This is a genomic window from Streptomyces sp. NPDC047028 (genome assembly GCF_040644095.1).
In the GTDB taxonomy this organism is placed as follows: Bacteria; Actinomycetota; Actinomycetes; order Streptomycetales; family Streptomycetaceae; genus Streptomyces.
In genome coordinates this window covers 1-51124 of the sequence record NZ_JBEYVS010000048.1, presented here as the reverse complement: position 1 = coordinate 51124, position 51124 = coordinate 1, and the positions used below count along the sequence as shown (strand labels likewise).

Below are 51124 nucleotides of genomic sequence, written 5' to 3'. Positions count from 1 at the left end.
GGCTGTGGGTCAAGCGCGTCCACGGCGGTGCGGCCGCGGGCGCCCTCGCCGTCGGCGGGTGCGGTGGCGCATACGCCGCCGGCGGGCGCGGACTGTGGGTCAAGCGGGCCCGGGCGGTGCGGCCGCGGGCGCCCTCGCCGTCGGCGGGTGCGGGTCGGCGGGTGTGGTGGCGCATTCGGCGTCGGCGGGTGCGGGCTTTGGTGGGGCGGAGGGAGGGCGGCACCAGGGGGCCCGGGCGGATTCATGTCGGCGGGTGTGGGTCGGGGGTGTGGTGGCGTCTTCGGCGGGGGTAGGGGGCTGGGGGTGTGTGGGGTGCGTTACAGGTCGGCTGCAGTCGGGGGGTGGGGGTGGTGGGACGGGGTGTGGTGTCGGTGGGGGCTCGTAGACTCGCGGGGTGGATACGACCCTTCAGGACCCCCTCGTCGGGCAGGTGCTCGACGGCCGGTATCGCGTCGACGCGCGGATCGCCGTCGGCGGGATGGCCACGGTGTACCGGGCCCTGGACACCCGCCTCGACCGGGTCCTCGCGCTCAAGGTGATGCATCCGACGCTCGCGGCCGACGGCTCGTTCGTGGAGCGGTTCATCCGGGAGGCCAAGTCGGTCGCCCGGCTGGCCCATCCCAACGTGGTGCAGGTCTTCGACCAGGGGACCGACGGGTCGTACGTGTACCTGGCGATGGAGTACATCGCCGGCTGCACCCTGCGGGACGTGCTGCGCGAGCGCGGCGCGCTGCAGCCCCGGGCCGCGCTGGACATCCTGGAGCCCGTGCTGGCCGCGCTCGGCGCCGCGCACCGGGCCGGGTTCGTGCACCGGGACATGAAGCCCGAGAACGTGCTGATAGGGGACGACGGGCGGGTCAAGGTCGCCGACTTCGGCCTGGTCCGCTCGGTGGACACCGTCACCAGCACCACGGGCGCCGTCCTCGGCACCGTCTCCTACCTCGCGCCCGAGCAGATCGAGCAGGGCACCGCCGACCCCCGTGTGGACGTGTACGCGTGCGGGGTCGTGCTCTACGAGATGCTGACCGGCGACAAGCCGCACTCCGGGGACTCCCCCGCGCAGATCCTCTACAAGCACATCCACGAGGACGTGCCGCCGCCCTCCGCCCTGGTGCCGGGGCTGGCCGACGGGCTGGACGGGCTGGTCTCGTCGGCCACCGCGCGCACTCCCGAGGGCCGGCCGCAGGACGCGGCGGCGCTGCTCGGCCAAGTGCTGCGGACCCGGGCGGCGCTGAGCGCCGAGCAGCTGGACGCGCTGCCGCCGCAGGCGCTCTCCGACGGCCACGACAACGCCGAGGACCGCACGAGCGTGATCCCGCGTTCGCTGACCGTGCCCCGGCCCCTGCCCGTCAACGACGACGACGGTGACGCGAGCGCCGGCCACACCACCCGGCTCGCGACGCCGCCCGTCCCCGAGCGCCGGCGGGGCCGGTCCCGGCGGCTGGTGGTGACCGTCCTCGCCGCCGTACTGGTCGTGTTCGGCGTGGGCGCCGGGGTCTGGTACATCAACTCGGGGCAGTTCACGAAGGTCCCGCCGCTGCTGACCAGGACCGAGGCGCAGGCCAGGCAGCGGCTGCACGCGGCGGGGCTGGACGTCAAGCAGGTCAAGCGGGAGTACAGCGACACGGTCGACCGCGGCAAGGTCATCCGGACCGACCCGGGTCCGGGCGCCCGCATCCGGGACAACGACTCGGTGACCCTGGTCGTCTCACGCGGCCCGGAGACGGTGAACGTGCCGGACGTGGCGGGTCAGCCGCTGGAGAAGGCGCGGGCCCGGCTGAAGGCGGACGGGCTGGAGCCGGGCATGGTCAGCCGCGAGTTCAGCGAGGACGTCGACAAGGGGTCCGTGATCGGTACGACCCCGGGAGCCGGCACCAAGCGGCACTCCGGGTCGGCCATCGCGATCACCGTGAGCAAGGGCAGCCCGGTCGACGTGCCGGACGTCACCGGCGAGGACCTGGACAGCGCCCGGCAGGACCTCACGGACGCCGGCCTGAAGGTGAAGGTCGCCCCCGACCGGGTCAACTCCGAGTACGACAAGGGCCAGGTAGCCCGGCAGAGCCCAGGGGACGGCAGCCAGGCCGCCGAGGGCGACACGGTGACGCTGACCCTGTCCAAGGGCCCGGAGATGGTCGAGGTGCCCGACGTGACCGGGGACAGCGTGGACGACGCGCACAAGGCGCTGGAGGGCGCCGGCTTCAAGGTGGACGAGGACCGGGGGCTGCTCGGGCTGTTCGGCGACACCGTGAAGAAGCAGTCGGTGGAGGGCGGCGACACCGCGCCCAAGGGGTCGACGATCACGATCACCATCCGGTGACCGGCGTCACCGGGAGCGGAGGTCCGGCGGCCGGTGCGGGCATGACACCCTGAACGGGTGAGCCCGCTTCAGTCGCCCCTCCCCCGTAACCCCGTCGGTGGTCACGTCCCGGTCGCCGGCGGCCTGCACTCCGTGGGGTTGTCGTACGCCCGTGAGCTGAAGGCCGAGACGGTGCAGGTCTTCGTCGCCAATCCGCGCGGCTGGGCGACGCCCGAGGGCAACCCCCGGCAGGACGAGGCGTTCCGCGCGGCCTGCGCCGAGGAGAAGGTCCCGGCGTACGTGCACGCGCCCTATCTGATCAACTTCGGCTCGCACACCGAGGCGACGGTCGAGCGGTCGGTGGAGTCCCTGCGGCACTCCTTGCGGCGCGGGCGTGAGATCGGCGCGCTGGGCGTGGTCGTGCACACCGGGAGCGCGACCGGCGGCCGGGACCGGGACGTGGCGCTGAAGCAGGTACGGGAGCACATGCTGCCGCTGCTGGACGAGCTGACCCACGACGACGACCCGTTCCTGCTGCTGGAGTCGACGGCCGGCCAGGGCGCCTCGCTGTGTTCGCGCACCTGGGACTTCGGGCCGTACTTCGACGCCCTGGACGCCCACCCGAAACTGGGGGTCTGCCTCGACACCTGCCACATCTTCGCCGCCGGCCACGACCTGACCGGCCCGCACGGCATGCACCAGACCCTCGACCTGCTGGTCGGGACCGTCGGCGAGGGCCGGCTGAAGCTGATCCACGCCAACGACTCCAAGGACGTCGCCGGCGCGCACAAGGACCGCCACGAGAACATCGGCGCGGGCCACATCGGGGAAGACCCCTTCCGGGCCCTGATGACGCACCCGGCCACCGACGGGGTGCCGCTGGTCATCGAGACGCCCGGCGGCAAGGAGGGGCACGCGGCGGACGTGGAACGGCTGAAGAGGCTCAGGGACGGCTGAGCCGGCGCACGGTCCGGTGGGTGGTCACAGCTCCGGGCCCTCGCCCGGTTCCTCCTGGTAGGAGTAGCGCTGTTCCTTCCACGGGTCGCCGACGTTGTGGTAGCCGCGTTCCTCCCAGAAGCCGCGGCGGTCTGCGGTCATGTACTCCACGCCCCGGATCCACTTGGGGCCCTTCCAGGCGTACAGGTGCGGCACGATCAGGCGGACCGGGAAGCCGTGCTCCGCGGTGAGGAGTTCGCCGTCCTTGTGGGTGGCGAAGATCGTGCGGTCGGAGGCGAAGTCCGACAGGCGCAGGTTGGAGCTGAAGCCGTACTCGGCCCACACCATCACATGGGTGGCGTCGGGGGCCGGCGGGGCCAGCTCCAGGACGGTCCGGGCGGGGATGCCACCCCACTCCGCGCCGACCATGCTGAACTTCGTCACACAGTGCAGATCGGCCGTGACGGTGGTGTACGGCAGCGCCGTGAACTCGTCGTGGTTCCAGGTGTGCTTGTCACCGTCGGCGGTGGCGCCGAAGACCCGGAACTCCCAGCGCTCGGGGCGGAACTTCGGTACGGGCCCGTAGTGCGTGACCGGCCAGCCGCGCTGGAGTCGCTGTCCCGGCGGAAGCTCGGACCCTGCCGTTGCTCCAGACGCACGCTCCACCGGTCGACCCATGTATCCATCCTGACAGACCTCGGGCAGTGCCCTTGACCACCACTCCTCGAACCGGACAACTCCCACCAAGGGCGCATGTACTTACTAAGTACGCACTTACTGGACGATCTTCGCGGCCAGTGCAATCATGCGGCGGCACACCTCCCCCGTCCCCCGTGTGGAAGGAGCCGCTGCGATGCAGGGCGACCCCGAGGTCATCGAGTTCCTCAACGAGCAGCTCACCGGCGAGCTGACCGCGATCAACCAGTACTTCCTGCACGCGAAGATGCAGGAGAACTTCGGCTGGACGAAGCTCGCCAAGTACACGCGGCACGAGTCGTTCGACGAGATGAAGCATGCGGAGGTGCTGACCGACCGGATCCTGTTCCTTGAGGGGCTGCCCAACTACCAGCGGCTGTTCCACGTGCGGGTCGGGCAGACCGTGAAGGAGATGTTCGAAGCGGACCGGCAGGTCGAGGTGGAGGCGATCGACCGGCTGCGCCGGGGCATCAAGGTGATGCGCGAGAAGGGCGACATCACGTCGGCGAACATCTTCGAGGACATCCTCGCCGACGAGGAGCACCACATCGACTACCTCGACACCCAGCTGGAGCTGGTGGAGAAGCTCGGCGAGGCGCTCTACATCGCCCAGCTGATCGAACAGCCGGAAAGTTAGGCGCTTCGCCGGAGAGCCGTTCGTCGACTGCAGGCGCGTCGTGACTGGTCGCGTAATTCCCCGCGCCCCTTCGGGGCGCTCAGGCAGCCTCGTCCAGTGCCGTCAACGCCGGTCTGCCCTGGTCCGCGAGTTCTCGGCGGGGGCAGGCGCCCCGGCCGAGTAGGGACTGGATGCGGCGTACGCATGAGCCGCAGTCGGTGCCGGCCTTGCAGGCGGACGCTATCTGGCGGGGGGTGCAAGCACCGTCCTCCGCGTGCTGCTTGACCTGCTGCTCGGTGATGCCGAAGCAACTGCAGACGTACACGCGGGTCCACCTCCCGACGGGATCACTCTCTTACTGCCATCCCGTTTCCCGGTGAGGCAAACCTAACCTTACCCATCCCCCCGCGGGCCGCAACAGTGCCCGGGGCGCGGATCCGGTGTGATCCGCGCCCCAGATCATCACTGGTCCCGGTACATCTCCGCGACCAGGAACGCCAGGTCCAGGGACTGGCTGCGGTTCAGGCGCGGGTCACAGGCCGTCTCATAGCGCTGGTGCAGGTCGTCGACGAAGATCTCGTCGCCGCCGCCCACGCACTCGGTGACGTCGTCGCCGGTCAGCTCCACGTGGATGCCGCCCGGGTGGGTGCCCAGCTCCTTGTGGACCTCGAAGAAGCCCTTGACCTCGTCGAGGACGTCGTCGAAGCGGCGGGTCTTGTGCCCGGAGGCCGCCTCGAAGGTGTTGCCGTGCATCGGGTCGGTCACCCAGGCCACGGTCGCGCCGGAGGCGGTGACCTTCTCGACCAGCTCGGGCAGCTTGTCGCGGACCTTGTCGGCGCCCATGCGCACGATGAAGGTCAGCCGGCCCGGCTCACGGTCGGGGTCCAGGCGCTCGATGTACTGCAGCGCCTCCTCGGCCGTCGTCGTCGGGCCGAGCTTGATGCCGATCGGGTTGCGGATCTTCGAGGCGAACTCGATGTGCGCGTGGTCCAGCTGCCGGGTGCGCTCACCGATCCACACCATGTGCCCGGAGACGTCGTACAGCTTGCCGGTGCGGGAGTCGACCCGGGTGAGGGCCGACTCGTAGTCGAGCAGCAGCGCCTCGTGCGAGGAGTAGAACTCGACGGTCTTGAACTCCTCCGGGTCGGTGCCGCAGGCCCGCATGAAGTTCAGCGCGCTGTCGATCTCGCGCGCGAGCTGCTCGTAGCGCTGACCCGACGGGGACGACTTCACGAAGTCCTGGTTCCAGGCGTGCACCTGGCGCAGGTCGGCGTAGCCGCCGGTGGTGAAGGCGCGCACCAGGTTCAGCGTGGAGGCGGACGCGTGGTACATCCGCTTCAGCCGCTCGGGGTCCGGGATCCGGGAGGCCTCGGTGAAGTCGAAGCCGTTGACCGAGTCGCCGCGGTACGTCGGCAGGGTCACGCCGTCGCGGGTCTCGGTCGGCTTGGAGCGCGGCTTGGAGTACTGGCCGGCGATCCGGCCCACCTTCACCACGGGCACGGAGGCCGCGTAGGTCAGGACGGCACCCATCTGCAGCAGCGTCTTGAGCTTGTTGCGGATGTGGTCGGCGGACACCGCGTCGAAGGCCTCGGCGCAGTCGCCGCCCTGGAGCAGGAACGCCTCTCCCTTGGCGACGGCCGCCATCCGGGCGCGCAGCTGGTCGCACTCGCCCGCGAAGACGAGCGGCGGATACGACTCGAGGTCCGCGATCACTGCGCGCAGAGCCTCGGTGTCGGGGTACTCGGGCTGCTGCGCCGCGGGCAGGTCTCGCCAGGTGTTGCCAGCGCTCTGGCTGGTCTTAGCGTTCACGGTCACCTCAACAACACTACGGGGTCGTGTCGCCGCATTTTTCCCCTGCTCGAAACGTGAGACGCGGTGATTGCCCCGTGGACGGCCGGGTCGTGGGGTAGGGTTCCCGGCATGTTCGCGCACTCGACCCGCAACTGGTGGTGGACCGCTCCTTCGGCGGCCCACTGACTGCGCGTACGTACGACTTCGCGAAGGCCGCCCCGAGGGGCGGCCTTCGGCGTTTCCGGGGCCGTTCCTCTCACTCGACTCGACGTCAAGAGGAACCATGGACCTGACACGCCTGCTGGACGATCCCCGCCCCTTCGCCCTGCTCCGCCGCCGTACTCCCGGCCGGGACGAGCGGACGGTGGAGGTGCTGCTCGGCCCCGTCACGCCCCGCGACCGGCTGGCCGACCTGCCCGACGAGGGGCTGGCGCTCGTCCCGTTCCGGCAGATCCACGAGCGCGGCTTCGACGTCCGCGACGACGGCACGCCGCTGCTGGTGCTCACTCCCGAGGAGTCGTACGAGATTCCGCTCGCCGACGCGCTGGGGCAGTTGCCGGGGCACGCGGTACGGGTCGACGGTGGCGGTTTCGACGTCGGCGACGAGGAGTACGGCGAGATCGTGGGGCGGGTGCTGCGGGAGGAGATCGGCCGGGGCGAGGGCGCCAACTTCGTGATCCGGCGGACGTACGAGGGTGAGATCCCCGGGTTCGGGCGGGCGGACGCGCTGGCACTGTTCCGGCGGCTGCTGGAGGGGGAGCGGGGCGCGTACTGGACGTTCGTCGTGCACACGCCCGAGCGGACGCTGGTGGGGGCCAGCCCCGAGGTCCACGTCCGCGTGTCCGGCGGCACGGTGGTGATGAACCCGATCAGCGGGACGTACCGCTATCCCGACGGGGGGCCGACGCCCGAGCACCTCCTGGACTTCCTCGCCGACGGCAAGGAGATCGAGGAGCTGTCGATGGTGGTCGACGAGGAACTGAAGATGATGTGCACCGTCGGCGACATGGGCGGGGTGGTCGTCGGCCCGCGACTCAAGGAGATGGCGCACCTCGCGCACACCGAGTACGAGCTGCGCGGCAGGTCCTCCCTGGACGTGCGGGAGGTGCTGCGGGAGACCATGTTCGCGGCGACGGTCACCGGGTCGCCCGTGCAGAACGCGTGCCGGGTGATCGAGCGGCACGAGGTGGGTGGGCGTGGTTACTACGCGGGCGCGCTGGCACTGCTCGGCCGGGACGCCGGGGGCGCGCAGACGCTGGACTCCCCCATCCTGATCCGCACCGCCGACATCTCGGCCGACGGGCGGCTGCGGGTGCCGGTCGGCGCGACGCTGGTGCGCGGGTCGGATCCGGCGGGCGAGGTGGCCGAGACCCACGCGAAGGCGGCGGGCGTCCTGGCCGCCCTGGGGGTACGTCCGTCCCGGCCGTGCGAGGAGCTACGGCGCAGCCGGCTGGCCGACGATCCCCGGGTGCGGGCCGCGCTGGACGGGCGCAGGGCGGCGCTGGCGCCGTTCTGGCTGCGGATGCGGGAGCGGGCCGCTGAGCCCGCCGCCGGGCACGCGTTCGTGGTGGACGCCGAGGACACGTTCACGGCGATGCTCGCGCATGTGCTGCGCTCGGGCGGGCTGGAGGTGAGCGTCCGGCGCTACGACGAGCCGGGGCTGCGGGAGGCGGTGCTCGCGCACGGCGGGCCGGTGGTGCTGGGTCCCGGGCCGGGTGACCCGTCGGACCTGGGCGACCCGAAGATGCGGTTCCTGCGGGAGCTGACCTCGGCTGTGCTGCGGGAGCACGGGGGTGGGGTGCTCGGGGTGTGCCTGGGGCATGAGCTGATCGCGGCGGAACTGGGGTTGGACGTCGTCCGCAAGTCCGTGCCGTATCAGGGGGCGCAGACGGTGATCGACCTGTTCGGGCGGGCGGAGACGGTCGGCTTCTACAACAGCTTCACGGCACGGTGTGGCGAGGACGCCTCGCGGGCGTTGGCCGCCCGGGGGGTGGAGGTGAGCGTCGGCTCGGACGGTGAGGTGCATGCTCTGCGGGGGCCGGGGTTCGCCGGGGTGCAGTTCCACCCCGAGTCGATCCTCACCCTGAACGGTCCCGGGATCCTCCGCGACCTGATCTCCGCCGCGCGACCGGTACGCCCCTAGGGTCCCTCGCCCCCGCCGCCCCTTCCCATCCCTCCAAGGGGGCACCGCCCCTTCAACCCCGAACGCGCGCCCCACCCAGCACCCTCCGCGCCGTTCCCCGCGCCCCTGGGGGTGGGGGCGGGTGGGGACCTGCCGGTGAGTGGGGGGTCGCGCCGTTCGCCGTGGGCCTTCAGGGGCGCGGGGAACTGCGCGATGGGGGGGCAGGGGGCGGAGCCCCCGGGGCGGGAAGGGTAGGGGCGGCGGGGGCGAGACCGCTGGGGGTCAGCCGAAGAAGACTCCTACCTCGGCGTACAGGGCGGGGTCGACCGTTTTCAGTTTGGCTGTGGCCTCGGAGATGGGGACGCGGACGATCTCCGTCCCCCGCAGAGCGACCATCCTGCCGAAGTCGCCGTCACGGACGCAGTCGATGGCGTGCAGCCCGAACCGCGTGGCGAGCCACCGGTCGAAGGCGCTCGGGGTGCCACCCCGCTGGATGTGCCCGAGGACGGTCGTCCGCGCCTCCTTGCCGGTCCGCTTCTCGATCTCCTTGGCCAGCCACTCCCCGATCCCGGACAACCGCACATGCCCGAAGGAGTCCAGCGACCCGTCCTTCAGCACCACCTCCCCGTCCCTCGGCATCGCCCCCTCGGCGACGACGACGATCGGGGCGTACGACGCCCTGAACCGGGAGGTGATCCACGCACACACCTGGTCGAGGTCGAACCGCTGCTCGGGGATGAGGATGACGTTGGCGCCCCCGGCCAGCCCGGAGTGGAGGGCGATCCAGCCGGCGTGCCGGCCCATCACCTCGCAGACCAGCACCCGCATATGGGATTCCGCGGTGGTGTGCAGCCGGTCGATGGCCTCGGTCGCGATACCGACGGCGGTGTCGAAACCGAAGGTGTAGTCCGTGGCCGACAGATCGTTGTCGATGGTCTTCGGCACGCCGACGCACGGCACCCCGTACTCGTCGGACAGCCGCGCGGCCACCCCCAGCGTGTCCTCGCCGCCGATCGCGACGAGCGCCTCGACCTCCAGCTTGGCGAGGTTCTCCTTGATCCGGCGGATGCCGTTCTCCGTCTTCAGCGGATTGGTGCGCGAGGAGCCGAGGATGGTGCCGCCGCGGGGCAGGATGCCGCGCACCGCGGGGATGTCGAGGCGGACGCTGTCCCCTTCGAGGGGGCCGCGCCAGCCGTCCCGGAAGCCGACGAAGTCGTAGCCGTACTCCTGCACGCCCTTGCGGACGATGCCCCGGATGACGGCGTTGAGCCCGGGGCAGTCGCCGCCTCCGGTCAGTACTCCGACCCGCATGGAAATGTCCCTTCGCCTCGGTTGCCTGAGGACAGGCTGACGGACAGTCACGCTAATGGTGATTCGCGTCACACCGTGAGAGGCGGGTAGGGCAATTCCGGTGAACGGCGGGAAGTTCGCTTTACTCCTCGTCAAGCCCGCGTTCTATCGCGTACCTCACCAGTTCGACCCTGTTGTGCAACTGGAGCTTGCCCAGGGTGTTCTGCACGTGGTTCTGGACCGTGCGGTGGGAGATGACGAGGCGCTCGGCGATCTGCTTGTAGCTCAGGCCCTTGGCGACCAGCCGCAACACCTCCGTCTCCCGGTCCGTGAGCCGGGGCGCGCCCGGCTCGCCCGCGTCCGGTGCGGGCGCGGGTTCGGAGGCCAGGCGCCGGTACTCGCCGAGGACCAGCCCGGCGAGGCCGGGCGTGAACACCGGGTCGCCGACGGCGGTACGGCGCACCGCGTCCAGCAGGTCCTCGGTGGAGGCGGACTTCAGCAGGTAGCCGGTCGCGCCGGACTTCACCGCCTCCAGCACGTCGGCGTGCTCACCGCTCGCGGACAGCACGAGGACGCGCAGGGCGGGGTTGTGGGCGACGAGTTCCTTGCACACCTGGACGCCCGGCTTCGCGGGCAGGTTGAGGTCCAGCACGAGGACGTCGGGCGCGGCGGCCTTCGCGCGGCGCACCGCCTGCTCGCCGTCGCCGGCGGTGGCGACCACCTCGAAGCCGGACTCGCCCAGGTCCCGGGCGACCGCGTCGCGCCACATGGGGTGGTCGTCCACCACCATGACCTTGATCGGGTCCCGCTGCTCGCTCATCGCTTCTCCGCCTTCCCCCGCGCCCGGTCGGCGCCCTTGGGTACCTTCAGTTCGACTTCCGTGCCCTGCCCGGGGACCGAGATCAGCTCGGCGGTGCCGCCCAGGTCGCGCAGCCGGCCCCGGATGGACTGGGCCACGCCGAGCCGGCCCTCCCCCTCGGCCTGGGCGAGCCGGCCCTCGGGGATGCCGGGCCCGTCGTCCCGTACGGTCACGACGATCTCGTCGGGCTCGTCCTCGACGAGGATCCAGGCGCGGGCGTCCTCTCCCGCGTGCCGGCGCACGTTGTCCAGGGCCGCGCCGACCGCCGCGGCCAGCTCCCGTGCCGCCGCCGGGGGCAGCGGGACCGGGGCGCCGGGTTCGGCGAGGCTGACCCGGGAGCCGGCGTGCCGGGCGAGGAGGGTGCGCAGGTCGACCTCGCCGTCCTCGGGTTCGTCGACCATCCGGACGACGGCTCCGGCGGCGGCGTCCTCCGACACCCGGGAGACCGGTACGAGGCCGCCGGAGACCAGGGTGCGCAGCGCGACCTCCTGCTCCCCCGCCATGCGTCCGAGTTCCGCCGCCTCGCCGCCGAGGACCGCGCCGCGCCGCTGCACCATGGCCAGCACCTGGAGCACGCCGTCATGGATGTCCCGGGCCAGCCGCTCCCGCTCCCTGGTTGCGGCCTCGATCTCCAGGGCGCGTGCGAGGGTGCGCTCGGAGGCCCGGGCCACCTCGACGACGTAGCCGATGGCGATGGAGGCGACCCAGACGAGGATCACGTTGTGCACGGTGTCCCGGGCCGGGGTGCCGCGTTCGACGAGGTTCGCGACGGCGACGGCCGTGGAGGCGACGGCGGCCCACCGCCAGCCGCCCTTGAGGGCGAAGGCGAGCACCGCGCCGGCGGTCCATATCGACGGCAGGGTCGGGCCGCCGCCCGCGATCCGCTCGTGGTTGTCGGCGAGCGGGGTGAGCAGGATGCCCACGACGGCGACGGTCAGGTCGGCCGCGAGGAACCGCTTGGTGCAGGCGGCCGCGTTCGCCACCCTGGGCAGGGTGGCAAGCGTCCACACGAACAGGACGGCGTAGTAGGCGACGGCGACCCAGGGGCGCGTGAAGTGGTTGTAGGCGGTGGCGCACAGGCCGATGGCGTACAGCATCGTCAGCACGCGGTAGCCGGTGAGCGCGCGCCACAGCGGCAGCTCGACCGACATCCGCATGACACGCTCGCGCTTGGGCACGGCTGATCCCCCCTCGGCTCCCCGCCCGGCCCCGGCCTTCAGGTGGCCGGTTCCTCGTCCGTCCTCCCGGGCTCGTCGCCCTCCTTGGTCTCCTTGGCCTTCTCGGCGGCCTTCGCCGCCTTCGCCGCCTCCGCGATCTGCCGCTTCGCGGCGGTCGCGTACATGTCGACGTACTCCTGGCCGGACAGCTTCATGATCTCGTACATGACCTCGTCGGTCACCGCCCGCAGTACGAACCGGTCGTGCTCCATGCCCTGGTAGCGGCTGAAGTCCAGCGGCTTGCCGATCCGGATGCCCGGGCGCATCAGCTTCGGCATCACCTGGCCGGGCGGCTGGATCTTCTCGGTGTCGATCATGGCGACGGGGATCACGGGCGCGCCGGTGGCGAGCGCGACGCGCGCGAGGCCGCCGGGCTTGCCCCGGTACAGCCGGCCGTCGGGCGAACGGGTGCCCTCCGGGTAGATCCCGAACAGCTCCCCGCGCTCCAGGACCTCTATGCCGCTGCGCACTGCCGCCTCGCCGGCGCCGCGCGCCCCGGAGCGGTCCACCGGGAGCTGGCCGACGCCCTTGAAGAACGCGGCGGTGAGCCGGCCCTTCACCCCCGGGGTGGTGAAGTACTCGGCCTTCGCGATGAAGGTGACCTTGCGGTCGAGCACGGCCGGCAGGAAGAAGGAGTCCGAGAAGGACAGGTGATTGCTCGCCAGGATGGCGGCACCCTCGGCCGGAATGTTCTCCAGGCCCTCCACCCAGGGCCTGAAGGCGACCTTCAGCGGCCCTCCGATGGCGACCTTCATCGCGCCGTACATCACCCGCGTGCCTCCCGTTTCCGTCGTTCAGACCTTAACCCGCGGCACCACCGATGGGCCCGACGACCCTGGTCGGTGTCAGTGCGGTCGCGTACCGTGAAGCACATCCGCCCGTTCTGCACGCCTCTTCCGGCCACGGAAGCGGCCCTGACCAGGAACAGGAGCCCCTAAGGTGCCGGTTCTCCCCGGAGCCGAGCCGTACCGCCACGAGGGCGGGGAGGTGGGTGTCCTCCTCTGTCACGGCTTCACCGGCTCGCCCCAGTCGCTGCGCCCCTGGGCGGAGCACCACGCGGCGCACGGCCTGACCGTGTCGCTGCCGCTGCTGCCCGGCCACGGCACCCGCTGGGAGGACATGCAGGTCACCGGCTGGCAGGACTGGTACGCGGAGGTGGACCGCGAGCTGCGCCTGCTCGCCGAGCGCTGCTCGCGGGTGTTCGTGGCGGGCCTGTCGATGGGCGGGGCGCTGGCGCTGCGGCTGGCGTCCCGGCACGGGGACGCGGTCACCGGGATCGTCGTCGTCAACCCGGCGAACCGGGTGCACGGCCTGTCGGCGTACGCCCTTCCGGTGGCCCGGCATCTCGTCCGGACGACTAAGGGCATCGCGAGCGACATCGCCCGGCCCGGCGCGGCCGAGCTGGGCTACGCCAGGGTGCCGCTGCACTGCGCGCACTCCCTGCGGGTGTTCCTGCGCGGCCTGGACCGCGAGCTGCCCCAGGTGACGCAGCCGTTGCTGCTGGTGCGCAGCGCGCGGGACCATGTGGTGCCGACGGCGGACTCGGCCCGGATCCTCAGCCGGGTGTCGTCGACGGACGTCACGGAGCGGGTGCTGGAACAGAGCTACCACGTGGCGACGTTGGACCATGACGCGGACCGGATCTTCGAGGAGAGCCTCGCCTTCATCGGCCGGCTCGCACCCGGTGTCGGCAAGGAAGGGACGGCGGCAGTTGGCTGAGCACGGGTCCGACCGCGAGGATCGCGAGCCGGACGAGCAGGGGGTGCCCTTCGACGAGGACGCCGTGTGGCGGGCCATCGTCGCGGGGTACGGAGACGAGCCGCCGGACCCGCCGGGCTCGAAGCCGTTCAAGTCGGTGGAGGATCTCGCGCTGCCCGAGATGAACTCCGAGGTCCCGGAGGGCTCGGGTGGCTCCGAGGGGGACGCGGGCAGTCCCGACGAACGGGCCGCCCGGCCGCTGGGCAGCTCGGTGTCGTTCGCGCCGGGCGTCGGCGGTCCGCGCGACTACAGCGTCGCAGAGCCTTCCGACGACGACTTCGACGAGGACGACGAGGGGCACTTCGAGCCGCCCGAGCCGCCGCCGCTGCCGTCCGCCGACACGACGGCCCGGTTCGCGTGGCTGGGTGTCATCGGCGGCCCCGTCCTGCTGCTCCTGGCCGTGCTGCTCGGCTGGGACATGACGTGGTGGCTGGCGACGCTGAGCATCGGCGGGTTCCTGGGCGGGTTCGCCACGCTGGTGGCGCGGATGCGGACGGACGAGGACGGGGACGACGACCCCGGGCGCGGAGCGGTGGTCTGAGCGGGGCGCTGCCGCCGCGTTTTCAGGCGCCGGGTTTCAGGCAGTGGGGATTCTGAGGGCGGCCAGGACCGGGAGGTGGTCCGTGGCCGCCCTCAAGTCCGCTTCGGTGATACCGGGCAGGCCGTGGGGGACGCCGCAGCCGAGGACCTCGATGCCCTTGGTGGCGAAGAGCGCGTCGATACGGCGTCGGGGGTCGGCCGGGGTGAAGGTGTGCTCGCCGCCCCAGGGGGCGGTGGCACGGCAGTCCTGGAGGTCCGCGGCGAGCCGGCGGAAGCAAGGGCCGTCCGGGCGCTCGTTGAGGTCGCCGCCCGCGACGGCGTGCTCCACGCCCATTCCGGCCAGCCGGTCGAGGAGCAGGCCCGCCTGGTCGTGGCGCTCGGCCTGCTGGAGGCTGAGGTGGCAGCTGAGGACGCCGAGGCGGGCGGCGCCGAAGCGGACGACCGCTGTGGCGAAGCCGCGGCGGGGCAGGCCGGAGGTGCGCGGGAGGAGGACGTCCTCCGTGCGTTCGACGGTGGCGCGCAGGCTGCACAGGATGGCGGGGCCGGCCGCTGTGGCACCGCCGGTGAGGATGACCTGGCCGGAGGCCGCGGCGAGGGCGGCCAGCTTCTTGCGCCAGCGGAAGAAGCGGGGGGCCTCCTGGAGGAGGACCAGGTCGGGGGCGCAGGCGGTGATGATCCTGGCCAGGGCGTCGGTGTCGTCCCGCAGTGAGCGGATGTTGTACGTGAGGACGCGGAGGGTGGGTGAACCGTCTGTACCCGTGCGGGAGTTGGGGAGCTCCATGTGGATCAATGTACGCCCACGGGGGCGGGGGCGCGGGGTGCGTGCGCGGCTGACGGTGCGTCGTGGCCATTCGCGCAGTTCCCCGCGCCCCTGAGGTTGATGCCCTTGACCGGGGTCGGAACACGAGGTCCGCCTGTCGCGGCCCTGAGCCCTGGTGGAGATGGTGGGGGCTACATGATCGGGTCGGGTTCTCGGGCCAGGTCTGCTGCTCCTACCAGGCCGGCCTTGTTGCCGAGGCGGGCGGCGATGACGTCGGCGACGGGGCGCCAGTTGCCGCCGACCAGCCAGCGCTTGTAGGACTTGCGGATCGGGTCGAGGACGAGGTCGCCCTCGTCGGAGAGGCCGCCGCCGACGATGAAGGCGGACGGATCGAAGAGGGAGGCGAGGTCGGCGAGACCGGCGCCCGCCCAGCGGGCCAGCTCGCGGTAGGAGTCGACGGCGACCGGGTCGCCCTGGCGGGCGGCCATGGAGATGTGCTTGCCCTCGATGCCCTCGGGGCTGCCGTCGCCCAGCGAGAGCAGCACCTCGGCCCGCTCGGGGGTGGCGTTGGCGCGCTGCTTGGCGTAGCGGACGAGGGCGCGGCCGGAGGCGTACTGCTCCCAGCAGCCCTGGGAGCCGCAGCCGCACAGCAGGCCGTCCGGGACCATGCGGATGTGGCCGAACTCGGCGGCCACGCCGAAGTGTCCGCGGCGCAGCTTGTTGCCGATGATGATGCCGCCGCCGAGGCCGGTGCCGAGGGTGATGCAGATGACGTTGCGGTGGCCCTTGCCCGCGCCGAACTTGTACTCGCCCCAGGCGGCCGCGTTCGCGTCGTTCTCGACGACGACCGGGAGACCCACGCGGGCCTCGACCTTCTCCTTGAGCGGCTCCTGGCGCCAGTCGATGTTGGGCGCGAAGTAGACGGTGGAACGCTGCCGGTTCACGTAGCCGGCCGCACCGATGCCCACGCCGACGATCTCGTGCCCCGCACGCGCGCCCGCCACCGCCGAGGCGATGGCGTCCACGATGGCCTCGGGCGTGGTGGGGGTCGGCACCTTGAAGGTCGAGAGGATGTTGCCTTCCTCGTCGACCACGCCGGCCGCGATCTTCGTGCCGCCGATGTCGACGCCGATGGTGAGTCCCATGAATCCCTCAGTTTCGGTCGAGCCCCGCTACCGCCACCGTACCCGAGGCCCTGCCGTGGAAGGGTTTCAGTCCAGATCGATGCGCTCGCCGGGGCCGTCGCCCTCGCCGTCGTCGCGGCCGTCGCGGCGCTCGGTCCACTCGTCCTCGGGGCCGGCCGCGCGGGAGGTCCAGCGGTGCTCCTGGGCCTGGACGGCGGAGCGGTAGGCGGCGAGCAGTTCGGTGCCGGCCGCGGCGAGGTGGTCGAAGACGTCCGGGTTGCGTTCGATGACGGGTTCGACGGCGGCCTTGGCCTGCTGGACGACCTGGCGCACCACCTGCTGGGCGGCGGGTCCGGCGACCGCTCCGAGCAGCGGGGACTGCAGGGCGGACAGCTTGTCGGCCACGGTGTCCACGAGGCGGCGCAGTTCGTCGGCGGCGGCGCCGGGCTTCGGGCCGTGCTCGGCGCGGCGGCGGGTCTTCTCGGCGGCGAGGTCCTCGGCGCAGGCGGTGGCCCAGGCGTCGGCGTCCGTCGCCCGCGGCGGCTCGGCCTCGGGCGCGGGGTCGGACGGGGTGCGCTCTTCGCTCATGGCGGACTCCTGACTACGGTTCGCCTCTACGACGTTACCCGAATGGGCGTACGCCGTTCACCGTCCCGCGGCCGGCCACAGACCGGGATCCGGCGCGAACCGGATGCGCAGCTCGCCGTCCCGCAGCGCGGCCCCGGCGACGGTGCAGCGGCGCAGCGCGGAGGGCAGCGGAACGATACGGCGGAAGGGCCCGGCGGAGAGCACCAGTTCGTCGCCGCGCCGGATGAGGTCCAGCTCGTCCCGTATCGCGCCGGGCAGCGGCAGGTGCCAGACGAGCACCCCGTCCTCGGCGATCCGATCGGTGACGGGCCACTCGACCGGGGCGGGCGCGGGGTTGACGCCGGGGACGGCGAGGGCGGCGAGGTCGTCGCGGCCGCGGGGGTCGCGGCCCAGGTGGGGGACGGTGTGGACGTCGTACGGCCGCCGGGTGTCGGGGGTGTCCTGCCATTCGGCGAGCGTCTTGCGCTGCTGGGCGAGGAGTCCGGAGAGCCAGGGGCCGTCGGCGGTCTCGGGGAGGGCGCGGTTGGCGATCAGGGACTCGGTGGGCAGGGCGCGCAGGGCGAGGCCGAGGGCGGCGGTGCGGACGGCGTCGGCCCCGGCCGGGCCGGGTTCGGCGACGAGGCGTACGGCGGTGTACCGGTCGGTGAGGACGGCCTGGACGGCGGCCAGTTCGACGTCCCAGCGGGCCGCCGTCTCGTACAGCCACTCGGCGGGCATGGGCACGCCGGCCAGCCGGCCGAGGACCGGGCGCAGGGCGCGGGCCGCCTGGCGCTCGGGCGGGAGGAGGCGGCGCAGGTAACGGCGCAGTTCCTCGGGGAGGGCGAGGAGGGCGAGGGCCTGCGGGAGGGGTGGGAGGTCGACGACGAGGAGGTCGTAGCGCTCGGAGAGGGCGGCGTCACGCAGGGCCCGCAGGAAGGAGAGTTCCTCGGCGCCGGGCAGCGGGGTGACTTCCTCGGCGTCCAGGCGGGACGCGCCGAGGAGGTCGAGGACGTTCGCGGCGCGGGTCTGGAAGGCGGTGAGGTCCTGCCGGAACCGGTCGGTGGCGTCGGGTCGCCAGGCGGTGAGGTTCTCGGTGACGCCGCTCGGGGTCGGCCCCGTGGCCGCGCCGAGTGCCGCGCCCGGGGTGTCGGTGCGGTCGGCGCTGAGCAGGAGGGTACGGGTGCCCTCGCGGGCGGCGCTCAGCGCGGTGGCGGCGGCGACCGTGGTACGGCCACTGCCGCCGGGGCCCGTGATGAGGATGGTGCGCATGAGGGTGAACGGTAACCGAGGGCGGTTGTCCAGCGCCGCCCGCTACAGCCGAGCGGGGTGGGACCGCCTGCCCGGCGTTGCAAGGTGCCGCTGCGCCCACCCGTGCCGCCCCTAGCGGCACGCATGCCCGCAGCCGGCTAGGGCGCCTTGGCGGCGAACGGCACTGCAGCGCCCCGAAGGGGCGCGGGGAACTGCGCGAGCGGCCACGACGGGCCCGCGGTCGCGTGGCGGTCGGGGTACGGCGCGGCCGGGCTTCTCGGCTCGGCGAAGGGGCGGGTGGGTGGGCAGAAAACTACTGCCCCGACTCGACCCTCTTCTTCAGGCCCGCCAGAGCCCGGTCGATAATGACCTTCTCCGCCTTGCGCTTGATCATGCCGAGCATCGGAATCTTGACGTCGACGGTCAGCCGGTAGGTGACCTCGGTCGAACCGGCACCCGCGGCGGCCAGCGAGTACGACCCGTCGAGGGACCGCAGCATCTGGGACTTCACCAGCGTCCAGGACACCTCGTCCTCACCGGTCCAGGTGTACGCCAGCGTCTGGTCGTCCTTGATCGCCCCCGCGTCCATGACGAGCCGGACCTGCTCGGCCCGCCCCCGCTCGTCGGACGCCAGCACCTCCGCCTCCTTCACCTCACCGGTCCAGTCCGGGTATCGCGCGAAGTCGGCGATCACCGCCATGACATCGGCCGGGGCCGCCTCGATCGTGATGCTCGAACTGGTGTGTTCCGCCATCGCCGTGGCTCCTCCAGATGCGGGCCGGTAAAGAAGTCGCCGTGCGCCGAGTGCGCACGTCTGTGCAGCGTGAAGGCTATCGCGTGCCCGAACCGCCGCCTTCACCCCGTCTGCCGGACCCCCCTCACCATTCCAGCGCCCAGGGCGTTCCGGTCCCGGCGAAGTGCCCCACGTTCACGCACTCGGTGGCCCCGATCCGCATGCGCCGCGCCAGCGGCTGGTGCACGTGCCCGAACAGCGAGTAGCGCGGCCTGGTGCGGCGGATCGCGTCGAGCAGCGCCCGGCTGCCCCGCTCGAAACGGCGCGCGACGGTGTCGTAGACCAGCTCGGGCACCTCCGGCGGGATGTGCGTGCACAGCACGTCCACCTCGCCGACCGCCTCGATCTTCGCCGCGTACTCCTCGTCGCCGATCTCGTACGGCGTCCGCATCGGCGTGCGCAGTCCCCCGCCGACGAAGCCGAAGGTCCAGCCGCCGATCTCCACCCGCTGGCCGTCCAGGACGGTGGTGCCGGGGCCGGCGTACTCCTGCCAGAGGGGAGGCATGTCGACGTTGCCGTAGGTGGCGTACGTCGGGGTGGGGAACGCGGCGAACAGCTCGGCGTACTGCCGGCGCACCGCCTTCTCGATCAGGCTCTCCCGGTCGGTGCCGACGCCGGCCCACAGCCGGGCGCCGAAGGCGCGCGCCTCCTCGAAGCGGCGGGCGGTGCGCAGCGCGACGATGCGGTCGGCGTTCTCCGTGCCGAACAGGTCGGGGAAGATCCCGCGCGAGTGGTCGGCGTAGTCCAGGAAGAGCACCAGGTCACCCAGGCAGATCAGGGCGTCCGCGCCCTCGCCGGCGCGAGCCAGGTCGCGGGCGTTGCCGTGCACGTCGCTGACCACGTGGACGCGGGTTCCGCGGTGGCCGGTGGGTGTGAGTGCCATGGTCATGAAGGATATGCCGTGAACACCGGCGGGCGGCCCGCCCGGTTACTCGCCGGTCCGTTTCGCCGTGGACTACTGTCGGCGATGGAACGCCATCCCGTGTGACGCATGGAACATCTCGCCGGGACCCCCTGTCGCAGCGGCCATACCGGCGGGTAACGTCCGGGCAGTCCAGTCGTGCTCGCGATTTCAACATGTGAAGGGACATGTGAATCCGGGAGCACCTCCCCGAGCCATGGACCGCACCGTCGCATCGCACAATGTCGTGGCGCCGGCGCCCGATGAGGAGCAGCAGTCTTGCGCGAGTTCAGCCTTCCGGCTTTGTACGAGGTCCCTGCGGACGGCAATCTGACCGACATCGTCCGCAGAAACGCCGCGCAGCATCCCGACGTGGCCGTCATCGCCCGCAAGGTGGGCGGGACCTGGCAGGACGTCACGGCCCGGCAGTTCCTCGCCGAGGTGCACACCGCCGCCAGGGGCCTGATCGCGGCCGGCGTGCAGCCGGGCGACCGGGTCGGCCTGATGTCGCGCACGCGCTACGAGTGGACGCTGCTGGACTTCGCGATCTGGAGCGCGGGCGCGATCACCGTGCCGGTGTACGAGACCAGCTCGCCGGAGCAGGTGCAGTGGATCCTGGCCGACTCGGGCGCGACCGCCTGCGTCGTGGAGACGGACGCGCACGCGGCCGCCGTGGACTCGGTCCGCGAGACGCTGCCCGCGCTCAAGCACGTCTGGCAGATCGACGGCGGCGGCGTCGAGGAGCTGGGCCGGCTGGGGCAGGGCGTCGCGGACGCGACCGTGTAGGAGCGCAGCTCGCTCGCCCGTGCCGACGATCCGGCGACGATCGTCTACACGAGCGGGACGACGGGCCGCCCCAAGGGATGCGTGCTCACCCACCGCAGCTTCTTCGCCGAGTGTGGAAACGTCGTGGAGCGGCTGCGCCCGCTGTTCCGCACCGGCGAGTGCTCGGTCCTGCTGTTCCTGCCGCTCGCGCACGTCTTCGGGCGGCTGGTGCAGGTCGCGCCGATGATGGCGCCGATCAAGCTGGGCTGTGTCCCGGACATCAAGAACCTCACCGACGAGCTGGCCGCGTTCCGGCCGACGCTGATCCTGGGCGTCCCGCGCGTCTTCGAGAAGGTGTACAACTCGGCGCGCGCCAAGGCGCAGGCCGACGGCAAGGGCGCGGTCTTCGACAAGGCGTCGGACACCGCGATCGCCTACAGCAAGGCGCTGGACACCCCCTCGGGCCCGCCGCTGGGCCTGAAGATCAAGCACAAGGTGTTCGACAAGCTGGTCTACAGCAAGCTGCGGGCGGTGCTGGGCGGCCGGGGCGAGTACGCCATCTCCGGCGGCGCCCCGCTGGGCGAGCGGCTCGGTCACTTCTTCCGCGGCATCGGCTTCACGGTGCTGGAGGGATACGGCCTGACCGAGTCCTGCGCGGCGACCGCGTTCAACCCGTGGGACCGGCAGAAGATCGGCACGGTCGGCCAGCCGCTGCCCGGCTCCGTGGTGCGGATAGCGGACGACGGCGAGGTGCTGCTGCACGGCGAGCACCTGTTCAAGGAGTACTGGAACAACCCGGGCGCGACGGCGGAGGCGCTGGCCGACGGCTGGTTCCACACCGGTGACATCGGCACGCTGGACGAGGACGGCTACCTCAGGATCACCGGCCGCAAGAAGGAGATCATCGTCACCGCGGGCGGCAAGAACGTGGCGCCGGCGGTGATAGAGGACCGCATCCGCGCGCACGCGCTGGTCGCGGAGTGCATGGTGGTGGGCGACGGGCGGCCGTTCGTGGGCGCACTGGTCACCATCGACGACGAGTTCCTCGGCCGGTGGGCCGCCGAACACGGCAAGCCGGCGGGTTCCACCGCGGCGTCGCTGCGCGAGGACCCGGATCTGCACGCGGCGATCCAGGCGGCGGTCGACGACGGCAACGCCGCGGTGTCGAAGGCGGAATCGGTGCGGAAGTTCCGCATTCTGTCCTCCCAGTTCACGGAGGAGTCGGGCCACCTCACCCCGTCGCTGAAGCTGAAGCGGAACGTGGTGGCGAAGGACTACGCGGACGAGATCGAGGCGATCTACCAGAAGTAGTACGCCCGCCCCGCCCCCGCGGCCGTACGACGGCTCATGGCGCGGTGTCCTCGGCGAGGACCCGCGCCATCGTGCGTTCGGCGAGCGCGGTGATGGTGACGAACGGGTTGACGCCGATCGAGCCGGGCACGAGCGAGCCGTCGGTGACGTAAAGCCTCGGGTATCCCTTCACCCGGCCGTAGTCGTCGGTGGCCCGGCCCAGTACGCAGCCGCCGAGCGGGTGGTAGGTGAAGTCGTCGGCGAACACCTTGCCGCCGGAGCCGAAGAGGTCGTAGCGGTAGATGGTGAGGTTGGCCAGGTTGATCCGGTCGAACAGCTTCTTGGCCATGGCCACCGACACCGCGCTCTGGGCGGCCGTCCAGCCGAGCTTCACCGAGCCGGAGGCGGAGTCGTACGAGAACGTCGCCCGCTCCGGGTTCTTGGTGATCGCCAGATACATGCTGATCCAGGTCTCGAAACCGATGGGCAGCGGGGCGATCTCGGCGAAGACGGGGTTGTCGGCGTTCGCCCAGTCGTCGATGCCCAGCACCGGCATGGTCGCCTGGTTCGCGCCGACGGTGTCCCAGACGTGGTTGGCACGGCCGAGCATGACGTTACCGTTGGTCCCCCAGCCGGCGCCCACCTCGGGGGCGAGGTCGGGCAGGGTGCCGGTGTCCCGGGCGCGGACGAGGAGTTCGGTGGTGCCGAGGCTGCCGGCGCCGAGGAAGAGGTAGGTGCAGCCGTACTGGGTGGTCGCGACGACCGCGCCGGTGTCGTCGATCCGTTCGGCGGTCAGCACGTACGACCCGTCGCTCGCCCGGTGGACCGACGTCACCCGTTCCAGGGTGTGGAGGGTGACGTTCCCGGTGCCGAGGGCGGCGGCCAGGTACGTCTTGTCGAGGCTGCGCTTGCCGTGGTTGTTGCCGTAGATGACCTCCCCCGCGAGCGCTGACCTGGTGGCCGTGCCGGCGGCCTCCTGCTGCATGTAGCCGAAGTCGTAGACGTTCGGCACGAAGGTGGTCCTCAGTCCGGCGTTGGCGGCGGCCTTGCGGGAGGTGCGGGCGAACTTGTACCACTCGGTGGACTCGAACCAGGCCGGGTCGATCGTGTTGACGCCGAGCATGGCGCGGGCGCGCGGGTAGTAGGTGCCGTACATCTCGTCGGCGTCCACGGTCGGGAACTGCTCGCTGAAGTAGGACCTGACCGGGGTGACGGCCATCCCGCCGTTGACGAGGGAGCCGCCGCCGACGCCCCGGCCGACGTACACGGACATGGCGTCGTAGTGCACGCGGTCCAGGACGCCGGGGTAGCGGCTGATGTCCCGGTTGACCACGTCGAGCCAGAGGAAGGTGGCGAGCGGGGCCTCGGTGCGGGTGCGGAACCACATGGAGCGCTGGTCGGGGGCGGTGGTGGAGCAGAAGATCCTGCCGTCCGGGCCGGGGGTGTTCCAGAGGCGGCCCATCTCCAGGACGAGGGTGCGGATGCCGGCCTGGCCGAGGCGGAGGGCGGCTACGGCGCCGCCGTAGCCGGAGCCGATGACGATGGCCGGCGCCGACTGGGTGGGGGCGGGTTCGGCGGCGTGGGCGGACTGGAGTGCCACTCGGGTGAAGCCGAGGGTGGCGGCGGTCTGGAGGGCCGCGAGCCCCAGGACGTGACGTCTCGTCAGGTGACGTTGTGTCAGGTTTGCTGTCATGCGGGGAGCATGGGCGGATTATTCGGTTCCGGGAAGGGGGTGCGCCTTATGGGGTGGGGGGTTCTGGGCGTTGGCGGGTGCGGGTGCGTTGTGGCTTGTCGCGCCCACGCGGCGGAGCCGCATATCGATACAGCCCCGCGCCCCTTCGGGGGCGCTGCACTACAGCAGGTCTTTGAGGTGCTCGGCGAGGAGGTCCCAGCGCCACTTCTCTTCGACCCACTGCCGGCCTCGCTCACCCATGCGGTGGCGGAGTTCGGGGTCGGACAGGAGGGTCACGATCCTTTCCGCTGCCTCCTGGGGGTCGCCGCCTCTGACCACCCATCCCGTCTCCCCGTCGAGGACGGCGTCGGGGGCGCCGCCGGAGTCGCCGGCGACGACCGGGAGGCCGGTGGCCGAGGCTTCCAGGTAGACGATGCCGAGGCCCTCGACGTCCAGGCCGCCCCTGCGGGTGCGGCAGGGCATGGCGAAGACGTCGCCGGCGCCGTAGTGGGCGGGCAGCTCGGACCAGGGGACGGCGCCGGTGAAGCGGACGGAGCCGGCCACGCCGGCGTCGGCGGCCAGCCGTCTGAGGTCACCATCGTAGGGTCCGCCGCCCACGATGAGGAGGACGGCGTCGGGCTCGGCGGCGAGGATGCGGGGCATCGCCTGGATGAGGGTGTCCTGGCCCTTGCGGGGCACGAGGCGGGAGACGCAGACGACGACCGGGCGGTCGGTGAGGCCGAGCCGGGCGCGGACCTCGGCTCCGCCGGAACCGGGGTGGAAGGTCTTCTCGTCGACGCCGGGCGGGAGCTGGACCATGCGGGCGGCCGCCGCCGGGGTCAGGGCGGTCGCGATGCGGGAGCGGGTGTACTCGCCGAGGTAGGTGATCGTGTCCGTGGACTCCCCGATGCGGCGCAGCAGTTGCCGGGCGGCGGGGAGTTGGGCCCAGCCGGCCTCATGGCCGTGGGTGGTGGCGACGAGCCGCTCGGCACCGGCGCGCCGCAGGGCGGGGGCCATCAGGCCGAGGGGGGCGGCGGCCCCGAACCACACCGACGTGCAGCCGTGCTCCCGCAGCAGGCCGACGGCCTTCCGGGTGGCGCCGGGGGTGGGCAGCAGCATGGTCGTGCGGTCGCGTACGACGGGGAAGGGCTGCTCGGCGTCGAAGGCGGCGGTGGCCTCGATGCCGTCGCGGCTCCGCTTCCAGGTGGAGGCGTAGACGACCAGCCGCTCGGGGTCCAGGCGGAGGGCCATGTTGTGCAGGAACGCCTGGATGCCGCCGGGGCGGGGCGGGAAGTCGTTGGTCACGATGAGGGTCTTGTCCATCGCCGCGGACTCTACCGGCCGCCCCCTTGGCCCACCCGCCCACCCGACTCGGCCGGCTACAAGGCGAGGCAAAACCCCCCGCCCGAGCCGAGCGATCAACCGCAACCGCAGCACCCCGGCCACCGCCCCGGGCGAGCAGCCGTGCGGCGCCCGCGCCCCCTCCCCACACGCCCGAGCCGCAGGGGCGAGTGGGCCGCGTCCGGGGAATGCCCTCCTCCCGGTTGTCAGCCAAGCGAGTCGGGTGGGTGGGGAGGGAGGGCATGCTGTGGGTGGGGAGGGAGGGCATGCTGTGGGTGGCGAGGGCCGCCGGCGAGGCCGGGCGGGCCTGGCTGCGGGAGGCGATCACCGCCCTCGGCCGCTCCCGCTGAGCGCGGGTCAGCCCAGTTGGTCGCTCACGTACTGGCGCCAGCGGGCCGTGAAGGCGGCCGGGGTCGTGCCGAGGACCTGGTTCAGGGCCTGGGGCAGCGCGCCGGACCGTTCTCCGTGGTCGCCTACGGCGCGGTAGAACGCGTCGAGCCGGGACCGCCCCCAGTGGGCGGCGATCATGCGGCAGGCCAGCCAGCCGCCCTCGTAGGCCCGGGCGAGCTTCGCCGGGTCGCCGGTGAAGGCGAAGTCCCCGTCGGCGGGCAGGCCGGCCGGCGTGTGGCCGGCCCGGACGGCACGGGCGAGTTCCGGGGCCGCCTCGGCGGCCGTGCGGCCGGTGTCGAGGTAGCCGATCCAGTCGGCGTAGCCCTCGGAGAGCCACAGCGGGGTCGCCGGGGTGGTGTGGGCGCGGGTGGCGACGTGGGTCGTCTCGTGGGTGAGCACGACCTGTTTGCCGAGGTCACCGAGGACGGCGTACGCCTCGGGGTTGACGACGACCCGGTCCGCCGGGGCCTTGCCCGAGCCCCCCACCTCCCCCGTGGTGACGGCGGCGATGCCCCGGTAGTCCGAGGCGGGCGAGCCGAGCAGTCCGGCCATGCCCTGGAGCGTGCGCGGGACGAGGACGACGACCCGGCGGGCCCAGTCCGTGCCCCAGGCGCCGGAGACGGCCGGGACGGCGTGGTCGGCGAGCCGGGCGTAGCCGCGCAGCGTGCCGGCAGGCTGCCCGGTGCCGAGGACCAGGCTGTGCGCGCCCCGGACTGCGGTCACCGTGCCCTCGTCCCACAGTTGCCTCCCGGCCTTCTCGGCGGGCCGGTCGGCGGTGACGTACCACCGCCCGTGGGGCGCGCGGCTGAGGGTGAGGGTGCGGTGGACGCTGACGGGTGCCTTGTCGTAGCCGGCGACCCGGTAGCGCAGCTCGGCGTCGGCGGTGGCGCCTGAGCCGGTGGTGTGGACGCCGGTGACCCGGTAGGCCCAGGAGGCCAGCGGAAGGGCGCGCAGGCGGGCGTACTCGGCGCGGGTGCCCGTCGCGCCGTACGCGGTCTCGTCGTGGTGCAGCAGGGCCGTCGAGCGCTGGTCCAGGACGCGCTGCACGCCGGTGCGGGCGGTGTCGGCCGCCGTCGGGCCGCCGCATCCGGCGAGGGGCGTGAGCAGCAGGCAGAGCGCTGCCGCTCCCCGTGTCCGCCGTCGACCAGCCATTTCCCGATCGTACGGGGCGTGGCGCGAGCTAGGCCCTGTCGTCACATTCCCGCCTGCCCCGCGACGACGGGAATGTGACGACAGGGCCTAGGGCCGGGTGACCGAGGAGATCGGCATCATGCCGACGGGGTCGTAGCGTACGGCGGCGCCCGGGTAGGGGGCGTGGATGACCTGGCCGTGGCCGACGTACATGCCGACGTGGCTGGCGTCGGAGCGGTAGACGACGAGGTCGCCGGGCTGGGCCTGGGAGAGCGGGACGCGCCGGCCGGCGTGCCGCTGCTCCTGGGAGGTGCGCGGCAGGTGGATCCCGGCGTGTGCGTACGACCACTGCATCAGGCCCGAACAGTCGAAGCCGGAGGGGCCGTTGGCGCCCCAGACGTAGGGGCGGCCGAGGGCGGAGCGCGCGGCGGCGACGGCGGCCGCGGCGCGGGCGTCGGGGGCGACGACGCCGGCCAGGTCGGGCAGGTCGCGGGTGCCGGCGCGGGAGGTGCGCTCGTAGGCGGCGCGCTCGGCGGCGGGCATCGAGTTGATGAGCTGCCGGGCCCTGGCGAGCTTCTTCTCGACGGCCCGTTTGTGCGTGGAGACGTCCTTGCGGCTCTTCTCCAGCTCGGCGAGTTTCCCGGCCGCCTCGGCGCGTTCCTGGGAGAGGTCGCGCAGCGCGGACCGCAACTCCTTGAGCTGTCCGGCCTGCTGGGCGCCGATGCGGTCGAGGGTGGAGGCCTTGTCGAGGTAGTCGGCGGGGTCGTCGGAGAAGAGCAGGGCGACGGTGGGGTCGATGCCGCCGGACCGGTACTGGGCGCCGGCCACCGAACCGAGCTGTTCGCGCATGGTGTTGACGCGCTGCTGCTGCCGGGCGATGCGGTCCTGGGCGTCGTTGATCTGCCGGCGCAGGGTGTGGGCGCGCTCCCCGGCCTTGTCGTACGCCTCGGTGGCCTTCTCGGCCTGTTGGTAGAGGCGGTCCACCTCGGCCCTGGTGCCGCCGTGCGGCGCCGCGTCGGCGGGTGCGGCGCCGAGGGCGGCGGCCGCTGCCGACATCACGCACAGGGCCGCGGCGGCGCCCCGGTCGAACCCGGACGGTGCAAGGCGGCGATGAGACCCCACGGGCGTCCTTCCCGCTGACGACAGGTACCGCTTCCCCGGGCGCCGGGACGGGGGAGGCCACGGCGCCGGGGAAACGCGGCAGACAGTAACCGTGCGGAGGGGCCCCGGCCAAAGACGCCAAGGGGGCAAACGGGGGGAAACAACGCCACGCCCCGCCACTGACGCAGGTCATGGGCGGGGCGTGGGGTCAGTTCCGGTCCGGGGGATTCGCCCGTTCGGGCGCCCCGGGTCAGCGTTTCGCGGCGTTCAACGGCCGTACCGGCGAGGGCGCCGGGGGGTCTCAGATGCGGACGCCGAACTGGAACGGCATGTTGCTGATCGACTCGTAGCGCACGCTGGCGCCGGTGTGCGGGGCGTGCAGCACCTGGCCGTTGCCGGCGTAGAGGCCGATGTGGTGCAGGTCGCCGTAGAAGAGCACGAGGTCGCCGACCTTGAGCTGGCTGACGCTGTAGATCCTCGTGCCCGCGTTGGCCTGGGCCTGGGAGGTGCGGGGTATGGAGACGCCGGCCTGGGCGTAGGCCCAGGAGGTGAGGCCCGAGCAGTCGAAGGAGGAGGGACCGGAGGCGCCGTAGACGTAGGGCGAGCCGATCTTGCTCTGGGCGGCGGAGAAGGCCGCCCCGGCCATGCCGGAGGCCGGCGGGGCGTCGCCGAGGTGCACGCGCTCGGAGGAGGAGCGGTTGGCGCGCGCCTGCTGCTGCGCGAGCTCCGCCTTCTCCTTGGCGGTGAGGGTGTTGAGCAGCTTCTGCGCGGCGGCGAGCTTGCCCTGGACTTCCTTCTTCTTCTTGCCCAGCTCCGTGCGGGTGGAGGCCAGGTCCTTCAGCTTGTCGCTCGCCTCGGAGCGCTCCTGGGCGAGTTCGCGCTGTTTGTCCTGGATCTTCTTCAGCGACTCGACCTGCTGGCTGCTCAACTGGTCGAGCGTGGAGGCCTTGTCGAGGAAGTCGTCCGGGTGGGACGACAGGAAGAGCTGGACGGAGGGGTCGATGCCGCCGGACCGGTACTGGGCGGTGGCCAGTGAACCCAGGCCGTCGCGCAGCTTGTTGAGGTCCTGCTGGCCGCGGGCGACGTTGTCCTGGATGGTGGAGATCTCCTTCTGGAGCTTCTCCTGCTTCTCCTTGGCGCCGTTGTACTTCTCGGTGGCCTGCTCGGCCTGCTCGTAGAGCTTGTCGACCTTCGCCTTGACCTCGCTCTTGCTGGGCTTCTCGCTCGGCGCGGCGTTCGCGGCGTTCGCGCTCAGTGCGACGGCGGCTGCTGCCGCTGTGGTCAGCACGGTCACGCGCGTGCGACTCGGCTGCTTGGGTCGACGGTGGGACGCCACGGAGGACGAACTCCTTCTTGTGAGTGTTCACCCGTTCGGAGGTTCGAGCCCAGACCCTAGTGACCTACTTGTGATCAGTTCAAATCCTCACGCCAAAAAAGACGGTCACTCAATGCATTCTTTGCACTCAACGTACGTGCAGTGATGCCGGGTTGACACTACGTTGCGTGACGATACGGCCAATTCGGGCATTAAGTATGCCCGTTGAACGTTCAGGACAACCGCTTCAGAAGTACCGCAGAGGCGACCGGTCGGGCGCCTGCCCGGGCCACTCCGTCGGCCACCTCGCGGTCGGTGGAGGCGACGATGACCGGCCGGCCCGGCGGTTCGGCGCGCACCAGCTGGCGGATCAGCTCGTCCGCGGTGACCCCCGGCTTGGAGAACAGCACCCGCACGCCGCGCGGCGGCGCGAGGAGCACCGGCGCGGCCAGCTCGGCGCCGTCGAAGACGCAGGTGACCTCCGCGCCGGTCTGCGCGGCGAGCTGGGAGAGCTGGCCGAGCAGCCGCAGCCGCTGCTTCTCCAGCGGCATCTGCGGATAGCCGGTCTTGGTGACGTTGTAGCCGTCGACGACGAGATGGGCCTGCGGCAGCGCGAGCAGCTGGTCGAGGATGGCCGGGTCGTTCTCGGACAGGGCGCGCGCCGCGATGTCCTTCGGGGTCATCCGTCCCGGTTCGACCGCGTCCACGGTCTCGGCGGGCCGCACGGACACGGGCGGCAGGGCGAGTTCCCGGCGCAGCCCCTGGGTGGCGTCGAGCAGGGTGTCGAGCAGCAGCCGTACCCGCATGTCCTCGACGCTGCGGCCCTCCCTGGCGGCCCGCCGGGTGGCCTCCAGGCCGGCCTCGGCCTCGCCCAGGCGGGCCTTGAGCCGCCGGGTCTCGCTCTCCGCGGCGGACACCTGCGCCTGCGCCTCGGCCCGTACGGCGTCGGTCTCGCCCCGCGCCTTGCGCAGGGCGGCCTCGCCGCGCTTGACGTCGCTGAGCGCGGCCCGCAGCTTGCGGTGCAGCGTCTCGGCCTCCCGTTTCGCCGACTCCAGCTCCGCGCGCAGCCGTTCGGTCTCGGTACGGGTCTGCCCGCGGGCCTCGGCCAGCTCCTCGCGCAGCCGCTCCAGCTCGGCACGGCTCTCCTCGTCGGCGCGTTCGGCGTCGGCGCGCTGGGCCTCCTCGCCGGCCGCGGTGACCAGCTTCACCCAGCCCCCGGGGCGCAGCACGTAGGCCGCGGCCGCCACGTCGAGCGGATCCGCGGCCGGGGGCGGCGAGCCGGAGTCGAGGGCGCCGGACAGTTCCGGCTGCGCCTCTCTGAACTTCTCCCCGATCCGCTGCCGGAAGACCGCGTCGGTCTCCAGCGCGGCCGCCATCGCGTTGCCCGCGAACTTGGTCCGCCGATTGGGGGCGAAGCGGGCGTACTGCCGCAACTGGGCGGGCAGTTCCGCCACGGTCAGCCCGCCGAAGCCGTCCGAGACGATCTGTACGACCCGGCGGCGCACGCCGTCGGGCAGCGGACGGTCAAGCACCTCAGCGGTGCCGTCGCCCGGCCCCCCGCCTGCGGTCTCCACCATCCGTCACACCCCAATGCTGTGCGGGGTCCCGCTCCCCTCAGGAGCCGGAGCCCGGCCTGTCCACGAGTTCCACCTGGTCCACCGCGTTGCACCAGCGGCAGCGCACCGACTCGATGGTCTCACTGACCACCTCGCGCTCCTCGACCGTCGGCTCACCGGCCAGGTCGAGGTGGACGTACTCGACGACCTTCGACGAGCGCGTGACGTCGAAGCGGGTCAGATTGCCGCAGAGGGTGCAGCGCCATCGTGTCGTGGCGGTCGGCAGGGGCACCGTCATCGTGACTGTTCGCTCCTCGTCGTGTCGGTCCGCGCCGGTCCGGGCGCGTGTGGCTCGTAACCCTACGGCCTGCGCGGTCCCCGCCGCCCTTCTGTCCACGGCGGCGAGGCGGTCTGTCGGGTTGAGTCCCGTTACGTCATGCTCTGTATTCATGATCAGCCACTGGAGCACGACGGCCGGCCGGACCATCAGGGCGGTCCGGCACTCCCCGGCGCCGATGACGTACGGCCTCATCGCCCTGTGCTGCCTGCTCTTCGTGCTGGGCCCGGCCTCCGGGCTGACTCCGGGATACGGCTCCGGGGACGCGCTGCTCGCCGCGCAGCGGGCGTACTTCCGGCACTGGGGCGTGATCCCCGCGAACCTGTTCGAAGGAACGGTCCGGCAGGCGCTCACCCCAGCCACGGCCCTGTTCGTGCACGGCAGCTGGGTGCATCTGCTCGGCAACATGCTCTTCCTCTTCGTCTTCGGGGCGATGACCGAGGAACGGATGGGCCGGGTGGAGTTCACCCTCTTCTATCTCGGCTGCGGATACCTGGCCCTGCTGGGCTACGCGGCCGCCAACACCACCTCCCAGGAGCCGCTGGTCGGCGCCTCCGGGGCGATCTCGGCGGTCCTCGGGGCGTTCCTGTACCTGTTCCCCCGGGCCCGTGTGACCAGTCTCCTCCCGTTCCTGTTCTTCCTGCCGCTGCGCTTCCCGGCGTGGGTGGTGCTGCCGTTCTGGGCGGGGCTGCAGTGGCTGGCGGCGGAGCGGTCGGCGCAGGGGCCGGGGGTGGCCTACCTGGCGCACCTGGTCGGCTTCGGGCTGGGGTTCCTCTACGCGTGGGGGCGCTACGGCCGTGCCACTAGAGTGAAGGGCGCAGCCGCCCCGGTACCCGAGGGAGAGAACCAGCCGTGATCACCGCGATCGTTCTGATCAAGACCAGCGTGGACCGGATCCCCGAGATCGCGGAGCGGATCGCTTCGCTGGAGTCGGTGAGCGAGGTGTTCTCCGTCACCGGGACGTATGACCTGATCGCGATGGTGCGGGTGCGGCGGCACGAGGATCTGGCGGATGTCATTCCGGGGCGCATCAGCAAGATTCCCGGGGTGGAGGGGACGGATACGCACGTGGCGTTCCGGACGTACTCGCAGCATGATCTTGAGGCTGCGTTTGCTATTGGATTGGATTCCTAGTCGCCTACGCGTCTGCGGGGCGCGGATCGTGCGCGGGTGCGGGTGTGTCGTGGTTGATCGCGCCCACACGGCGGAGCCGCATATCGACACAGCCCCGCGCCCCTTCGGGGCGCTTGTCCTCGGGCAGGTCTCAGACCGCCGGGACGCAGCGGCCGTTTTCTGTGTGGTAAGTCCACTTGGCACCCTCGGTCACCAGTTCTCGTACCGCTGTGACGAAGCGGTCCGTGTGTTCGTCCGGGGTGCCCGCGCCGAAGCTGACTCGGATGGCGTTGAGGGACTTCTCGCCGGGGGCGGCCTCGGGGGCTCCGCATTCGCCCTGGGTCTGGGGGGACGTGCCGAGGAGGGTGCGGAGCAGGGGGTGTGCGCAGAAGAGGCCGTCGCGGACACCGATGCCGTACTCGGCGGAGAGGGCGGCGGCGAAGTGGGAGCTGTTCCAGCCCTCGACGACGAAGGAGATCACGCCGACGCGCGGGGCGTCGTCGCCGAAGAGGGAGAGGACTTTCACCTCGGGGACCCCGGCCAGGCCGGTGCGGACCTTCTCGACGAGGTGCTGCTCGCGGGCGACCAGGGTGTCCCAGCCGGCCTCCGTCAGTGCCTTGCAGGCCGAGGCGACGGCGTAGGCGCCGATGACGTTCGGGGAGCCGGCTTCGTGGCGGGCGGCGCTCTCGTGCCACTCCACGTCCACACCCCCGTCCTGGCGCCTGCTCACCTTGCGGCTGGCGCCGCCGCCCGCGAGGTACGGCTCGGCGGCCCGCAGCCAGTCGGCGCGGCCGGCCAGGACTCCGGAGCCGAACGGGGCGTACAGCTTGTGGCCGGAGAAGGCGACCCAGTCGACGTCGAGGTCCCGCAGGGAGACGGGGTGGTGCGGGGCGAGCTGGGCGGCGTCCAGGACGATGCGGGCGCCGTGCGCGTGGGCGGCGGCCGCCAGCTCGCGTACGGGCCACAGCTCACCGGTGACGTTGGACGCGCCGGTGACGCAGACCAGGGCCGGGCCGTGCGGGTCGCGGTCGGCGAGGGCCCGCTCCAGGGTGTGGACGGCCTGCTGCGGGGTGCGGGGGGCGTCGAGGTAGCTGACCCGGGCGTCCTGCCAGGGCAGCAGGGACGCGTGGTGCTCGGTCTCGAAGACGAAGACCTGGCAGTCGGCGGGGAGGGCGCGGGCCAGCAGGTTGAGGGAGTCCGTGGTCGACCGGGTGAAGACCACCTGGTCGTCGTCACGGCAGTCCAGGAACTCGGCGACCGTCGTCCGGGCGTTCTCGAAGAGGTCGGTGGAGAGCTGGGAGAGGTAGCCGGCGCCGCGGTGGACGCTGCCGTAGTACGGCGCGTAGGCCGCCACGTCGTCCCAGACGCGCTGAAGGGCGGGGGCGCTGGCCGCGTAGTCGAGGGCCGCGTAGGTGACCTCGCCGCCGGTGACGAGCGGGACGGTGACATCCCGGCCGAGAACGGGCAGCTGGGGACAAACGGTCTGGTGGGTGGCAGCGGTGGAGACGGACATGGCGAACTCCCGTGAGAGGCAAGGCGGAACCACCACGCGAGCGGGTACGGCTCGAGCGTGGGGAAAGTGAAAGAGGGTGTGCGGAGGCGGGGCTCTACGCCCTATCGCATTCGCTTGCTCATGGAAGGCTCCTCGACGACCAGGACCCCTGGTGACGCGAGGGTCCGCGCTTGCCGTGAGCCTTGCTGCCCACGACCTGGTCCTCACCCGGGGCACCCCGCCACGGAAGGAGGGTTGCCGGACAGCCGGCCGGGGCCGAATGGCTGTCACTCATGACCTGAGCCTGAAACTAGCCGAGCTGATCGCCGGCGCGCAACTTCTGTCCGGATGACGGGACACGGCGATCCGGGGCCACTACGGCGGCGGCCCGGCCGACGGTGCCGGTCAGGCCGCCGCGTGCGGCTATGCGTTGCTCGCGGCCACCCAGCGGTCCAGGGTGCGCTTCGCGGTGCCCGAGTCGATCGACTCCGCCGCCCTGTCCATGCCGGCCCGGATCTGCTCGGCCAGCGTGCCGGGCCCGGGGTCCAGGGCGACCAGCGCGGCCGCCGAGTTCAGCAGGACGGCGTCCCGGACGGGGCCTCGCTCGCCGTCCAGCAGGCGCCGGGCCACCTCCGCGTTGTAGGAGGCGTCGGCGCCCCGCAGGGCCTCCACGGGGACGAGGTCGAGGCCGACGTCACGCGGGTCGAAGCTCTCCTCGGTGACCTTGCCGTCCCGGACGACCCACACCCGCGAGGTGGCCGTGGTGGTCAGTTCGTCGAGGCCGTCGTCGCCCCGGAAGACCAGCGAGGAGTTGCCCCTCTCGGCGAAGACGCCCGCCACGATCGGCGCCTCGTGCGCGACGGCGACACCGACCGCCTGCGCCCGCACCTTCGCCGGGTTGGTCAGCGGGCCGAGCAGGTTGAACACCGTGCGGATCCCCAACTGGCCTCGGGCGGCGCCCACATGGCGCAGCGCCGGGTGGAACTTCACCGCGAAGCAGAAGGTGATCCCGGCCTCCTCGGCGACCCGGACGACCCCCTGCGGGGTCAGGTCCAGGTTGACGCCGAGCTTCTCCAGCACGTCGGACGCGCCGGACGCGGAGGACGCGGCCCGGTTGCCGTGCTTGACGACCTTCGCGCCGGTGCCCGCGACGACGATCGACGACATGGTGGAGATGTTCACCGTCTTGGCGCCGTCGCCGCCCGTGCCGACGATGTCGACGGTTGAGCCCGGCACCTCGATCACGTTGGCGTGGTCGTACATCGTGCGCACGAGCCCGGTGATCTCCTGGACGGTGGCGCCCTTGGCGCGCAGCGCGACCGCGAACCCGGCGATCTGGGCGTCCGTCGCCTCGCCGCCCATGATCCGGTCCATCGCCCAGGCGGTGTCGTCGGCCGCCAGGTCGTGGCCGGACAGCAGGCCGTTCAGCAGGGCGGGCCAGGAACGGCCCGCCGCGGTGTCGCCTCCAGCGGGGGTCACAGCGCTCATCAGCCGCTCCTGGTGTCATGGACGTACGAGAAGGGACGTACAGGAAAGTACGGCTCCACCCTATCCAGCCCCGGGCAGGGCGAAGGGCCCCGTCCGAACACCGGACGGGGCCCTTCGCTGTGGCGTGGCGACGCGGGATCAGTGGTGGCCGTGGCCGCTCGTGATCTCCTTGTACTCCTCTACGGTCGGCTTGGGGATCTGGTTCCCCTCGCCGTAGTAGGCACCGGAGAGCTTGACGCGCAGCTTCTCCGTGGCCTTCACCTTGCGCTCGACGCCGTTCTCGTCGACCGTGGCGCCGATCTCGGCCGGCTCGTACTGCTCGTGCGCGGTGAGCGTGTGCAGGGCCTCTTGGCTGAGCGGCTCGTGCACCTCGATGAACTCACCGTGCGGCAGGCGCTTGATGATGCCGGTCTCGCGGCCGTGCAGCACCTTCTCGTGGTCGCGGCGCTGCAGACCGAGGCAGATCCGCTTGGTGGCGATGAACGCGATGACCGGTCCGACGAAGAAGAAGATCCGGACGAACCAGGTGACCGAGTTGATCGACAGGTGGAAGTGGGTGGCCCACAGGTCGTTCCCACCACCGACGAGCAGGATCATATAGATCGTCAGCCAGGCGACACCGAACGCGGTACGCGTCGGGGCGTTGCGCGGGCGGTCCAGGATGTGGTGCTCGCGCTTGTCGCCGGTGACCCAGGACTCGACGAACGGGTAGACCGCGATGGCCACCAGGACCAGCGGGAAGATCACCAGCGGGATGAACACGCCCAGGACGAGCGTGTGGCCCAGGAAGTTGATCTCCCAGCCCGGCATGAAGCGGATCAGGCCCTCGGAGAAGCCCATGTACCAGTCGGGCTGGGCGCCGGTGGACACTTGGTCCGGACGGTAGGGGCCGATGGCCCAGATCGGGTTGATCTGCGCGATCGCGGAGATGACCGCGATGACACCGAAGACCAGGAAGAAGAAGCCTCCGGCCTTGGCCATGTACACCGGCAGCAGGGGCATGCCGACGACGTTCTTCTCGGTCTTTCCGGGACCCGCGAACTGCGTGTGCTTGTGGTAGAAGACCAGGATCAGGTGGCCCACCATCAGGCCGAGCATGATGCCCGGCAGCAGCAGGATGTGGATCGAGTAGAACCGGGCCACGAAGTCGTGGCCGGGGAACTCGCCGCCGAAGAGGAAGAACGACAGGTACGTGCCGACGATCGGCACGGACAGGATCGCGCCCTCCATGAAGCGGACGCCGGTGCCGGAGAGCAGGTCGTCGGGGAGCGAGTAACCGGTGAAGCCGGTGAACATGCCGAGGACGAACAGCAGGAAGCCGAACAGCCAGTTGATCTCACGCGGCTTGCGGAACGCGCCGGTGAAGAACACGCGCATCATGTGCACGAACATGCCGGCGAGGAAGATCAGCGCGGCCCAGTGGTGGATCTGCCGGACCAGCAGACCACCGCGCACGTCGAAGGAGATGTGCAGGGTCGAGTTGAACGCCTCGGACATCGCCTGACCCTGGAGCGGGACATAGCTGCCGTGGTACACGACCTCGTTCATCGACGGGTGGAAGAACAGCGTCAGGTACACACCCGTGAGGATGATGATGATGAAGCTGTACATGCACACTTCGCCGAGCATGAACGACCAGTGGTCGGGGAAGATCTTGCGCATGTTGGACTTGGCCAGGGAGTAGATCCCGAGCCGTCCGTCGGCCCAGTCGGCGACGCGCTCGCCGGCCGCGGCCTTCCCGCGAGAGCGGGGCGTTTCGTTCGCTGCAGTACTCATCCGCGCTCCCAGAATGCAGGACCGACGGGCTCCTCGAAGTCGCCGAGCGCCTGGAGGTAACCGTCGTCGTTCACGCCGATGCGCAGCTGCGGCAGGGCGTGACCGGCGGGGCCGAAGATCACTCGGGCACCGTCGGAGAGGTCGAAGGTGGACTGGTGGCACGGGCACAGCACGTGGTGCGTCTGCTGCTCGTACAGGGAGATCGGGCAGCCCACGTGGGTGCAGATCTTCGAGAAGGCGACGATGCCCTCGTGTCCCCAGTCGAGCTCGCGCTTGTCCTTGATGTTGCCCGGCTGCAGCCGGACGATCATCAGGGCCGCCTTGGCGATCTCGTTCTGGAAGTCCTCGTCGGTCTCCTCCAGGCCCTCGGGCTTGGCGAAGGTGAGCGAACCGACGCCGATGTCCTCGGGACGCAGCGGCTGGTTCGTGTTCATGTTGACGAGGGTCTTGCCCTTGGCCCACAGCGTGTGCCGGAGCTTGTCGTGCGGCAGCGGACCAAGGTCGCGCAGCAGCATGACGCCGGACAGCGGCACCAGGGTGAGCGCACCGAACATCGTGTTGCGGATCAGCTTGCGGCGGCCGAGCGCCGACTCCTTGGCGCCCTCGCGGAAGTCCGCGTGGACCTTCGCCCGGACCTCGGGAGAGGCCTCGATCGGGTGACGGTCGTCGGCGACCTCGACGTCGGACATCAGGGTGCGGGCCCAGTGGACCGCGCCCGCGCCGATGCAGAACAGGGCCAGGCCGAGCGTCAGGCCCAGCGCGAAGTTCAGCGCGCTGATGTGACCGATCGGGAAGACGAAGATCGACTTGTCGTCCGGGATCGACACGTACGAGGCGATGAAGCCGATGGTGGCCAGCATCGACACCGTGAACAGCAGGGCGACCATGCGCTCGGACCGCCTGGCGGCCCGCTCGTCGATGTCCTGGATCCGGTGCTCGTGCGGCGGCAGCCCCGGGTCGGAGAAGGGGTTCTCCTCGTCCGCGACGTCCACGGCGCCGTGCGCGTGCTCCTGCTCTGCCGGCAGGTTCTCTTCTGGAATGTCTTGGCTACTCATGACTTCTTGGCCTTTGCGGTCCGAGCGGCGACCCACACGGCGACCGCGATCAGTGCGCCGAGGCCGAAGATCCAGGCGAACAGGCCCTCACTGACCGGACCGAGGCCGCCCAGCTCCAGGCCGCCGGGGTTGGTCGTATCGCTGCTGTCGACCGCGTGCAGGTACGCGATGATGTCCTTCTTGTTCTTGGACGTCAGCGTGGTGTCGGGGAAGTTCGGCATGTTCTGCGGGCCGGTCTGCATGGCCTCGTAGATGTGCTTCGGAGCGACACCGTCCAGCGACGGCGCGTACTTGCCCTTGGTGAGGGCACCGCCCTTGCCGGTGAAGTTGTGGCACTGAGCGCAGTTGGTGCGGAACAGCTCACCGCCCTTGGCGATGTCGGCGCCGTCCGGACCGTACTGCTCCTTGGTCGGAACGCTCGGACCGGCGCCCAGCGAGGCGATGTACGCCGCGAGCTGGTCGATCTGGTCCTGGTTGTAGGTGACCTTCTTCTTCGGTTCCTGGGCGCCCTGGGAGGTGGCGGCCGGCATGCGGCCGGTGCCGACCTGGAAGTCCACGGCGGCGGCGCCGACGCCGACCAGGCTCGGGCCGTCGGAGGAGCCCTGGCCACCGGTGCCGTGGCAGCTGGCGCAGCCGACCTCGTAGAGCTTCTTGCCCTCCTGGATCTTGGAGAGGGACTGGGAGGTCTCATCGGCCTGCGCCTTGCCCGCGGGCGCGAACGCGGCGTACAGCCCCCCAGTGGCCGCCAGCGCGAAGAGTAGGACGACGACCGCCGCCAGCGGATGGCGTCGTCGTACGGAGAGCTTTTTCACGGATTACCCCGGTGTCAGGATCTTCTGCGTCGATGCTTCAGGGATGGATCGGTGGCCGTCTTCAGGCCCGCCGAGTTACTTGATCAGGTAGATCGTGGCGAAGAGGCCGATCCAGACCACATCGACGAAGTGCCAGTAGTAGGACACGACGATCGCGGCGGTCGCCTGCTCGTGGGTGAACCTCTTCGCCGCGTACGTCCGTCCGAGGACGAACAGGAAGGCGATGAGGCCGCCGGTCACGTGCAGGCCGTGGAAGCCGGTGGTCAGGTAGAACACCGAGCCGTACGGGTCGGAGGACAGGGAGATCCCGTCCTTCTTCACCAGCTCCGTGTACTCGTAGATCTGACCACCGATGAAGATGGCACCCATGATGAAGGTGAGGATGAACCAGCCACGGAGCTTCTTCACGTCACCTCGCTCGGCCGCGAACACGCCGAGCTGGCAGGTGAGGGAGGAGAGCACCAGGACCGTGGTGTTCGTCGCCGAGAAGGGGACGTTGAGCGCGTCCGCCATCGACTTCCAGTGGTCCGGTCCGGTCACCGATCGAAGGGTGAAGTACATCGCGAAGAGGGCCGCGAAGAACATCAGCTCGGAACTCAGCCAGATGATGGTTCCGACGCTGGTGAGGTTCGGCCGGTTGACCGACGGGTGCGCGTGCCCGGTTTCTACTGTCGTTGCTGTCGCCACGACCGACATTATGTCGGTCGCTTATCCCGCCCTCACCCCGGGGGGTGCCGTTCGGAGTGTTGGGCCCTGTCGGAGCGGTGTTGACGTGGTCTTCAGGGGAGTAACATCCGCCCAAACGGCCCTGTCCGTCCTGTCCGTACGACGCTGACGTCCCGGAGGAACAATGCAGCCGACCGCCACGGTGCTGGTCTACAGCGACGACTCCAACACCCGCGAGCAAGTGCGGCTCGCCGCCGGGCGTCGGCCGGCTCCCGACGTGCCCCTGGTGGAGTTCGTGGAGTGCGCGACCCCGGCCGCGGTGCTGGCGGAGCTGGACAAGGGCGGGATCGACGTGTGCGTGCTGGACGGCGAGGCCGTGCCGATGGGGGGCATGGGGATGTGCCGGCAGATCAAGGACGAGGTGTTCAACTGTCCGCCGGTGCTGCTGTTGATGGGGCGGCCGCAGGACGCGTGGCTGGCGACGTGGAGCCGGGCCGACGTCGCGGTGACCTTGCCGGTGGATCCGGTGGAGTTCGCGGGGGGACTGGCGTCCCTGCTTCGGCAGAAGCGGCTGATCGGGGCTTAGGGCGCCTATGAGCTCGGGGCGCGTGGGTCGTGCGCGAGTGCGGCCCGGTGAGGGCTTCTCGCGCAGTTCCCCGCGCCCCTGGGCTGGCTGCTGCTGAGCCGGCTGTGTGGTGGAGCCTCGCGCCCACGCGGCGGAGCCGCATATCGATACAGCCCCGCGCCCCTGGGCTGGCTGCTGCTGAGCCGGCTGTGTGGTGGCCCCGCACTCCTCCTGGGCGTTCACACCGTCGTGGGCTTGAGGCGGGAGGTGTCCTGGGGGGTTGTGGTGCCGGTTTTGGTCAGGGCGCTGCCTGTTTGCCACGTCTTCCAGGTGACGTTCCAGTCGCCGAAGCCGTTGCCGAAGGGCTCCATGTCGTCGCCGCCCGAGTTGACGGCCTTGACGATGTCACCCTCCCGGACGGTGTTGAAGAACCATTCGGCGTTGGACGTGCTCATCCCCGTACAGCCGTGGCTGACGTTGGCGTAGCCCTGGGAGCCGACGGACCAGGGGGCGGCGTGGACGTATTCGCCCGACCACGTCACCCGGGTGGCGTAGTAGACCGGCAGGTCGTAGGAGTCGGAGCTGCCCGCGGCGATGCCGACCGTGGCACTGCGCATCCGGACGTAGTACTGCTTGGCCAGGACCACCTTGATGCCGTTACGGGTGTCGAAGCCCGGTTTGCCGGTGGTGATGGGGATCTCGTTGATCTCCTCGTCGTTCTTGTAGACCGTCATCTCGTGGGAGGACGCGTCCGCGACGGCGACGAGCTTGTCACCAATGGTGATCTTCAGCGACTTCGACTTGCCGCCCCAGAGGCGGTCGCTGATCTTGAGGCCGTCCAGGTTGCTGTGCACCCGGATGGTGGTGTGGGCGGGCCAGTACTCCTTGGGCCGGTAGTGGAGTTCCTTGTCGCTGACCCAGTACCAGGAGCCCTGCACGGCCGGCGTGGAGTCCACCCGTAGGGCCCGCTCCACTATCGCCCGCTGCGCCTTGTCCTTGACCTCGTGGTCGAGTTGCGCGGTGATGGGCTGGCCGACGCCGTACTCCCCCGCGTCCGGCCCGAACGTGACGTTCAGGCGCTTGGTGCTGCTCGGCTTGCTGGTGTCGAAGGTGAGGACCTTGCGGCCGGGGGCGCCGTCCTCGTCTTCCGTGCTCACCCGAACCGTGTAGTGGGCGTTGGCGGCCAGCGGGGAGGTGCTGTGCCACCGGCTGCCGTCGGCGGAGAGTTCGCCCGCCACGTAGCGGCCTGTGGAGTCCTGGGCGGTGACGTCGGTGATGCGTCCCTCGTCGTCCTTGAGGGTCACTTCCAGGGGCTTGTCGGGGTCGACCTTCTTGCCGTCGCCCGTGGAGCTGTTGAACGAGATCTGGTCCGCTGCGTCGTACGGCGTGGCCGACAGGGGGTTGCCGTCCGAACCGCAGCCGGTGACGCCCGCGCCGAGGGCGGCCACCAGCAGGGTGCAGCTGACGACGGTGCGGGTTCGCGGAGTGTGGTTCATGCGATCACGCTATGAGCGGGTGAGCGCAACGGCGCGGCGAGTGACCCGGACGAGCGACGGGCGTTGCGGCGAACGAGGGAGCCCGGACCCTCCTGACGGAGTGTCCGGGCTCCCGGTGCGCTCGGCGCGTGTTACTGCGTGCGGTTCTCACCGTGGTAGTACTCGAAGACCCACCCGAAGAGCCCGATCAGGATGATGGGCGCCGAGAAGTACAGCAGCCACCAGCCGACGGCGACACCGAGGAAGGCCAGCGCGCCACCGATGCCGAGGGCGAGCGGCTGCCAGCTGTGCGGGCTGAAGAAGCCCAGCTCGCCCGCGTCGTCCGCGACGTCGGCCTCCTTGTTGTCCTGCGCACCCGCGTCGACCCGCCGGGCGGTGAAGCCCAGGTAGAAGCCGATCATGATGGACAGGCCGAAGGCCAGGAAGAGCGCCGTGGTGCCGGCCGGCTCCTTCGACCACACGCCGTACACGACGGCCATGATCAGGAGGAAGAAAGCCAGCCAGATGAACATCCGGCCCTGGATCTTCACTTGGCGGCCTCCTTGCTGCCCGCGATGGCGCCGCCGTGACCGGCGTGCTCAAGCTGTTCGAGAGCAGCGATCTCGGGGTGGTGCAGGTCGAACGCCGGGGATTCGCTGCGGATCCGCGGCAGGGTGAGGAAGTTGTGCCGCGGCGGCGGGCAGGAGGTCGCCCACTCCAGCGAACGGCCGTAGCCCCACGGGTCGTCGACCTCGACCTTCTTGCCGTACTTGGCGGTCTTCCAGACGTTGTAGAGGAACGGCAGGATCGACAGGCCGAGCAGGAAGGAGCTGATCGTCGAGATCGTGTTCAGCGTGGTGAAGCCGTCGGCCGCCAGGTAGTCGGCGTACCGGCGCGGCATGCCCTCGACGCCCAGCCAGTGCTGGATGAGGAAGGTGCCGTGGAAGCCGATGAACAGCGTCCAGAACGTGATCTTGCCGAGGCGCTCGTCGAGCATCTTTCCGGTGAACTTCGGCCACCAGAAGTGGAAGCCGGAGAACATCGCGAAGACGACGGTGCCGAAGACGACGTAGTGGAAGTGCGCCACCACGAAGTACGAGTCGGAGACGTGGAAGTCCAGCGGCGGCGCCGCCAGGATCACACCGGTCAGACCACCGAACGTGAAGGTGATCAGGAACCCGACGGCCCAGAGCATCGGTGTCTCGAAACTCAGTGAGCCCTTCCACATCGTGCCGATCCAGTTGAAGAACTTCACACCGGTCGGGACCGCGATGAGGAACGTCATGAAGGAGAAGAAGGGCAGCAGCACACCGCCGGTGACGTACATGTGGTGCGCCCACACGGTGGCGGACAGACCGGCGATCGAGACGGTCGCGGCGATCAGGCCCGTGTAGCCGAACATCGGCTTGCGGGAGAACACCGGGATCACTTCGGAGATGATGCCGAAGAACGGCAGCGCGATGATGTACACCTCTGGATGGCCGAAGAACCAGAAGAGGTGTTGCCACAGGAGTGGTCCGCCGTTGGCGGCATCGAACACATGGGCGCCGAACTTGCGGTCCGCCTCCAGGGCGAACAGGGCGGCGGCCAGGACCGGGAAGGCCAGCAGCACGAGCACCGCGGTCAGCAGCACGTTCCACACGAAGATCGGCATGCGGAACATCGTCATGCCGGGAGCGCGCATGCAGATGATCGTGGTGATGAAGTTGACCGAGCCGAGGATCGTGCCGAAGCCGGAGAAGGCCAGACCCATGATCCACATGTCGGCGCCGACGCCGGGCGAGCGGATCGCGTCCGAGAGCGGGGCGTAGGCGAACCAGCCGAAGTCGGCCGCGCCGTCCGGCGTGAGGAAGCCGGCCACCGCGATGAGCGAGCCGAACAGGTAGAGCCAGTAGGCGAACATGTTCAGCCGCGGGAACGCCACGTCGGGCGCGCCGATCTGAAGCGGCATGATCCAGTTCGTGAAGCCGGCGAACAGCGGCGTCGCGAACATCAGCAGCATGATCGTGCCGTGCATCGTGAACGCCTGGTTGAACTGCTCGTTCGACATGATCTGCAGGCCCGGACGGGCCAGCTCGGCACGCATCAGCAGCGCCATGACGCCGCCGATCAGGAAGAAGGCGAACGACGTCGCCAGATACATCGTGCCGATCGTCTTGTGGTCAGTGGTCGTCATCCACTTGATCACGACGTTACCCGGCTGCTTGCGCCTGACCGGCAGCTCGTTCTCGTACGAGTCAGCCGCCGCGGCACCCTGGGGTTCGTTGAGGATGCTCACAGGTTGTTCGTCTCCCGGTTCTTCTCGTGGCTCGTCTGCGCGATGCCGGCGGGAATGTAACCGGTCTGCCCCTTCTTGGCGAGGTCCTTGAGGTGCTGCTGGTACCGCTCGGGGGAGACGACCTTCACGTTGAACAGCATCCGGGAGTGGTCGACGCCGCAGAGCTCGGCGCACTTGCCCCTGAAGGTGCCCTCCCGGTTGGGAGTCACCTGGAAGGCGTTGGTGTGGCCCGGAACGACGTCCATCTTCATCAGGAACGGAATCACCCAGAAGTCGTGGATGACGTCGCGCGAGGTGAGGATGAAGCGGACCGTCTCGCCCTTCGGCAGCCACAGCGTGGGGCCGGGGTTGCCGGTCTGCGGGTTCCGCGTGCCCGGCGTGCCGACGTCGTAGACGCCGCCGGCCTGCGGCGGGAAGACCTTCTTGAACCGGTCCGGAATGGCGTTCAGGTTCTGGTCGGTCTTCGCGTCACCGGTGACACCGGGGACGTTCTCGATGTAGTTGAAGCCCCAGCTCCACTGGAAGCCGACCACGTTGACCGTGACGTCGGGCTTCTTGTCGGAGAGGCTGAGGATCTTCGACTCGTCCCGTGCCGTGAAGTAGAAGAGCACCGAGATGATGATGATCGGGACCACCGTGTACAGGGCCTCGATCGGCATGTTGTACCGAGTCTGCGGAGGTACCTCGACCTTGGTGCGGCTGCGCCGGTGGAACATGGTGCTCCACAGGATCAGGCCCCACACCAGCACGCCGACGGCGAGCGCGGCAGCCCAGGAGCCCTGCCACAGGGAGAGGATCCGCGGAGCCTCTTCCGTGGTGGGGGTGGGCATGCCAAGGCGGGGGAAGTCCTTGTATGTGCAACCGGTTGCGGTCGCCAGGACCAGGCCCGCGGTCAGTGCCTGCAGCAGCTTCCGCCGCATCGGGCGCCGCGGCGAGCGGTCGGAGCCGTTGGGACTCACGTAGCGCCTTCCCGAGAGTCTCGCCCGCGCGGTCGGCTGCGGCCTTCTTCTCGCTGGTCGGTCGCCGCCCTGCGTCGGGCAGGGGTTTGGATGTTTATGCGGACCAAACCCTAGCCCACCCTCTCCGAGGGGTCGCGGGGAGGGGTGCCTACTGGAGTGGGTGGTTCGCTTGATTGGCGGCCGCAGGACCATCGTGGCTGGTCGCGCAGTTCCCCGCGCCCCTGGGTCGGCCCCCCTGGCCGGGGTCTTAACGTAGCCGTATGGCCTACTTTGACGCTGCCTCCGCTGTTCCTCTTCATCCTGTTGCCCGGCAAGGGTTGTTGGCCTCTCTGGATGACGGGTGGGCCGATCCTGCGCGGTTGTACCGGGAGGGGCGGAAGGCGCGGATTCTGGTGGATGCCGCGCGGGAGGCGGCCGCGGAGGCCGTCGGGTGCCGGGCGGACGAGGTGGTGTTCACCTCGTCGGGGACGCGGGCCGTGCATACGGGTGTCGCGGGGGCATTGGCCGGACGGCGGCGGGTCGGACGCCACCTGATCGTGTCTGCCGTCGAACACTCTTCGGTGCTCCATTCCGCCGACGCGCACGAGGCGGACGGCGGAACCGTCACCCAAGTGGGGGTAGGACGGGCCGGACTGGTGGAGCCGGGGGCGTACGCCGGTGCGCTTCGGGAGGACACCGCGCTGGCATGTCTGCAGTCCGCCAACCACGAGGTCGGGACCGTGCAGCCGGTGGCGGCGGTGGCCGAGGTGTGCCGGGCGGCCGGCGTGCCGCTGCTGGTGGACGCGGCCCAGTCGCTGGGGTGGGGCCCGGTCGAGGGCGAGTGGTCGCTGCTGACGGCCAGTGCGCACAAGTGGGGCGGGCCGGCCGGGGTCGGGCTGCTCGTCGTACGCAAGGGTGTGCGGTTCGCCGCGCAAGGACCGTCCGACGAGCGGGAGTCGGGGCGGGCCCCGGGGTTCGAGAACATCCCGGCGATCGTGGCGGCGGTGGCGTCCCTGCGCGCGGTCCGGGCCGAGGCGGCCCAGGAGGCCCTGCGGCTGCGGGAGCTGACGGAGCGGATCCGGTCCCGGGTGCCGGAGCTGGTGCCGGACGTGGAGGTGGTGGGCGAGCCCGGGCGACGGCTGCCCGGGATCGTCACCTTCTCCTGTCTCTACGTCGACGGAGAGGCCCTGCTGCACGAACTGGACCGGGAGGGCTTCTCCGTTTCATCCGGTTCATCCTGCACGAGCAGCACCCTGACCCCCAGCCATGTGCTGAGGGCGATGGGCGTGCTGAGCGAGGGCAATGTCCGGGTGTCGCTGCCGCCGGGCACGGCCGAGGCCGACGTGGAACGGTTCCTGGACATCCTGCCGGGCACGGTGGCGGCGGTCCGGGAGAAGCTGGGGGCGCCGGCACCCGCCACCGCCGTACGGGAGGACGTACTCGTCGTCGACTCCCTCGGCAAGCGCTGCCCGATCCCCGTCATCGAACTCGCCAAGGTCTTCCCCACCGTGCCACTCGGCGGCCTGGTCCGCGTCCTCTCCGACGACGAGGCAGCCCGCCTGGACATCCCGGCGTGGTGCGAGATGCGGGGCCAGGAGTACGTGGGAGAGGAGAAGGCGGAGCGAGGCTGCGCCTACCTGGTACGCCGGCTCACGTAAGCGCCCCGAAAGGGGCGCGGGGCTGTGTCGCTGTGCGGCTCCGCCGCGGGTGCGCGACCAGCCCCCACGCACCCGCACATCGGAGACGGCCTAACCCAGGTGAACCCGAACCTCCTCAGCGGCAGCGTCCCCGTACGCCTTGGTGAACCGCTCCATGAAGTGCCCCCGCCGCAACTGGTACTCCTGCGTCCCCACCGTCTCGATGACGAGGGTCGCCAGCATGCAGCCGACCTGGGCCGCGCGCTCCAGCGAGACGCCCCAGGCCAGGCCCGACAGGAACCCCGCGCGGAAGGCGTCGCCGACGCCCGTCGGGTCGGCCTTGCGCTCCTCGTCGGGGCAGCCGACCTCGATCGGCAGCTCGCCGGTCCGCTCGATCCGTACGCCCCGCGAGCCGAGCGTGGTCACGCGGTGGCCGACCTTCGCCAGGATCTCGGCGTCGGTCCAGCCCGTCTTGGTCTCGATGAGCCCCTTCTCGTACTCGTTGGAGAAGAGGTAGGTCGCCCCGTCCAGCAGTATCCGGATCTCCTCGCCCTCCATGCGGGCGATCTGCTGGGAGAAGTCGGCGGCGAACGGGATCGCGCGGGAGCGGCACTCCTCGGTGTGGCGGAGCATCCCCTCGGGGTCGTCGGCGCCGATGAGGACGAGGTCGAGGCCGCCGACCCGGTCCGCGACCGTCTTCAGCTCGATCAGCCGGGCCTCGCTCATGGCGCCCGTGTAGAAGGAGCCGATCTGGTTGTGGTCGGCGTCGGTGGTGCACACGAAGCGGGCGGTGTGCAGGGTCTCGGAGATGCGGACCGACTCGGTGTCGACGCCGTGCCGGTCGAGCCAGGCACGGTACTCGTCGAAGTCGAAGCCGGCGGCGCCGACCAGGATCGGCCGGGTGCCGAGCTGGCCCATGCCGAAGGCGATGTTCGCGCCGACGCCGCCCCGGCGCACGTCCAGGTTGTCGACCAGGAAGGACAGCGAGACCGTGTGCAGCTGGTCCGCGACGAGCTGGTCGGCGAAGCGGCCGGGGAAGGTCATGAGGTGGTCGGTGGCGATGGAGCCGGTGACTGCGATGCGCACGACGGCGATACTCCTGTAGGGAGGCAGGGTGACAGTTCACGCTACCCGGTCACGGGCGGTCACTGAAGCTGGCAAAACTACCCGATAGTAGCTCTTTCTTCGCCCGCCCCCGCGTGTCTACGGTGCGGGCATGACGAACCTCAAGGTCAACTCCCCCGGCACGGCCGCGGACCTGGACGGCGACCTGGCCTCGCTGCGCGGCGACTGCGCCCGGATGGTCCCGCACTGGGCGGCGCCGGAACGGGTGAAGTCCCGGCCCGTGTCGCCGTCCCGTATCCACGGGGTGACCGTGCCGGTGAAGTCCGCGCGGATGCTGGACGCGATGTCCGACTACGGCGACTGAGTCCGGGGGCGCACTTCGGGGGAACCGTGCGCTCCCCTCGCGCGTCCCATCGCCGTCCCCGTTGCCGGGGATGCGGGACACGACCAGCGAGGAGCGATGCGGTGAACACGGAGCGACCCGAGAACGCCGAGGAACCCGAGACCCCCGAGGGCGCGCGTGAGGACGAGGCGTCCGGGGCGGCGGACGACGGGACGCCCGAGGCGGACGGCACGGCCGGTGAAAGGGACACCGCCGGTGCAAAAGACGCGGCCGGTGGCAAGGACACGGCCGGTCAGGTGCACGAGATCGGCGGCGTCGACGGGGCCGGTGACACGCCGGCCCCGCCCGGACGGCGTCGTACCCCCGTGGTCGTCGCGTCCGTCGTCGCCGCCGTGCTGCTGGTCGGCGGTGGTGGCGCGTACCTCGCCACGAGCGGCGGGTCGGGCGGTCGTACGGCCCCGGGTGCGGCCGGCGGGCACGGCACTCCCCCGCCGCTGGCCCTGGACGGCCGGCCCGGCGGCACGGCGGGCATCGCGCCCGGCGAGCCCAACCCGTACGGGGTGACGTACGTGGCCAGGGGTGAGCTGCCGGACGGGCCGGGATCGGCCGCGGTGTACGCGCCGAAGGGCGAGGTCGGCCGGGACGCGGTGGCCCGGCTGGCCAGGGCGCTCGGCGTGCAGGACGTGCCGGTGCTCGACGGGCGGATCTGGCGGGTCGGCGGCGGCAAGGACGGCTTCGGGCCGAGTCTCCAGGTGAACCGGGACGCGCCGGGCAGCTGGACCTTCAGCCGGTACGCGCCGGGCACCGACAACTGCAAGAAGCTCATCTGCGGGCAGGACCCGGGCGGGCCCGCCGGGTCCCCGGTGAGCGAGGCGGCGGCGAAGAAGGCGGCGGCGCCGGTGCTGAAGGCGCTGGGGCAGGACGACGCGAAGGTCGACGCGGGCCAGATCATGGGCGCCCAGCGGGTGGTGAACGCCGATCCGGTGGTGGGCGGTCTGCCCACATACGGCTGGACGACCGGCCTGACCATCAGCAAACAGGGTGAACTCGTCGGCGGGCACGGGCTGCTGGCGGCGCCGGCGAAGGGGCCCTTGTATCCCGTGCTGAGCGCGGAGAAGACGCTGGCGCTGCTGAACGGGGCGCCGAAGTCCGACCACCGGATGGGCATCGGCGGCTGCACGAGCCCCGTGCCGCCGAAGGACCGGCTGGAGAAGCCGTGCCCGCGGCCGACGGCGGTGCCGTCCGAGTCGGCGGGGAACACGGTGCCGGTCGAGAAGGCCGTGTTCGGGCTGGCGGCGCACTCCGTCGCCGGGAAGCAGACGCTGGTGCCGTCCTGGCTGTTCGAGCTGGGCGGTTCGGCGGCGGACGGCGCGGGGACGGTGTCGTACCCGGCGGTCGACCCGACGTATCTGGCCTCGCCGACGGCGCCGGCAGCCCCGACGGCGCCGAGTGCGGCACGGAAGACGCACGACGTGAAGGTGGAGGGCTACCTCGCCGACGGGCGGAACCTGACCGTGAGCTTCATGGGCGGGGTCTGCGCCGACTACAGGGCCTCGGCGAAGGAGGGCGCGGACGCGGTGACGGTCACGGTGACCGAGACGCCGTGGCCGGACAAGGTGTGCGTCATGATCGCCAAGGAGTACACGAAGACCGTACGGCTGGACGCGCCGCTGGACGGCCGGAAGGTGCTCGGCACGGACGGCCGGCGACTGCCGCAGGTCAAGCCGGGGGCGCTGCGCCCGCAGCAGCACCCCGGGCCGGTGCGCTGACGAGCCTCGGCGGCAGACGTACGAAGGCGGCGGCCCCGGGGTGGAGGGGTCGCCGCCTTTCGTGGTCCGGCCGGGGCCGGTTCAGCTGAAGGAGTCGCCGCAGGCGCAGGAGCCGGTCGCGTTCGGGTTGTCGATCGTGAAGCCCTGCTTCTCGATCGTGTCGACGAAGTCGACGGTGGCACCGCCCAGGTAGGGGGCGCTCATGCGGTCGGTGACGACCATGACGCCGTCGAAGTCCTTCACGACGTCGCCGTCGAGCGAGCGCTCGTCGAAGAAGAGCTGGTAGCGCAGGCCGGAGCAGCCGCCGGGCTGGACGGCGACGCGCAGGGCGAGGTCGTCACGGCCTTCCTGGTCCAGCAGGGCCTTGACCTTGGACGCGGCGGCGTCGGTCAGAACGATGCCGTCGGTGACGGTGCTGGTCTCGTCCGATACGGACATCTACATCTCTCCCGGGTTGTACGGAGACTGCTTGCCGACGGTTGCAACCGGCGGGGCCGCGGATTCATTCCGGGCCGGGCGTTCGGTGTCGGGTTCCTTCTTCATGCTCGCACATGCCCGCGGAAGCGGAAAACGTGTCATCGGGATTCATGTCACATCGACACTATGGCCATCGTCAAAGTGACGTGAAGCGACTATGATAGATAGTGTCAGTTCGACGAAAAGTAGAAAGGGTGCGTGTCGTGACCACCGCCCAGACCCCGGAGCTCGACGTACAGCCGACTCCGCTCGCCCTGCTGCTGCTCGGCCGTGAGGCCGACCCGAAGAGCGAGCGGGGCGTGGAGTGCCCCGGTGACCTGCCCTCGCCGTCCGACCCCGACCTGGTGGCGCGGGCCCGCGCCGCCAAGGAGAAGCTCGGCGACAAGGTCTTCGTGCTCGGCCACCACTACCAGCGCGACGAGGTCATCCAGTTCGCCGACGTCACGGGCGACTCCTTCAAGCTGGCCCGGGACGCGGCCGCGCGCCCGGAGGCCGAGTACATCGTCTTCTGCGGTGTGCACTTCATGGCCGAGTCCGCGGACATCCTCACCGGCGACGACCAGAAGGTCGTCCTGCCCGACCTGGCGGCCGGCTGCTCCATGGCCGACATGGCGACGGCCGAGCAGGTCGCCGAGTGCTGGGACGTGCTGACCGAGGCGGGGATCGCCGAGCAGGTGGTCCCGGTGTCGTACATGAACTCGTCCGCCGACATCAAGGCGTTCACCGGCAAGCACGGCGGGACGATCTGCACGTCCTCGAACGCCAAGCGGGCGCTGGACTGGGCCTTCGAGCAGGGTGAGAAGGTGCTGTTCCTGCCCGACCAGCACCTGGGCCGCAACACGGCCGTCCGGGACATGGGGATGTCCCTGGACGACTGCGTGGTCTACAACCCGCACAAGCCGAACGGCGGGCTGACCGCGGAGGAGCTGCGCGCGGCGAAGATGATCCTTTGGCGGGGGCACTGCTCGGTGCACGGCCGCTTCAGCCTGGAGTCGGTGAACGACGTCCGCGAGCGGATCCCGGGTGTGAACGTGCTGGTCCACCCGGAGTGCAAGCACGAGGTGGTCGCCGCGGCGGACTACGTCGGTTCCACCGAGTACATCATCAAGGCCCTGGAGGCGGCTCCGGCCGGGTCCAAGTGGGCGATCGGCACGGAGCTGAACCTGGTACGGCGGCTGGCGAACCGTTTCGCGCCCGAGGGCAAGGAGATCGTGTTCCTCGACAAGACGGTCTGCTTCTGCTCCACGATGAACCGCATCGACCTCCCCCACCTGGTCTGGGCCCTGGAGTCCCTGGCCGAGGGCAACCTGGTCAACCGCATCGAGGTCGACCCCGAGACGGAGGCGTTCGCCAAACTGGCCCTGGAACGCATGCTGGCCCTCCCGTAACCGGCCTTTCCCACCCACCCCCGTGCGGTCGGCCACCACGGCACCGTCAACAGCCGACCACCGCCCGCCCCTAGACCGGGCGGGCTGGACCGGGCGGGCCTGGGCCGGGCGGTGTGGGCACGGGTGGGCCTGGCGCAAGCGGAAGTCCCGTACTGCGGCATCACGCGGTACGGGGCTTCCGGTAGTTCCCAGCTGCCAGGCCGGGGGCCGTGCCCTGCTTCCTCACCGACCGAACAGGTGGGGCGAGCGGGAAAGGCAGGCCGGCCACCGCGAACCCGCAGCCGCCCGGCGGCCCCGCCCGACATCAACGCCAGGGCACAGCTGGGCACCTTCTCGGTGTCCGCGACCGGCTCCGCCCCCAGCGGCGGCCGGCTG

The 51124-nt window shown here is 71.0% G+C and carries 46 protein-coding genes, 1 pseudogene and 1 riboswitch; of the genes and pseudogenes, 15 read left to right on the top strand and 32 right to left on the bottom strand.

All coding sequences use genetic code 11. The features are described 5' to 3' along the window. Positions 1-394: 394 nt before the first annotated feature. Positions 395-2317, top strand: a complete 1923-nt coding sequence (pknB, locus tag ABZ854_RS31450) for a Stk1 family PASTA domain-containing Ser/Thr kinase (protein ID WP_361217657.1) — start codon at positions 395-397, stop codon at positions 2315-2317. Between the two features lie 57 nt (positions 2318-2374). Continuing rightward, entirely contained in the window at positions 2375-3253 is an 879-nt protein-coding gene (locus ABZ854_RS31445; RefSeq protein WP_361217654.1) for a deoxyribonuclease IV, read from the top strand. A gap of 24 nt (positions 3254-3277) precedes the next feature. Here the strand turns inward: ABZ854_RS31445 and ABZ854_RS31440 are convergent, their stop codons facing one another. Further along, positions 3278-3910 (bottom strand): sulfite oxidase-like oxidoreductase, encoded by a 633-nt coding sequence (locus ABZ854_RS31440; protein WP_361217651.1) that lies wholly within the window; start codon positions 3908-3910, stop codon positions 3278-3280. Between the two features lie 175 nt (positions 3911-4085). On the opposite strand from ABZ854_RS31440, the gene bfr reads away from it, so the two are divergent. Beyond that, on the top strand, positions 4086-4565 hold the full coding sequence (gene bfr / locus ABZ854_RS31435; RefSeq protein WP_129309588.1) for a bacterioferritin: 480 nt from the start codon (positions 4086-4088) through the stop codon (positions 4563-4565). Between the two features lie 79 nt (positions 4566-4644). On the opposite strand, the gene ABZ854_RS31430 is transcribed toward bfr, so the two are convergent. Next, a complete protein-coding gene (locus tag ABZ854_RS31430; protein WP_361217648.1) occupies positions 4645-4869 on the bottom strand; it encodes a (2Fe-2S)-binding protein in 225 nt (74 codons plus the stop codon). A gap of 137 nt (positions 4870-5006) precedes the next feature. Further along, a complete protein-coding gene (locus ABZ854_RS31425; RefSeq protein ID WP_361217645.1) occupies positions 5007-6359 on the bottom strand; it encodes a class II 3-deoxy-7-phosphoheptulonate synthase in 1353 nt (450 codons plus the stop codon). Positions 6360-6464: 105 nt separating this feature from the next. On the opposite strand from ABZ854_RS31425, the gene ABZ854_RS31420 reads away from it, so the two are divergent. Together ABZ854_RS31420 and ABZ854_RS31415 are read left to right on the top strand one after the other, a co-directional pair. Beyond that, positions 6465-6521, top strand: coding sequence for a trp operon leader peptide (locus ABZ854_RS31420; protein WP_356552233.1), 57 nt, complete (start codon positions 6465-6467; stop codon positions 6519-6521). Positions 6522-6618: 97 nt separating this feature from the next. Continuing rightward, the gene (locus tag ABZ854_RS31415) at positions 6619-8478 is read left to right on the top strand and encodes an anthranilate synthase family protein (protein ID WP_361217642.1); all 1860 of its coding nucleotides are present in this window, start codon (positions 6619-6621) and stop codon (positions 8476-8478) included. Positions 8479-8739: 261 nt separating this feature from the next. Here the strand turns inward: ABZ854_RS31415 and ABZ854_RS31410 are convergent, their stop codons facing one another. The 4 genes from ABZ854_RS31410 to ABZ854_RS31395 form a co-directional block, all read right to left on the bottom strand. Continuing rightward, on the bottom strand, positions 8740-9768 hold the full coding sequence (locus ABZ854_RS31410; RefSeq protein ID WP_361217639.1) for a 6-phosphofructokinase: 1029 nt from the start codon (positions 9766-9768) through the stop codon (positions 8740-8742). A 121-nt stretch (positions 9769-9889) separates the two neighbouring features. After that, a complete protein-coding gene (locus ABZ854_RS31405) occupies positions 9890-10567 on the bottom strand; it encodes a response regulator transcription factor (protein ID WP_361217636.1) in 678 nt (225 codons plus the stop codon). Then, complete coding sequence (locus tag ABZ854_RS31400; protein WP_361217633.1) at positions 10564-11784, bottom strand: DUF5931 domain-containing protein; 1221 nt, start codon at positions 11782-11784, stop codon at positions 10564-10566. The genes ABZ854_RS31405 and ABZ854_RS31400 overlap by 4 nt, the downstream gene beginning before the upstream one ends. Positions 11785-11822: 38 nt before the next feature. Then, positions 11823-12590: a lysophospholipid acyltransferase family protein gene (locus tag ABZ854_RS31395; RefSeq protein ID WP_361217630.1), complete on the bottom strand. Its 768-nt coding sequence runs from the start codon at positions 12588-12590 to the stop codon at positions 11823-11825. Positions 12591-12762: 172 nt separating this feature from the next. Here ABZ854_RS31395 and ABZ854_RS31390 point away from each other — a divergent pair, with 172 nt between their 5' ends. Both ABZ854_RS31390 and ABZ854_RS31385 read left to right on the top strand, forming a co-directional pair. Then, positions 12763-13542, top strand: coding sequence for an alpha/beta fold hydrolase (locus tag ABZ854_RS31390; RefSeq protein WP_361217627.1), 780 nt, complete (start codon positions 12763-12765; stop codon positions 13540-13542). Continuing rightward, positions 13535-14122, top strand: a complete 588-nt coding sequence (locus ABZ854_RS31385; protein WP_361217624.1) for a hypothetical protein — start codon at positions 13535-13537, stop codon at positions 14120-14122. Before ABZ854_RS31390 ends, ABZ854_RS31385 begins: the two co-directional genes overlap by 8 nt. 36 nt (positions 14123-14158) lie before the next feature. Here ABZ854_RS31385 and ABZ854_RS31380 read toward each other — a convergent pair whose 3' ends face one another. The 6 genes from ABZ854_RS31380 to ABZ854_RS31355 all read right to left on the bottom strand — a co-directional run bounded on the left by ABZ854_RS31380 (position 14159) and on the right by ABZ854_RS31355 (position 19496). Beyond that, positions 14159-14902, bottom strand: a complete 744-nt coding sequence (locus ABZ854_RS31380; RefSeq protein WP_361217621.1) for an endonuclease/exonuclease/phosphatase family protein — start codon at positions 14900-14902, stop codon at positions 14159-14161. 170 nt (positions 14903-15072) lie between these two features. Continuing rightward, positions 15073-16026: an ROK family glucokinase gene (locus ABZ854_RS31375; RefSeq protein ID WP_129309576.1), complete on the bottom strand. Its 954-nt coding sequence runs from the start codon at positions 16024-16026 to the stop codon at positions 15073-15075. Between the two features lie 66 nt (positions 16027-16092). Further along, entirely contained in the window at positions 16093-16593 is a 501-nt protein-coding gene (locus ABZ854_RS31370) for a DUF5304 domain-containing protein (protein ID WP_361217617.1), read from the bottom strand. Between the two features lie 57 nt (positions 16594-16650). Further along, positions 16651-17841 (bottom strand): ArsA-related P-loop ATPase, encoded by a 1191-nt coding sequence (locus ABZ854_RS31365; RefSeq protein ID WP_361217614.1) that lies wholly within the window; start codon positions 17839-17841, stop codon positions 16651-16653. A 292-nt stretch (positions 17842-18133) separates the two neighbouring features. After that, positions 18134-18574 carry an SRPBCC family protein gene (locus ABZ854_RS31360; protein WP_361217612.1) on the bottom strand — a complete coding sequence of 147 codons (441 nt, stop codon included), beginning with the start codon at positions 18572-18574 and terminating at the stop codon, positions 18134-18136. 124 nt (positions 18575-18698) lie between these two features. Continuing rightward, the gene (locus tag ABZ854_RS31355) at positions 18699-19496 is read right to left on the bottom strand and encodes a metallophosphoesterase (protein WP_361217609.1); all 798 of its coding nucleotides are present in this window, start codon (positions 19494-19496) and stop codon (positions 18699-18701) included. 297 nt (positions 19497-19793) lie between these two features. Here ABZ854_RS31355 and ABZ854_RS31350 point away from each other — a divergent pair. Continuing rightward, positions 19794-21590: pseudogene (locus ABZ854_RS31350) on the top strand (AMP-dependent synthetase/ligase). Between the two features lie 34 nt (positions 21591-21624). On the opposite strand, the gene ABZ854_RS31345 reads toward ABZ854_RS31350, so the two are convergent. The 7 genes from ABZ854_RS31345 to ABZ854_RS31315 all read right to left on the bottom strand — a co-directional run bounded on the left by ABZ854_RS31345 (position 21625) and on the right by ABZ854_RS31315 (position 30373). Next, positions 21625-23262 carry a GMC oxidoreductase gene (locus ABZ854_RS31345; RefSeq protein WP_361217606.1) on the bottom strand — a complete coding sequence of 546 codons (1638 nt, stop codon included), beginning with the start codon at positions 23260-23262 and terminating at the stop codon, positions 21625-21627. A gap of 159 nt (positions 23263-23421) precedes the next feature. Continuing rightward, positions 23422-24564 carry a glycosyltransferase family 4 protein gene (locus tag ABZ854_RS31340; protein WP_361217603.1) on the bottom strand — a complete coding sequence of 381 codons (1143 nt, stop codon included), beginning with the start codon at positions 24562-24564 and terminating at the stop codon, positions 23422-23424. A 375-nt stretch (positions 24565-24939) separates the two neighbouring features. Continuing rightward, positions 24940-26124 carry a hypothetical protein gene (locus ABZ854_RS31335; RefSeq protein ID WP_361217601.1) on the bottom strand — a complete coding sequence of 395 codons (1185 nt, stop codon included), beginning with the start codon at positions 26122-26124 and terminating at the stop codon, positions 24940-24942. 87 nt (positions 26125-26211) lie between these two features. After that, positions 26212-27225, bottom strand: a complete 1014-nt coding sequence (locus ABZ854_RS31330; RefSeq protein WP_361217598.1) for an NlpC/P60 family protein — start codon at positions 27223-27225, stop codon at positions 26212-26214. A gap of 280 nt (positions 27226-27505) precedes the next feature. After that, complete coding sequence (locus ABZ854_RS31325; protein ID WP_361217596.1) at positions 27506-28540, bottom strand: NlpC/P60 family protein; 1035 nt, start codon at positions 28538-28540, stop codon at positions 27506-27508. 212 nt (positions 28541-28752) lie between these two features. Next, the gene (locus ABZ854_RS31320; RefSeq protein ID WP_361217593.1) at positions 28753-30096 is read right to left on the bottom strand and encodes an NYN domain-containing protein; all 1344 of its coding nucleotides are present in this window, start codon (positions 30094-30096) and stop codon (positions 28753-28755) included. A gap of 37 nt (positions 30097-30133) precedes the next feature. After that, positions 30134-30373 (bottom strand): hypothetical protein, encoded by a 240-nt coding sequence (locus tag ABZ854_RS31315; RefSeq protein WP_129309567.1) that lies wholly within the window; start codon positions 30371-30373, stop codon positions 30134-30136. A gap of 151 nt (positions 30374-30524) precedes the next feature. Here ABZ854_RS31315 and ABZ854_RS31310 point away from each other — a divergent pair, with 151 nt between their 5' ends. After that, positions 30525-31268 carry a rhomboid family intramembrane serine protease gene (locus ABZ854_RS31310; protein ID WP_361217589.1) on the top strand — a complete coding sequence of 248 codons (744 nt, stop codon included), beginning with the start codon at positions 30525-30527 and terminating at the stop codon, positions 31266-31268. Beyond that, positions 31265-31546, top strand: coding sequence for an Lrp/AsnC ligand binding domain-containing protein (locus ABZ854_RS31305; RefSeq protein ID WP_129309565.1), 282 nt, complete (start codon positions 31265-31267; stop codon positions 31544-31546). The genes ABZ854_RS31310 and ABZ854_RS31305 overlap by 4 nt, the downstream gene beginning before the upstream one ends. A 130-nt stretch (positions 31547-31676) precedes the next feature. Here the strand turns inward: ABZ854_RS31305 and ABZ854_RS31300 are convergent, their stop codons facing one another. From ABZ854_RS31300 to ABZ854_RS31275, 6 genes are all read right to left on the bottom strand, one after another. Continuing rightward, positions 31677-33038, bottom strand: a complete 1362-nt coding sequence (locus ABZ854_RS31300; protein WP_361217586.1) for an aminotransferase class V-fold PLP-dependent enzyme — start codon at positions 33036-33038, stop codon at positions 31677-31679. Positions 33039-33199: 161 nt separating this feature from the next. Further along, positions 33200-33316, bottom strand: a riboswitch (SAM riboswitch). Between the two features lie 124 nt (positions 33317-33440). Next, complete coding sequence (trpD, locus tag ABZ854_RS31295; protein ID WP_361217583.1) at positions 33441-34505, bottom strand: anthranilate phosphoribosyltransferase; 1065 nt, start codon at positions 34503-34505, stop codon at positions 33441-33443. A 138-nt stretch (positions 34506-34643) separates the two neighbouring features. Further along, complete coding sequence (locus ABZ854_RS31290) at positions 34644-36281, bottom strand: cytochrome bc complex cytochrome b subunit (RefSeq protein ID WP_361217580.1); 1638 nt, start codon at positions 36279-36281, stop codon at positions 34644-34646. Beyond that, positions 36278-37336: a Rieske 2Fe-2S domain-containing protein gene (locus ABZ854_RS31285; protein WP_361217577.1), complete on the bottom strand. Its 1059-nt coding sequence runs from the start codon at positions 37334-37336 to the stop codon at positions 36278-36280. Before ABZ854_RS31285 ends, ABZ854_RS31290 begins: the two co-directional genes overlap by 4 nt. After that, entirely contained in the window at positions 37333-38148 is an 816-nt protein-coding gene (locus ABZ854_RS31280) for a cytochrome c (protein ID WP_361217574.1), read from the bottom strand. Before ABZ854_RS31280 ends, ABZ854_RS31285 begins: the two co-directional genes overlap by 4 nt. 75 nt (positions 38149-38223) lie before the next feature. Beyond that, positions 38224-38844, bottom strand: coding sequence for a heme-copper oxidase subunit III (locus tag ABZ854_RS31275; protein ID WP_129309559.1), 621 nt, complete (start codon positions 38842-38844; stop codon positions 38224-38226). A gap of 154 nt (positions 38845-38998) precedes the next feature. Between ABZ854_RS31275 and ABZ854_RS31270 the strand changes: the two genes are divergently transcribed. Next, positions 38999-39400, top strand: a complete 402-nt coding sequence (locus ABZ854_RS31270) for a hypothetical protein (RefSeq protein ID WP_361217569.1) — start codon at positions 38999-39001, stop codon at positions 39398-39400. A gap of 218 nt (positions 39401-39618) precedes the next feature. Here ABZ854_RS31270 and ABZ854_RS31265 read toward each other — a convergent pair whose 3' ends face one another. The 4 genes from ABZ854_RS31265 to coxB form a co-directional block, all read right to left on the bottom strand. Further along, entirely contained in the window at positions 39619-40875 is a 1257-nt protein-coding gene (locus tag ABZ854_RS31265) for an Ig-like domain-containing protein (protein WP_361217567.1), read from the bottom strand. Between the two features lie 131 nt (positions 40876-41006). Continuing rightward, on the bottom strand, positions 41007-41405 hold the full coding sequence (locus ABZ854_RS31260; RefSeq protein ID WP_361217564.1) for a cytochrome c oxidase subunit 4: 399 nt from the start codon (positions 41403-41405) through the stop codon (positions 41007-41009). Continuing rightward, entirely contained in the window at positions 41402-43132 is a 1731-nt protein-coding gene (gene ctaD / locus ABZ854_RS31255; protein ID WP_361217562.1) for a cytochrome c oxidase subunit I, read from the bottom strand. The genes ABZ854_RS31260 and ctaD overlap by 4 nt, the downstream gene beginning before the upstream one ends. Next, the gene (gene coxB / locus ABZ854_RS31250; RefSeq protein ID WP_361217559.1) at positions 43129-44091 is read right to left on the bottom strand and encodes a cytochrome c oxidase subunit II; all 963 of its coding nucleotides are present in this window, start codon (positions 44089-44091) and stop codon (positions 43129-43131) included. Before coxB ends, ctaD begins: the two co-directional genes overlap by 4 nt. A 260-nt stretch (positions 44092-44351) precedes the next feature. Between coxB and ABZ854_RS31245 the strand changes: the two genes are divergently transcribed. Further along, on the top strand, positions 44352-45728 hold the full coding sequence (locus tag ABZ854_RS31245; RefSeq protein ID WP_361217558.1) for an aminotransferase class V-fold PLP-dependent enzyme: 1377 nt from the start codon (positions 44352-44354) through the stop codon (positions 45726-45728). A gap of 90 nt (positions 45729-45818) precedes the next feature. Here ABZ854_RS31245 and ABZ854_RS31240 read toward each other — a convergent pair whose 3' ends face one another. Then, positions 45819-46793 carry a carbohydrate kinase family protein gene (locus tag ABZ854_RS31240; protein ID WP_129309552.1) on the bottom strand — a complete coding sequence of 325 codons (975 nt, stop codon included), beginning with the start codon at positions 46791-46793 and terminating at the stop codon, positions 45819-45821. Positions 46794-46923: 130 nt separating this feature from the next. Here ABZ854_RS31240 and ABZ854_RS31235 point away from each other — a divergent pair, with 130 nt between their 5' ends. Next, the gene (locus tag ABZ854_RS31235) at positions 46924-47136 is read left to right on the top strand and encodes a hypothetical protein (protein ID WP_129309551.1); all 213 of its coding nucleotides are present in this window, start codon (positions 46924-46926) and stop codon (positions 47134-47136) included. Between the two features lie 101 nt (positions 47137-47237). Then, positions 47238-48884, top strand: coding sequence for a hypothetical protein (locus ABZ854_RS31230; protein ID WP_361217557.1), 1647 nt, complete (start codon positions 47238-47240; stop codon positions 48882-48884). Positions 48885-48965: 81 nt separating this feature from the next. On the opposite strand, the gene erpA is transcribed toward ABZ854_RS31230, so the two are convergent. Then, positions 48966-49322 (bottom strand): iron-sulfur cluster insertion protein ErpA, encoded by a 357-nt coding sequence (gene erpA / locus ABZ854_RS31225; protein WP_361217554.1) that lies wholly within the window; start codon positions 49320-49322, stop codon positions 48966-48968. Between the two features lie 242 nt (positions 49323-49564). On the opposite strand from erpA, the gene nadA reads away from it, so the two are divergent. Continuing rightward, positions 49565-50749 carry a quinolinate synthase NadA gene (gene nadA / locus ABZ854_RS31220; protein ID WP_361217552.1) on the top strand — a complete coding sequence of 395 codons (1185 nt, stop codon included), beginning with the start codon at positions 49565-49567 and terminating at the stop codon, positions 50747-50749. Positions 50750-51124: the final 375 nt, after the last annotated feature.

What these genes read in the sequence shown, in the direction of transcription:
- ABZ854_RS31405 (WP_361217636.1), bottom strand. Translation starts at nt 10,567, where the DNA reads ATGAGCGAGCAGCGGGACCCGATCAAGGTCATGGTGGTGGACGACCAC.
- ABZ854_RS31370 (WP_361217617.1), bottom strand. Translation starts at nt 16,593, where the DNA reads ATGAGCGAAGAGCGCACCCCGTCCGACCCCGCGCCCGAGGCCGAGCCG.
- ABZ854_RS31320 (WP_361217593.1), bottom strand. Translation starts at nt 30,096, where the DNA reads ATGGTGGAGACCGCAGGCGGGGGGCCGGGCGACGGCACCGCTGAGGTG.
- ABZ854_RS31340 (WP_361217603.1), bottom strand. Translation starts at nt 24,564, where the DNA reads ATGGACAAGACCCTCATCGTGACCAACGACTTCCCGCCCCGCCCCGGC.
- ABZ854_RS31300 (WP_361217586.1), bottom strand. Translation starts at nt 33,038, where the DNA reads ATGTCCGTCTCCACCGCTGCCACCCACCAGACCGTTTGTCCCCAGCTG.
- trpD (WP_361217583.1), bottom strand. Translation starts at nt 34,505, where the DNA reads ATGAGCGCTGTGACCCCCGCTGGAGGCGACACCGCGGCGGGCCGTTCC.
- ABZ854_RS31285 (WP_361217577.1), bottom strand. Translation starts at nt 37,336, where the DNA reads ATGAGTAGCCAAGACATTCCAGAAGAGAACCTGCCGGCAGAGCAGGAG.
- ABZ854_RS31410 (WP_361217639.1), bottom strand. Translation starts at nt 9,768, where the DNA reads ATGCGGGTCGGAGTACTGACCGGAGGCGGCGACTGCCCCGGGCTCAAC.
- ABZ854_RS31415 (WP_361217642.1), top strand. Translation starts at nt 6,619, where the DNA reads ATGGACCTGACACGCCTGCTGGACGATCCCCGCCCCTTCGCCCTGCTC.
- ABZ854_RS31345 (WP_361217606.1), bottom strand. Translation starts at nt 23,262, where the DNA reads ATGACAGCAAACCTGACACAACGTCACCTGACGAGACGTCACGTCCTG.
- ABZ854_RS31245 (WP_361217558.1), top strand. Translation starts at nt 44,352, where the DNA reads ATGGCCTACTTTGACGCTGCCTCCGCTGTTCCTCTTCATCCTGTTGCC.
- ABZ854_RS31380 (WP_361217621.1), bottom strand. Translation starts at nt 14,902, where the DNA reads ATGGAGCTCCCCAACTCCCGCACGGGTACAGACGGTTCACCCACCCTC.
- ABZ854_RS31440 (WP_361217651.1), bottom strand. Translation starts at nt 3,910, where the DNA reads ATGGGTCGACCGGTGGAGCGTGCGTCTGGAGCAACGGCAGGGTCCGAG.
- ABZ854_RS31360 (WP_361217612.1), bottom strand. Translation starts at nt 18,574, where the DNA reads ATGGCGGAACACACCAGTTCGAGCATCACGATCGAGGCGGCCCCGGCC.
- bfr (WP_129309588.1), top strand. Translation starts at nt 4,086, where the DNA reads ATGCAGGGCGACCCCGAGGTCATCGAGTTCCTCAACGAGCAGCTCACC.
- ABZ854_RS31335 (WP_361217601.1), bottom strand. Translation starts at nt 26,124, where the DNA reads ATGGCTGGTCGACGGCGGACACGGGGAGCGGCAGCGCTCTGCCTGCTG.
- ABZ854_RS31275 (WP_129309559.1), bottom strand. Translation starts at nt 38,844, where the DNA reads ATGTCGGTCGTGGCGACAGCAACGACAGTAGAAACCGGGCACGCGCAC.
- ABZ854_RS31235 (WP_129309551.1), top strand. Translation starts at nt 46,924, where the DNA reads ATGACGAACCTCAAGGTCAACTCCCCCGGCACGGCCGCGGACCTGGAC.
- ABZ854_RS31375 (WP_129309576.1), bottom strand. Translation starts at nt 16,026, where the DNA reads ATGGGACTCACCATCGGCGTCGACATCGGCGGCACGAAGATCGCGGCC.
- ABZ854_RS31315 (WP_129309567.1), bottom strand. Translation starts at nt 30,373, where the DNA reads ATGACGGTGCCCCTGCCGACCGCCACGACACGATGGCGCTGCACCCTC.
- ABZ854_RS31355 (WP_361217609.1), bottom strand. Translation starts at nt 19,496, where the DNA reads ATGGCACTCACACCCACCGGCCACCGCGGAACCCGCGTCCACGTGGTC.
- ABZ854_RS31395 (WP_361217630.1), bottom strand. Translation starts at nt 12,590, where the DNA reads ATGTACGGCGCGATGAAGGTCGCCATCGGAGGGCCGCTGAAGGTCGCC.
- ABZ854_RS31270 (WP_361217569.1), top strand. Translation starts at nt 38,999, where the DNA reads ATGCAGCCGACCGCCACGGTGCTGGTCTACAGCGACGACTCCAACACC.
- ABZ854_RS31365 (WP_361217614.1), bottom strand. Translation starts at nt 17,841, where the DNA reads ATGCGCACCATCCTCATCACGGGCCCCGGCGGCAGTGGCCGTACCACG.
- ABZ854_RS31265 (WP_361217567.1), bottom strand. Translation starts at nt 40,875, where the DNA reads ATGAACCACACTCCGCGAACCCGCACCGTCGTCAGCTGCACCCTGCTG.
- erpA (WP_361217554.1), bottom strand. Translation starts at nt 49,322, where the DNA reads ATGTCCGTATCGGACGAGACCAGCACCGTCACCGACGGCATCGTTCTG.
- ABZ854_RS31290 (WP_361217580.1), bottom strand. Translation starts at nt 36,281, where the DNA reads ATGAGTACTGCAGCGAACGAAACGCCCCGCTCTCGCGGGAAGGCCGCG.
- ABZ854_RS31310 (WP_361217589.1), top strand. Translation starts at nt 30,525, where the DNA reads ATGATCAGCCACTGGAGCACGACGGCCGGCCGGACCATCAGGGCGGTC.